Origin of the sequence: Tenacibaculum profundi (assembly GCF_052050075.1) — a bacterium.
Taxonomy (GTDB): domain Bacteria; phylum Bacteroidota; class Bacteroidia; order Flavobacteriales; family Flavobacteriaceae; genus Polaribacter.
Genome location: NZ_CP197225.1, coordinates 3018430 through 3076100 on the forward strand (window position 1 = coordinate 3018430; position 57671 = coordinate 3076100).

Below are 57671 nucleotides of genomic sequence, written 5' to 3' on the forward strand. Positions count from 1 at the left end.
CATTGATGTACCATCGATACTAAAGTAGTCATCATTTATATTTCCGTCAGAACGATTATCTCCCCTAAAAGCATCCCAGCTAGGGAAATGAAAGCTAGAATAGACTGTCGTCCCATTACCAGTGATATCTGGTTTTATACGCATATCATCAGTTGGTCCCTCGCTACTAGTGCTGTTTATTGATACAGAAATTAGGTTTCCACTAGAATCAATATTAGCGTCTTGGGCATTTGCTACTACTAGATTGTTTTTTGATGTTGCATGACCTGTTAGTTTATCCCAGCCAAATCCTCCTCTTGGATTGCTATTTAAAACATCATCATTTCCTGAATTACCTGCAGCTACAACCATTAAATAGTTTGGAGCATTGAAGAGTATTTCATCCCAAGCTCTAGATTCTGCTATATATCCTCCAAAATAGTAATCGGCCAATACTGGTTGGTTTGTTATTGGGTCTCGGGGGGCAATTCCATAAGAATGATTGGAAATTAACATTCCGTTAGCAGCAGCAGCTGTTGCTTCTGGTTGATCATTATTCCAATCACGACCAATTACTTTCGAGTGTGGTGCCATTCCTTTCGCATTTGCAACAAAGCCAGATGCCATAATAGTACCAGTCACATGTTCTGCGTGAAAATGAAGGGTTGATGTTCCGTCTCCAATAGAAAATCTATTATTACCTCCTGCTCCATCATATTCTTGATGAGCTTGATTCGCGACTCCTCCATCCCATACATGTGCAGTCATATCTTGTCCCATTAAATTTAGACCTAATGAGCCTCCATTATTTAAATGATTAGTTCTTGTAGATTTTGAGGCATTTACATTAAAAGTAGTGTAATAAATTGGTTTTTCGTTAACTACTTTTTGAAGTTCAAACATGCGACCATCCTTTGCGGAGTACTTAACTTTCCAGTGTCGCTCCTTAGCTATTTTCAGTGCTTTTTGTTTTTCTTCTGAATTTTGTTTAGAAAGGTTTTGTTTTAAGGTTCGAAGTTTATTTAAATTGTATTTACTGCGAATTCTTCTTGCTTCAATTTTGCTTTGTGCTTGTGTTTGATAAGATAAACCTATAAGTACAGCTACGAGTGCAATTTTACCTAAGTATTTATTTTTCATTTTAGAAGGTTTTTTTGGGTTATTTTTTACATTTATAATTTATAAACAGATATTTATATATATTTCCGTATGTTTTACAAGGCCTAATAATAGATACGAACTATTATTCGTATAATTATTACTATACATTTTGTTGTATTTATTTTTAAATTGAACAGTAAATGGGTATTATTCTTATTACCTTTTTAAGACTTTAATAATAGAATTATACACCGGAAATTTTGAAATTCCTCTTTTACTTATATCTATTAGATGGTTTCTTAAATTGCTAGTTTGAATAAGTTTTTTTGAATAATAAGTCTTGAGTGACTTGTTTTTGATATGAATCTTTTTACCAACTTGATTCTATTTAGTAATTCTATTTGATTGAATAGACTTTTAAATAGAGAAAGGTTTATGAACCTATTTGAGTATTTATTTTTCATTTTATTTTTCATTTTATTTTTCATTTTAGAAGGTTTTTTGGAGTTATTTTTTTACATTTTAATTCATAAACAGATATTATACATGTTTTCGTATTGACTTTTTAAGGCTCAATATTATATACGAGCTATTTTTCGTATAATTATTACTATACATTTTGTTGTATTTATTTTTAAATTGAACAGTAAATGGGTATTATTCTTATTACCTTTTTAAGACTTTAATAATATAACTATACACCGGAAATTTTGAAATTCCTCTTTTACTTATATCTATTAGATGGTTTCTTAAATTGCTAGTTTGAATAAGTTTTTTGAATAATAAGTCTTGAGTGACTTATTTTTGATATGAATCTTTTTACCAACTTAATTCTGTTCAGTAATTCTATTTGATTGAATAGACTTTTAAATAGAGAAAGATTTATGAACCTATTTGAGTATTTATTTTTCATTTTATTTTTCATTTTAGAAGGTAACTTTGTTAATTAGCTCGTCATCGTTTAGGTTGAATATACAGCTAATCGTACATAATTTTGATTCTAAAACTACAAAAAAAGTATTGTTGTTTGTCTGTTTTTTTTTTATTTATATTTTTTTTAACAGAAAGGAATATTGTAAGAATGATATTCATTCATCAATATGATCTCAAAAAACTGAACTCTTACTTTAATTTTTCGCCATTAAATTTGGGTTAATAATTAAGTTTTTTTTATTTCAATTATTTAATTAGTTACGATTAATTGTTTTTTTGTTGGTTAATAGAGCAGATAGAAGGATAAAATAAACTATGAGTATTTCTAGTATAGAGTTTAAATAAAAGTAAAAAATTGTAAAGGGAGAAAAAAATTTAATTAAATAAGAAACTACTTGTTCTTGGCAATGTAGTCGAACAGATATTTATGATAATTTATTAAAAAGTAGGAATGAGATGACTGGTATATTATTGAATTTTTATAAGAGGCACAATTATTAACTGTGTTTAAATAGTAAAAACTTCTCTTAATAAATAGAGAAGTTTTTTGCGGTCTGGACGGGACTCGAACCCGCGACCCCATGCGTGACAGGCATGTATTCTAACCAGCTGAACTACCAGACCGTTGCTTTAAGCGGTTGCAAATATAAAATTGTTTTTTTTATTTGCAATAAATATTTTAAAAATATAATTTCTTTTTTTAAGAACTTTTGCGGTCTGGACGGGACTCGAACCCGCGACCCCATGCGTGACAGGCATGTATTCTAACCAGCTGAACTACCAGACCGTTGCTTTAAGCGGTTGCAAATATATTATAATTTTTTAATTATGAAAGGAAGTTTTATAAAAAATTTCTTCTGCTGATTAAATAGGTCAAAAGTATTTTATCATAACCCTCGTGAATGTTCACAGGGACATAGTCTATTTTGTATTGTAAGCATTTGTTCTTTAGATTTTCGAAAAATACGTTGACAAGATTTTTATAATGAGTTTTTATGTTTTCTGGGTATATATTAATTTCTTCACCCGTTTCAACATCCTGATATTTTTTTGGCGTATTCTCAAAGTTAAAATTGAATTCAAGTTCCATATCATAGGTATGAAATAAGACGACTTCATGCTTGTTGTACTTAAGATGACGAAGTGCGTCAAATAATTCATCTTCATTTTTAGTAGTTTGAAACATATCAGTAAACAGAAATATTAATGATCTTCTATGAATTTTTTGAGCGATTTGATGGAGGTATTCATAAGTGTCAGTTGAGAAAGAAGACTTAGCCAGCATAAGCTTTTCCAGTTGATTTACGATCATTTTACGATGACGTTCACTTCCTTTTTCAGGAGTGTAAAATTCATAGTGGTCTGAATAAATACTTAATCCAATGGCATCACGTTGTCTCTTAAGTATTTCAGATAAAGCAGCAGCAGCCACGCATGAGAATCCTACTTTATTCAAATTATCATGAGTTGTATTACTACTGAAAGGAAAATGCATTGAGGCGGAATTATCAATGACTATGTGACAACGTAAATTTGTTTCTTCTTCATATTTCTTGGTGTATAATTTTTCTGTTTTTGCGAATAACTTCCAATCTATGTGCCTTGTACTCTCGCCTTTGTTGTAGAGCTTATGCTCTAAAAACTCAACGGAAAATCCATGAAAAGGACTTTTATGTATGCCCGTTATAAATCCTTCTACGACATGTTTTGCTAAAAGGTCTAGATTTTTAATTTCAGGAAAGTTAGAGTTGTTTAAATCAATCATAATCTTCGAAAATAATGAAAGAATAGGAGATAGTCAAATACTTCTTTAGTCTGTTTATATTTCAAAATTTGATTTTTAAGGTTAAAACAACTTGTTTTTAATGGTTATTAGGTATTTGATTTGTAGGGTTTTCCCTTATTTTTTTTTAAAAAAAAGTATTTCATATTTGTTCACTTAAGAACAATTACAAAGAATGATTATGAACAAATTTTTTACTTTTATTTTGCTCCTTTGCGTTGGAGTAATTTACGCAACAGAACTTAGGGTCGCCGACTCTGCTTTTAAAAGCTATCTCATTCACGAGTCTGGAGTTGATATTAACCACGATGGTAAAATTCAATTATCAGAAGCAAAATGCTTTTCAGGAGCGCTCTACATTCAGGGTAGAGGGATTAAAAACTTGAAAGGGATTGAAGCTTTTGAAAACTTAACAGGATTGTGGTGTAATGATAACGAAATAACCAGTCTTGATTTATCAAGAAACAAGGCGTTAATATCGATTTATTGTTATAATAATAAATTGAGACAGTTACATATTGGTCGAAACAATGCTTTAAAGTACCTATATTGCTACAATAACCAATTAAGACAGTTGCATTTATGGGGTACTCCATCATTGACAATGTTGCATTGTTATGATAATCAACTTCGTTGGTTAGGAGGGCTTTCATTTAATAAAAATTTAACTGACCTTTATTGCTACAATAACGAATTGTTGTTTTTAAATGTATCAAAGGCAAAACAGCTTGAGCGTCTTTACTGTTATAACAACCAATTAAGTCATCTTGATGTATCAAAGAACAAAAATTTAACAGATTTATATTGTTATGAGAATAATTTGGTAAACCTTAATATTGACGGTGCAGATTCTCTTAGATTATTATACTGCTATAACAATGTTTTAAGACAATTAGATGCTTCTTCTAATTGTTTATTGGAACATCTTTACTGCTATAATAATAGCATTCAAAAACTTAATGTTTCTGGAGCAACTTCACTTGAATTACTTTATTGTTATAACAATAATATTAAAACGTTAGATGTTTCAAATAACAAAGAATTAACAGATTTATTTTGCTACAACAATGAATTAAATATTTTAAATATGAAAAATGGAGCAAATACAAATTTAACTTCATTTAGTGCCACAGGAAATACAGATTTAACCTGTATTCAAGTTGATGATCAAGCATATGCTGAATCCGAAGGTTGCTGGTATATTGATTGCACAGCATATTATAGAGAGAATTGCTGTGATGATGATGCAGTATTTTTTAATGAAATTACAATAGGTCCGAACCCAGTAGTAAATGTTTTGAATATTTTTGATAAGGGAGCTTATATAAAGAATGTGAGAATATACCCTTTTTCTTCAAAAGAAGAGATATTATGCACAAAAGATAGAAAGATAGACTTAACTAATTTTAATTTATGTAAAGGTCTGTATCGTGTTCATATTGAGGGTAGTAATAATAAATCTACTACCAAATTGATTTACAAAAAATAAGAGAAAAAAAACCTTCAGAAATCTGAAGGTTTTTTTTCTCTTATTTGTCTAAACTGATTAGAATCAAATCTATTATTTACGTTGTTTTTTTGTTAAAAAGAATAGAAAGGTTTTGCGAAACATATGAAGTTTAAACTATACTATATTTTTTATCATGCTTATTAAAAAAATAAACTGTTTAAATGATTTTTAGGTACGTTGTAATTAAAAAACAAGGGTAGCTTATTGATTTTTCTTATTTAATTTTAAGAAATTTTTTCTGCATTTTTATCTAAAAAACACTGTTTTCTTTTTTAATTTTAAATCTTTATTCTTTTATTGTTTGTGCTCTTTTTAAATTATCCGTTACAATTAGTAGTTTCTTTAAAAGAATTGGGTTATAGTTTTTATTTAAACTAATAAATTTATCAACTCGCTCAAGAGCATCTGAAGAAGAGTAATGTCCGATAGAATTTGATAGCCATCTCTTTGGGAAAAAAATATCTCCCGTTAGTTGAACTTCTTCTAAAAGATCTAAAATCTGAGGTAAATATTTTGTTGAAACTCCATGACGCAAAGGATGATTTATATTGGTTAAAGCATCACCTACCCATGATTCTTTTTCTCTATTCTCTGCCTTGTTTAAAGAAATCATAAAATTATCTCTTACATTTTCATCAGAAGATAATGAAGGTAATAACCATAAAAATCGTTCTTTTTTATCTTTATTAGATATTTTTTTTAATTGTTTGTCAAGTATGCTTGAAGCTTCAGGATGCTTGTAGATAGCTAATTTAATGGCTAAATTAGTAAAATCATTTTCGTTTAAATTAAGATTTTTAATTTCAATCTTACGTTCCCAAATAAGATATAATATCTCTTTACCAGATTTATGATTTGATATATTTTTTAATATTGAAAAAAGAGTTTTTTGAATATTATCAGGGCCACCATTAACTAGTCTGCTATAAAGTACCTCCGAAATTTTCGAGTATTTTTCTCTTGTTTGATTAGTTAAGAAAGTCCAGTATATGGTGTTTACTCTTCCACAAATATAATTCAATATAAGTTCATTTTTTTCATGTTTTAATGCATAAATATAGGTTTCTAAGGCGTTTGTAACAGGTATTTTTCCTAATAGCATATTTTCATATAGGTTAATGAAACTATGTCCTCTTGCAACATCATTTTTTATTGAATTAATATCTAAAAGACCAAAGGGAAACACACCATATCCGATCCCATTATAATTATAGATAATCTCCCTTGGTTTGGGTAGACCTTTTGCATTGTTAATTTGAACTAGTTCTTTATTTAAGTTTACATCCAAAATTTTGATTTCATCATCATATTTTAGTCCAATACTGAAAAATTGATTCCATACTTTACTGCTTTTATCCTCGGCTTTTTGCTTCACGAAAAAATCTTTTATTTTACCATTTTCATAAATAATAGAGTCTGATATTATTGGTCTTCCTGATGACTTTACCCAGGTATTACTCCATTCTTTTATATTCTTTTCGGATAAATCATCAAATATATTAACCAAATCACTCCAATCAGCATTGCTATTGGCGAAGTTTGCTATGTATTTTTGAATTCCTTTTTGAAATTGAGAAGTTCCCATGACCAACTCCAGCTGACGCATCATAATCGGAGCTTTATTGTATATTATTCGACCATAAAGACCTCCTGCATTCTTTAGATTATCGAGATGCTGTTTTATTGGATTTGTTCCCTTCGTTCTATCTTCTGAATAAGCACTTGGGTAATGAGACATTAAAAAGTTTAGATCATGATTGATTTTTGGAAATACTGGATTCATAATCTTATCTGCCATAAAATTAGCAAAAACTTCTTTTAACCAAACATCATCAAACCATTTCATTGTTACTAAGTTTCCAAACCACATATGCGAGGTTTCGTGTGCAATTAGCTTAGCTCTGCGTAATTTCGAAGTTATAGTGGCACTTTTATCTAGAAATAAAAGGCTTTGTCTATATTGAATGGCCCCAGTGTGTTCCATACCTCCATACTGAAAAGGAGGTAAGGTAGCAAAGTCCATTTTTTGAAACGGAAATTTATGATTTGTATAATCCTCTAAAAATGAAATTGAGTTTTGGTGAGTTTTAAAAATAGTTGGTATGCTTTCATTAATCTTTTCTTGATTCGTTTCTCTGTATAGAAACCGCATTGGGAAAGGACCGTTTTGATCAGTTTTTTCAATAAATTCTCCTGCAATAAATGAAAATAGATAAGTACTCATTTTATCTGTTTTTTCATATTTATATTCAGTAAATTCATTTTTTGTAATTCTTGATTTTTCATGAGCTCCAGTTAAAACTTTCCAGTTTTTGGGTGCTGTTATAGTCAAGTTGTAGTGCGCTTTTAAATCAGGTTGGTCAAAACAAGGAAATAGGGTACTTGCTCTGTCTGGAACAAGTAAAGTGTATAGATATTCATCATTTCTGTTAAGGGATAATTCGCCAGCTAAAAAACTGATGTTTATTTTGTTTCTTCCAAATTTCAAGACTTTCTTATCAATAATTAGATGTTCTTTTTTGTGATTTATTTCACTTCTTTTTTGGTTTACATTAATTTCTTGAAGATGATTGGTTTTCTCATTAAAATCTATTATGATATCATTTACTGTGTCTTTGAGTGTAAAATTTATTTCAAGGTTAGCATGAATATTTTTCTCCTTCTCTTTTGGGATAGAAAAGTTTAAATTATAAACAACATCGCTTAGTTGTTTTTTGCGGCTTTTAGCAAGTGTTAGAGAGATACCTTTTGAAACCTCTTTACTTTCTTGAGCATTTTTGCAGTTAATAATCAGGATAAATGATAAGATAAATAATAGATAACGCATAATTTTTTGCAAGTAGTTCATTAAAGGATAAAAATAATAAAGGTTTGGTAAACACCAAACCTCTGTTATTTAATTTCTTATTATTGTAATTCTTACAATTGAGCATCTATCTTTTTTTTGTAAACATCTTTAGAAGCAACACCTACATGCTTATCTACTTGTAATCCATTTTTAAATATTAAAACTGTAGGAATGTTTCTAACATTAAGTTGTCTAGCAATATCAGGATTTTCATCAACATCTACCTTGCCAATAATAGCTTTTCCTTCGTATTCTGAGCTTATTTCATCGATGATTGGGCCTATCATTTTACAAGGTCCACACCAAGCAGCCCAAAAGTCAACTAATACAGGTATATCTGAGTTTAACACAACTTCATCAAAGGAAGCGTCTGTAATTTCTAATGCCATCGTATCTAATATTTTATTTATGGTTATTATCTTGATTAAGATACAAAAGTAAGCATTTATTTTTCCTATGCAATTGTTGAAAAATTACTTTTTATTATTAACTTATCAATTGTTTTTATGATAACTTTATTTTTAATTCTCTAAATAATATTTATTTTTGTTTTTGTAAAAACAGAGGAAAAATTTGTCTGATTGCAACCTCATAAAAAAATGCTAAAGCAGTAACATACTTCTTTTTGCAGCAATCATAAATTTTTCTATTTTAGAAATTTAAAAAAGTAAAATATGTCATATTTTTTTACTTCAGAAAGCGTTTCTGAGGGACATCCTGATAAAGTTGCTGATCAGATATCTGATGCATTAATTGATAATTTTTTAGCCTTTGATTCCAATTCCAAAGTTGCTTGTGAGACTTTAGTGACAACAGGACAAGTAGTATTGGCAGGAGAAGTTAAATCAAATACATATTTAGATGTTCAAAAAATAGCAAGAGATGTAATAAATAAGATTGGCTACACAAAGGGGGAGTATATGTTTGATGGAAATTCATGTGGAGTTGTATCAGCGATTCATGAACAATCAGATGATATAAATAGAGGAGTTGATAGGCAAGAAAAAGAAGAACAAGGAGCTGGGGATCAGGGAATGATGTTTGGTTATGCATCAAATGAAACTGAGAATTACATGCCGTTGGCACTTGATTTATCTCATTTAATATTAAAAGAATTAGCTACTTTAAGAAGAGAGAATAAAGATCTAACATACCTACGTCCAGATGCAAAAAGCCAAGTTACCATTGAGTATTCAGATGATAATGTCCCTCAAAGAATTGAAGCTATTGTAGTATCAACACAACATGATGATTTTGATGAAGAAGAGATAATGTTAAAAAAGATTAGAAAAGATATCATTGAAATATTAATTCCAAGGGTTCAAAAACATTTACCTAATGAGATAAAAGCTCTTTTTAATGAAAAAATCAAGTATCACATTAACCCAACAGGTAAATTTGTTATAGGAGGTCCTCATGGGGATACAGGACTTACAGGTCGAAAGATAATTGTAGACACATATGGAGGAAAAGGGGCACATGGAGGAGGTGCTTTTTCAGGAAAAGATCCAAGTAAAGTAGATCGATCTGCTGCTTATGCGACTCGTCATATAGCCAAAAATTTAGTAGCGGCTGGAGTTGCAGATGAGGTTTTAGTTCAGGTTTCTTATGCTATCGGAGTTGTTGAGCCGATGGGTATTTTCGTAGATACTTACGGGACCTCGAAAGTTAATTTAACAGATGGAGAAATAGCTAAAAAAGTTTCAGAGCTTTTTGATATGAGACCATATGCAATTGAAAACCGATTAAAGTTAAGAGCACCTATATATAGCGAAACTGCAGCTTATGGGCATATGGGGCGTAAAAATGAATTAGTAGAAAAGACTTTTGTTCAGCCTAATGGGGATAAAAAAACACTGAGTGTTGAATTATTTACTTGGGAAAAATTAGATTACGTAGAAAAGGTAAAAAAGGTATTTAGATTATAGGTCTATAACGTAAAAATAGATAGTATATCGCAAAAAAATAAATCTTAACTTAAAAGCGTTATTAGAAAGAAAAAAGAAGCATTTTTCAAGAAAAAATGCTTCTTTTAAATTAACCAAACTATATTTATACTTTCTATACTCTATGCAATAAAGATACTACGGTACTTCGTTTTTTTATTTTAAAATTAGTCTAGTAACTTGTTTTGATGGTTAATTAGTTCTTATTTATTGAGGGAACCGTTTAACTATAGATGAATATTTTATTATTATTGAATTGTTAATTTGAGTTCTTAATTTATTTTTTTGACAACCAATATCCTCATGTTTAATAGTTCTGTTAACTAGGTTATCAAAAACAGTTTGCTTGTGTATTGAACTATTTAAACAATAACTATATCCATTCAAGTATTTTTGAAAATGCCTGTCATTAATCTAAGAATAAAAACTTTTTAAAACTGCTTTTACTTGATAAATGATGGTGTTAATCTTAAAAAAAATAAAGCAATTACTTTTTAGTTGAGTAATATTATACTCCTTTTTTAATGGCTTTTATCCAGTCCATCTATTTTTAGTTACATTGGCTTTTGTGTCCATGTGACTCACAAATATTTTGTGTAATTCATCTGATAAATAATTGTCTATGGTTTTAAAATAGGTGTATTTGACTCCTCTCGTATCTCCTTTTTTTATTGCTAAAACAACTTTTTTTCTTCCTATCATCATTGCTTTTTCCTTTGTTTCAAATCTTTTTTACCTATACAAATTTATCAACCAAAATATCTCCTACAATAGGATGCTTCTCACTGTTAGAAATAGCTAATCAATTTTACACATAAATAACGAAGAGGTATGTCTAATTAATATTTAAACGTCTTGCCATCTGAAGAGCAGAAGTGCTTTTAGTAAAAGTGCTTATCTCAAAAATAATAGTAAATTCCTTGCGGAGTCCAAACTTTATCTTGTGAAATAAAGTATTGAGGTATGATAGGACTCTCTATGTGATGACATAAATTACAATCTTTAACAAAATTAGATTTACGAATAGTACATTTGTATTGATCCATGCACGATATCTTTTACACCTCTATTTTATTATTTCAATAGTTATAAAATCCAGAAAAAAGAAAAGAAGTAAAAACGGTCCCCTGTTTTTTACTTCTTTTCAGTAATTGAAATACAAAAAATTAACTATATATTAAATATATTTCTCTTAATACGAAAAAACATATTCTTTAGATTAACGAACGATATATGTAGCTAAATAGTGAGATGATTGATATAAGAAGGAAGAGGAATTAAAGTAAAAATTTACTTTCATAAGTAGGTTTTTACTTTAGTCATAGATATAGAGTGGAATACTTTTTTTTTGTTTTAAATATTTTTTATTGAACAAGTTGTTTTCAACGAAAATAATGCAGATATAACTTATGAAGATGTAAAAGAATTAATATTTAAATTATTTTCTACAAATTCATATAAGTAAAAACATATCTGCTGAAGAACATTATATAATTAAAAAACACATTTTTTACTATGCAAAAGAATGTGGGAGGTGTGACAGCATAGTTTGGTGAAAAATGAATATTATTTTATGGTAACAAAATTTGATATGCTTTATATTTTACGCTCGACTACATAACCAATCATTTTTACTAAAGAATTTTTATATTCGGAGTTAGGAAAATTATTTAAGATTGCTATAGCTTTGCTTTTGTAACTATGCATCTTATTCATAGTATATTCTATACCTCCATTCTTTTTTACAAAAGAAATAACCTCCTTGACTCTTTTTTTATCGTGATTATGTTTTTTTATAGAGTTGATTAACCAGTTCCTATCTTTTTTAGAAACGTTGTTCAGTGTATAAATTAGAGGTAAAGTCATTTTTTGTTCCTTTATGTCAATGCCTGTTGGTTTACCTATTTTATCTTCTGTATAGTCGAATAAATCATCTTTTATTTGAAAAGCAATTCCAATGTATTCGCCGAACTTTCGCATCTGTTGTACAGTCTTGTTATTAGCGCCAACTGATGCTGCGCCAATACCACAACAAGCAGCGATTAAAGTAGCAGTCTTTTGTCTTATAATTTCAAAATATACTTCTTCTGTAATATCTAGCTTTCTGGCTTTTTCAATTTGTAGCAGTTCTCCCTCACTCATTTCACGTACAGCAATTGAAATGAGTTTTAATATATCAAAATCTTCGTTATCAATAGATAAAAGAAGTCCTTTTGAAAGTAAAAAGTCTCCAACTAAAACAGCAATTTTATTTTTCCAAAGTGCATTAATTGAAAAAAAACCTCTTCGTTGATTACTATCATCAACAACATCATCATGCACTAAAGTTGCTGTATGAATTAATTCTACAACAGATGCTCCCCTATAAGTTCTCTCATCAAAACCTCCATCGGAAACCATTTTAGCTACTAAAAAAACAAACATTGGGCGCATTTGTTTGCCTTTTCGTCTTACAATGTAGTAGGTAATTCTGTTTAGTAATGGAACTCGAGATATCATGGCGTCTTTGAATTTTGTTTCAAAGAGTTCCATCTCTTTAGCTATGGGTATTTTAATTTGCTCTACGGGCTTCATATCGACGAACAAAAATAAGAATAAATTTACACTTGATTGTATTTATGTGTTTTATAAGTTAACCTCTTTCTATATTTTAAAATATTTAAAAGGGGATGAAGATTTTTTGATAATTAAGTTTATTCAAAAATGAAGTTGAAATATTTCGTTCATAGAGATGTTTCTTTTACATGATTGTGTAAAAGAATTTTAATGAGAATTATTATTCCAAATTTATTTGACTATGACTTATTAGCTAGCTGACCACAAGCAGCATCAATATCTTTACCTCTTGATCTTCTTACATTTACAATAATATCATTCATTTCAAGGTTTGAAATATAATTATTCAAAGTCCGTTCAGAAGCTTGTTGAAACTGACCATCATCAATAGGATTGTATTCAATCAAATTCACTTTACAGGGCACATATTTACAAAAAGAAACTAACGCATCAATATCCTCTTTTCTATCATTGATTCCATTCCAAACTACATATTCATATGTGATTTTTCTTTTTGTTTTAGCATACCAGTATTCTAATGAGTCTTTCAGATCATTTAAGGGAAATCGAGTATTAAATGGCATGATAGAGGATCTAACACTATCAATGGCAGAGTGAAGTGACACCGCTAAATTAAAACGAACCTCATCGTCAGCCATTTTCTTTATCATTTTGGGAACCCCTGAAGTAGAAACGGTTATTCTTCTTGCTGCCATTCCTAGTCCTTCAGGAGATGTAATTTTATCAATAGCCTTGAGTACATTATTGTAATTCATCAAGGGTTCTCCCATCCCCATGAAAACAATATTTGATAATTTATGATTATGATAAATTTTACTTTGTTTGTCAATTGCTACAACTTGATCATATATTTCATCTGCATTTAAATTACGCATTCGTTTCAATTGAGCTGTTGCACAAAATTTGCAATCTAAACTACATCCGACTTGACTAGATACACAAGCAGTTGTTCTTGTTTCTGTGGGAATTAAGACAGATTCAACAATTAATCCATCATGCAGTTTTATTGCATTTTTGATGGTTCCATCATTACTACGTTGCATGGAATCAACTTCAATATGATTAATAACGAAATTTTCGTCTAACATCTTTCTTGTAATTTTAGAAAGGTTTGTCATGTCATCGAAGCTATGTGCAGCTTTACTCCATAGCCATTCATAAACTTGGTTTCCTCTAAAAGCCTTATCATTGTTTGAAACGAAAAACTCCCTTAGCTGTTCTTTGCTTAGTGAACGAATGTCTTTTTTTTTATTCAATTTATTATCTTAAAGTTGAAAGTTATGGCAAAGGTAAAATAAAAAACTGGTAATCTTAGAGGATTACCAGTTGATCATATTTTTAAATATTTGGCTGCTTTATATTATTAGCATAGCATCTCCGTAAGAATAAAATTTATATTTTTCTTTAATTGCTTCATTATAGGCATCCATCACGAAGTCATGACCTGCAAATGCTGAAATCATCATTAATAGGGTTGATTTTGGTGTATGGAAATTAGTAACCATACAATTTGCTATACTAAAGTCATAAGGAGGGAAAATAAACTTATTTGTCCACCCATTGTAAGGGTTTAACCGTTTACTTGCAGATACAGAAGATTCTACAGTTCTCATAACTGTCGTTCCGACCGCACAAACTCTTCGTTTTCTATCTAAAGCACTGTTTATAATGTTGGCACTTTCGTCAGGTATAATGATTTGTTCTGAGTCCATTTTATGTTTGGACAAGTCTTCTACTTCTACAGGATTAAAAGTACCTAAACCAACATGTAATGTCATTTCAGCAAAATCAACACCTTTGATTTCTAGACGTTTCATTAAGTGTTTAGAAAAATGTAATCCTGCGGTTGGTGCCGCAACAGCTCCCTCGTGTTTTGCAAATATTGTTTGGTAGCGCTCTTCATCCTCTGGCTCAACATCTCTTTTGATATACTTAGGCAAAGGAGTTTCACCCAACTCAATTAATTTGTGACGAAATTCTTCATATGATCCATCAAATAAAAAACGTAAAGTTCTTCCACGTGATGTCGTATTATCAATTACTTCAGCTACTAAACTATCATCATTACCAAAAAATAATTTATTTCCAATTCTGATTTTACGAGCAGGATCTACTAAAACATCCCATAATCTATTTTCAGCATTTAATTCTCGTAGAAGGAATACTTCAATTCGTGCACCTGTTTTTTCCTTATTCCCAAACATACGAGCAGGGAAAACTTTGGTGTTGTTAAGCATCATTACGTCACCTTCGTCAAAATAATTGATTAAATCTTTAAATAATTTATGTTCAATTGTTTGTTTTTCTCGGTTTAACACCATTAAACGTGCCTCGTCTCTATGCTCTGAAGGGTATTCTGCCAATAATTCCTTTGGCAAGTCAAAATCAAAATTCGATAATTTCATTTGTAAAAATTTCTAAACGAGGGGCAAATATACAATATCGATAGGGGGGATGTCAAGCTATTCTATATTTATTTTGATGAAACCATTTTGTTAAAAACGTATCTTTGATTAATAACTATATCTTTTCAACTTTTAATCCAATTTTACTCATATCAATCCAAAAATTTCTAAAAGATTTACTTACGACTTCAGCATCATTTATTTTTAATGTCGTTTTAAAAGCTAGAGGAGCAAAAGCCATAGCCATTCTATGATCATTATAGGTTTTAATATCTATATTTTTGTTAATCTTATTACTTGCTTTTAATTCTAAGCTATTATCAGTTACTTTAATGATAGCTCCAAGTTTAGTTAATTCTTCTCTAAGAGCTTCTAATCTATCCGTTTCTTTGATTTTTAATGTATGCAATCCTGTTAAAGAACATGAAATACCTAAACCAAAACACGTAACTGCAATTGTTTGTGCAATATCAGGAGCGTTATTTAAATTTATACTTAATGTATTATTTGAATGGATAGAGGATTTTATCAGTGTAATACTATTTTTTTTAAAAAACGTTTTTACACCGAAATGTTCATATATTTCACCTAAAACAGCATCACCTTGCAAGCTATCTGCTTTATATGCTGTTAACGTAATACTTGAATTGAGTTTACTTAAAGCTATTAACGAGTAAAAATAAGATGCTGAACTCCAATCTGATTCTACTGTTACTACTTGATTTACTATATTCGATTTTGGATTTATAGTAATTAAATTGTCTTTGAAACTGGTTTCAACCCCAAGTTGATTAATTAAATTCAATGTCATTTTTATGTAGGTAACAGATGTTACTTTATCTGTTAACTTAATATTTAGACCATTTGGTAAACTAGGGGCAATAAGCATTAGAGCAGATATATATTGACTGCTTACATTACTATTTATAGCGACTTGATTTTTTTTTAGTTTCTGTCCAATAATTTTTAAGGGAGGATATCCTTCTTTTTCAAGGTAAGAAATATTAGCACCTAAAGATCTTAAAGCCTCTACTAAAACTTTTATAGGGCGGTTGTGCATTCGTTCAGACCCTTTTAATATTTTTATAACGCCTTCTTTAGAAGCAAAAAAAGCTGTTAAAAATCTCATTGCAGTTCCTGCATGACCAATATTGATTATTTCGTTAGTTGAGAGAAACGCTTCTTGTATGTGTTTTGTGTCATCAGAGTCAGAGAGGTTATCAATTTCTAAGTTAGGGTATAACTGTTGTAAAATTAAAAGTCTGTTCGACTCACTTTTTGATCCTGATACTGAGATTTTGGCTTGAATCGTAGAGTTTTGTGTTTGTAGTTGTAAGTTCATGATAATTAGGTCATTTTCTTATTAGTAATCCAAATTCCATAAATAAAGCTAAAAATTATTTTGAAGCCCCAAAAACGAATCCATTTTCCATTAGAAAAATTGATTTCATATACATTATTAAAATTTCCGGAGAAAATATCTTTAGAGTTTGTAAAAACTAAAGAAAAGAGAGTGACAAAAATAAAAAAAGGAATCGTTACTCTAATTACATTTCTCCAAAATAAAGGTTGTTGCATTTTTTTTAATATGCTCATTTATCTTAGTTTTTCGTTATTATGATGGCGATCATGGTCTCGTTTAGCTTTGATGTTAAGTTTTTTATCAAAAGCATCTTGAAGATTAATTCCTGTCTGATTAGCCAAACAAAGAACAACGAAAATAACATCAGCTAATTCTTCTCCTAAGTCCTTTTGCTTATCACTTTCTTTTTCACTTTGTTCACCGTAACGACGCGCTATAATTCGAGCAACCTCACCAACTTCTTCAGTTAGTTGTGCCATATTTGTAAGTTCATTGAAGTAACGAACTCCATGATTTTTAATCCAGTTGTCTACTTGTTTTTGAGCGCCTGTTATATCCATTTTAATAGTATTATTTTTCTAGTTTTCTTTTTCAAATATAAACTTTCTCGTGGCTAATTAATTCTACAATGTGTATTTTTTCTATTTTACATAAGATTCAATCATCTTGATAACATTAGCCTTTATTTACTTGAACTATTGTTAGGTCTTAACTTATAATGTTCTCTTTTTGTGAGATGTGTTAAGATTATCAATTAAGACATACCTAGCAATGATAGTAATATCATAATATTCCATGTACTGTTATAGCTCATTTTATGAATAAGTTGCATTTCTGAATTGTGGGAAAATATACGTGAAGCAGAAAAAGCAATACTGTAATATGCCATATATTCTCCTTGCTTTCCTTTTTTAGCTCTTTCCAAAGCGAATGCATTTGAAAAAGGAAAAGTAATCATTTCTCCTAAGGTCATTATAAGCATTCCAATAATTAAAATACCTGTTCAGTTTGTAATATTTAAAAGAGTAAAACTGATTCCTGTTAAAAATACTCTAATGAACATTAAAAACACTTTACTATACTTTGTGTCCTCTAGCCATTTAACTAGAGGCATTTCAAGGATAAAAATTAAAAAACCATTCAGCTCCATTAAAATACCAATTTCTGATTCCGATAAATGATGCCTATTTTTGTAATATAGAGGTACAGTAGAAAAATATTGTAAAAATATAAAACTAAACAAAAACATTGAAATAAAGAAAAATCAAAAGATTTTATCCGAAAACACAGATTGCGGGTTTTTAGTGGTTGTTTTATCTGTAATTTTTGATTTTTTAGGACTTAAAACTTTAACTAATAAGGTTGAGCCAAGTAAACAAGTAATGCCGTCAATCCAAAATAAACTTATATATCCAAACGATGTTATGATCAATCCTCCAATAGCTGGACCAGCAGAAAATCCAAGATTTATAGCTAATCTAATTAATGTTAATGAACGTGTTTTGTTTTTAGGTTTACTATAGCTATTTAATGGAACAAACATCGCTGGTCTAAAACTATCTGCAATTAGTATCACAAAAAAATACCAAAGCGAAATCTAATAAATGAAGTTACGAATTGAAGCGCAAAAAATAATATCCCTGTTAAAAATAAACTAAATTTCATTATTTTAAAAGCGTCTATTTTATCCGTCATTTGTCCACCTATCCATGAACCGAAGACAGAGCCGACTTCAAAAAATGTCATTACCCAACCAACATTCCAAAGAGAAAAGTTTAATTTTTTGGTTAAATAAAGTGATAGAAAAGGAATAACCATCGTGCCTGCTCTATTGATAAGAATAATCAAAGCTAGCCATCAAACCTCTCTTGAAAGTCCTTTAAATGTACCAATATAACTAGAGTAGAGCTTTTTCATAGTTTTTAAATTAATTTTAAGTAATTGTCTGAAAGTAAAAAAGCTCTACGCTGGCGTCGGACTTTTTAGTATTGTTATAATTTATGTTGAAATATTTATAATACGTAATAAGCCCGCAGATACTTACGATAAATAAATGAGCAGAATTGTTTATAAATATTGAGAATATTCATTTGGCTTAAATTTTAAATGTATAATATATATAAGTTATTTATAAAGAGAGGAATATTAAAATACTAATTAATAATGGCTCCCTAAAAGTTGAATTTATCTAAAACTTTAAAAAAATAGAATAATCACTTGGTCAGAATGATACTAGAGAAAGAAAACTTTCTGATTACAAGGTTTTAACATGAATTTCATTATTATTCAGTCCAATAAGTGAACTCTCTATATTAATGAAGCTTTAGTTGTTATAGTAATTTGGTGCGTTTTATCGATTTGTCTTATGACTTATCGATAACTTATTATGCTGAAATAGTACTCTATGACATAAATATTAGTATTTTAAAGTTTAAAATGATCGATCCATCGTTTATTTATCACCATTCATAGAATAAAATATAGGTGCTATTCACCTAAAAATAAATTCAATTTAACATATGATAAGTGAAAATGGACTTTTTTTAAAAGTTGAAAAGTATGTTTTTTTTAGATTTAGAGGGTAGATGAAACATAAAGTAAATCTCGACTAATAACTCCTGAGATCCCTAAAAAGAAACATTTACAATTATACATATTTAATCGAAAGAAAGGAGCTGAATTATAAAAATGAGATCCGAATAAGCTTTTAAGAAATATTATACTAGATATAAATATTATCAGGTGATTAAGTCTTAAGAGAGCGGTAAATACGATAATTTTTTTCTCTCTGTTGTTTTTCAGAGATGAATTAATTTTCTTGTTGTACTTTGTACAATATAGGTTTACTGGGTGTAGCATCATTTTCAAAAGGAGCAACCATTAAGTTTAAAACATAGGCTCCATCCTTAATAGTATTAGAGACATAAATAAACTCTGTAATAGTTGCATCAAACCTGATGTTTTTTTTGGTATTCCAAAAGGCATTATGTGCTAATAATTCACCGTTATCTCTTTCTTTATCTATAGAAGGTAAATCAATAAGTAAGTGTTTTATGGATATATTTTTGATATATTCGGCAGCTTCTAAGGATAAATAAGGTGGATTTGTATTAGAGTATCTGGCAAAAGTTTTTTTATCTGAATTGGGTATGGTTCGAATGACTAATGCCTCAATATTTGTATTTTTGATACTTTCTATTATGAGTTTTTTTGTAATCACAAAATCTCCATTTTTTTGTTGTTGAGGCTCGACAGTTATCAATTCGGTAATGAAAAAATAACATGATAGGTTTTTATTGATAGAATGTATTTTTTCTGTGATATGGCCAACACATTCGGTATGTGTTATGTGTGCATGCGGGTTAAATACTATATTATTAAAATTAACTGGACCACCTTGTGCAACATTTCCAGTCCAGTTACCGGACTTTACAGGTTTTATTTGAGGATCTTCCAAGTACCAAGCGTTAATATTTGGTTTAGACATATCAATAGGAATTGAAATATCTAGTGGTTTTGATAAATCAATCTTGAATGTTTTATTTTTGTATTTTATTATAGCGATCATAAGTGCTTAAAAATAATTAAATTATAAACAAATCACTAGCTAAACCATCTGAAAGGAATTTGCCTTTTTCTGTAGTTTTAAGAATTTTTTTACCAGCCTCGTTAATTTCAATGTTAAGTAAGCCTTCATTGATGAATTTTTGAGCATTATTGATAAGCTGAGTATAGTTCATTTCGCCAAACTCTTCTCTTATTTTTATTAAAGATACTCCCCAAATAGTTCTGAGCCCAGTCATTATATATTCATTAAATTGATCTTTTACACTTAACTTTTCTATTTCAGAAGGAAGTTTATTTGCTTGTATATCTTTTATATACTTTATATTGTTTGATACGTTCCAGCTTCTTTGTATTTTATTGAATGAATGTGCAGATGGTCCGATACCTAAGTATTTTTTACCAAGCCAATAGCTAGTGTTATGTTTTGAAAAATATCTGGGAATACCAAAATTAGATATTTCATAATGGATAAACCCTTTTTTTTGAGTTTCATTTATTAGAATATCAAAATGATCTTTAGCTACTTCTTCTTTAGGTGAGGGATATTTTCCATTACGAATAAATTTGTCTAAAATAGTTTTAGGTTCTACTGTTAAAGCGTAAGAAGAAATATGTTTAATACCGAAATCAAAAGCGATACTTAAATTTTCTTTCCATCTTTGATTGCTCATTTTAGGAATTCCATAAATTAAGTCTATTGTTATGTTTTCAAAATATTTAGTAGCTAAGGTTAGGCAGTTTTTAGCTTCGATAGCGTTGTGAGCTCGATTCATCATTTGTAAGTCTTGTTCAAAAAAAGATTGAATACCAATACTCAATCTATTAATTCCGACAGACATATATTCTTTGAAGATATCTTGTGCTTTTTTATCAACGAATTTACTTGTTAAATCATCAGGGTTAGCTTCGAGCGTTATTTCGAGATTATTTTTTAGTGAATAATTTTGTTGTATTGTATTAATTATTAGTTGAATCTCTTTAGGTGATAGCAAGCTGGGCGTACCTCCACCAAAATATATAGTTTCTATAGTTTCATTTACTAATTCATTTTTTCGTAAAACCAACTCTTTTATTAAACAAGAAATAAGATCATCTTTTTTTCTTAAAGAAGTTGAAAAGTGAAAATCACAATAATAACAAGCTTGTTTACAGAAAGGGATGTGTATATATATTCCAGACAAAATAATGATATATTTAGGTTTTCAGCGTATTAAATATTTTTATAGCGACTCTTTCGAATAGATTTTTTGCTTAGTTTATTTTTTTAGGATTTTGTTTGATAAATGCGGCCCACCCTGTATAATTTTTACCACCAATTTTACTTCCCGAGTTATAGTGATGACACACAGCTGCAGCTAAACCATCCGTAGCATCGAGATTTTTAGGTAATGACTTTAGGTTTAATAAAGATTTTAACATTAGGGCTACTTGTTCTTTACTTGCATTTCCATTACCAGTAATTGCCATTTTTATTTTTTTAGGCAAATATTCCGTAACGGGTATTTGTCTTGAAAGTCCAGCTGCCATTGCAACTCCTTGAGCTCTACCGAGCTTTAACATTGACTGAACATTTTTCCCGAAAAAGGGAGCTTCTAAGGCAATTTCATCAGGTTTATAAGAGTCAATTAGTTCGATTGTTCGCTCAAAGATTAGTTTTAATTTTAAATAAGGATCCTCATATTTTTTTAAAATAAGTTCATTCATTTGAATGAACTCCATTTTTTTTCCAATTATTTTTATAATTCCAAATCCCATAATAGTGGTTCCTGGGTCAATCCCTAGTATAATTTTTTCTGTAGTCAAATGATCTGATTTCGTGTTAACAAAGCTAATTAAATATATTTTTAGTAATTATATTTGAATCAATAACTTTTCTAAATATATTACATACATTTTCAAACTAGTGTTCATAAATAGACCTTCTAGAAGAGGTTATTTAATTTCTATGGATGTAAATTGAAATGTATTTCCGTTGAAAAGTCCTTTATCAGATAATTTTAAGGAAGGAATTACTAAAAGAGCCATAAATGATAAAGTCATATAAGGTGCTTTAAGTGTACAACCCATTTTTTTAGCGATAACATCCAGTTTTGCATATGCTTCACCTATTACTTCCGCAGGTTTATCACTCATAATACCGGCAACTGGCAACGGAACAACTTCAGATATATTTTTAGTAACAGCACATATACCACCTTTATTATCTATTAATAAATTGACCGCTTTACAAATCATTTCATCAGACACACCTACTGCAATAATATTATGAGAATCATGCCCTACAGAGCTAGCGATAGCTCCTTCTTTTAATTCAAAGTTTTTTATAAAACCGATTGAGGGTTGTGTGTTTTCATAACGATTTACTACGGTTATCTTTAGGATATCTTTTTCTATATTAGAAACTAAGTTTCCATTTTCGGTTAAGGAGTCTAACTCGACTTCATTAGTTACTAGTTCCCCGTCTAGGGCTTCAATAACTCTAATTTTATCCGCTGATGAATGAAACTCAAACTCCTCTTGATTTTTCTTTTCAACAGTAAAATTATTCAGAATTTCAAAAGGAATATCTTTAATAAATGATTTTCCGTTTTCACTTACAAGATCGCCATTAATATAGGTTTTTAATACGTTAAAATTTTTAAGATTTTCAACAATAATAAAGTCAGCCTTATCTCCATTCTGTAAAAGCCCAACATCAAGTCCATAATGTTTTACTGGATTAATACAGGCTACTTGCAATATTTTAAAAATATCAATATTTTTTTGAACAGCTCTTTCACATAGTTGATTGATATGACCTAAAAGTAAGTCATCAGGGTGTTTGTCATCAGAACAAAACATCATGTTTTTGTAATGTTCCGGTAATAAGTCAATTAAAGCGTTAAAGTTCTTTGCAGCACTCCCTTCTCTTATAATGACTTTCATTCCTTTTTGAAGCTTCTCAAGAGCTTCTTCATAAGAAAAACATTCATGATCGGTATAAATACCAGCTTGAATATATTTGTCAAGTTCTTCACCTCTTAAACCAGGTGCATGCCCATCAACAGTTTTGTTATAATATTTAGCCCAATGAATTTTTTTTAATACCTCTTCGTCTTTATGAATAACTCCTGGATAATTCATCATTTCTGCTAGGTACCTAATATCTGGATTAGCCATCATATTTTTGATATCATCTGAGTTAATGACTGCCCCAGCACTTTCAAAAGATGTTGCAGGGACGCAAGAAGGGGCTCCAAAATTAAATTTTAGAGGTACTTTTTTCCCATTCTCAATCATGAATTCAACACCTTTAATACCAAGAACGTTGGCTATTTCATGAGGATCAGAAACAGTAGCGACAGTTCCGTGTGTTAAAGCGATTTTTGAAAACTCTGAAGGAACTAGCATTGAGCTTTCAATGTGAATGTGTGCATCGACAAACCCCGGAATTATATAAGTTTCGTTAGCATGTTGTTTCTCTTTGATTGAGTTAATGATGCCATTTTTAATTTCTAGCTCTCCTTTAAATATCCTTCTATTTTGTATATCTACGATATTTCCCTGTATAGTCATGTACGTCTTTTAGTTAAACTTTAGATCTTTTTGAAATTTAATCTTAATCCAGAAGCGAAACTAAAAAATAATCTTTTAACAAAAGATAAAAAATAGAATGTAAATAAAAGAAGCATCCTTTTAAGGATGCTTCTTTGTTATTATTTTTTTATTATTGGAGGTCCACCTGCTAAAATTTCTTCATTGGCAAACTCCTCAAACTGTTTGAAGTTTTTTCTAAATGAGTCAGCTAGCTTATGTGCTGTTTTGTAATACTTATTATCGTCATTCCAAGCTTGTCGTTGACTTAATAGTTCTGATGGTACTCCTGGACATTTTCTAGGCTGCGCCAATCCAAAAATAGAATGAATGTGGTAATCTTCGTATGTGATTTCTGAGGGTAAACCACCGTTTAGAGCAGCGTTAATCATGGCACGAGTATATTTTAGTTTCATTCGATTTCCAACTCCATAAGGTCCTGCAAACCACCCTGTATTTACTAGCCAAACATTTACACCTGTTTCTTTCATTTTCTTACTTAACATTTCAGCATATCTAGTTGGATGTAATGGCATAAAAGGGGCTCCAAAACAAGCAGAAAAACTTGGTTGTGGTTCAGTAACACCGGCTTCCGTACCCGCTACTTTGGCTGTATATCCTGAAATAAAATGATAGGCTGCTTGACCAGGTGTTAATTTGGATATCGGAGGCAATACACCAAACGCGTCAGCAGTTAAAAAGAAAATATTTTTTGGATTAGTTCCTATTGAAGGGGTTTTTATATTTTCTATATGATGTATTGGGTAACTTACACGAGTGTTTTGAGTTATTGACGTATTTGAAAAATCAACGATTCCCTTTTCATTAGTAACTATGTTTTCTAATATAGCTCCTCTTTTTATAGCTCCGTATATTTCTGGCTCTTTTTCTTCTGATAAATCAATTACCTTAGCATAACAACCTCCTTCAAAATTAAATACACTGTTTTCAGAAGTCCATCCATGCTCGTCATCTCCAATCAAGCTACGATTAGGATCTGTTGATAATGTTGTTTTTCCTGTTCCAGATAACCCAAAGAAAATGGAGGTGTCACCTTCTTTACCTACATTTGCAGAGCAATGCATAGGTAATGTATTTTTAAAAACAGGTAAAATAAAATTTAAGGCTGAAAAAATTCCTTTTTTTATCTCTCCAGTGTACCCTGTACCACCTATTAAAGCAATTTTTCTGGTAAAATTTAAAATAGCAAAATTATGTTGACGAGTTCCATCTTCATCAGGATTGGCTATAAATCCAGGAGCATTAATAACTGTCCATTCTGGAGAAAAATTCTTTAATTCTTCAATTGTAGGACGCAAAAACATATTATACGCAAACATATTACTCCACGGGTATTCGTTTACGACTCTTATGTTAAGCTGATAGTTTTTGTCTGCACAAGCGAGGCTATCTCTTACGAAAACTTCTTTACCAGAAAGATAGCTGGTTACCTTATCATATAATTTATTGAACTTTTCAGATTCAAAAGGAATATTAATATCACCCCACCAGACTTCATCTTTAGTTATGTCATCTTTAACGATAAAGCGATCCATTGGAGAGCGACCTGTAAATTCACCTGTTCTTACAGCCAGAGCTCCAAAGCTTGTGTTTTCTCCTTGTTCTTTTTCGATGGTAATATCATGTAACTCGTCTGAAGTCAATTGATAACGGACAATGGCATTCTTTATACCAAGATTGTCTATCGAAATCGTTTTCGCATCAAGATTTGTCATCTCTAAATATTTTAGTTGTGTTTTATTTAAAGCAAAAATAGTTCTTTTTGTTAAACGAACTAAAACAATACTGTTTTTTATTATTTATTCTTTATCAAAGTTTTTGAAACAAAAAAAATAGATTATTTGTATATTTATTAGAAAAGAAATTCGCCAAACAATAACATCTCAAGTAAAATAGGAAGCACTATTTATGACTAGATATTAGTTGAATAAAACGTTCCTTTTTTTTCTTCATTTTGATACAAATAGAAATCTTAATTACAACTATACTTATGTTTTCATAATCTAAACAAAGAAAAAGACTCTCTTTTATTTTATCTAATTTTTAGTAGTAACATAAATTAGTTTTGTGATGAAATTTACATTATCCCACAACTTAAAATCATAAACTTTTTGACTTTAACATTTTTTTAGCTAGTCCTTTTTTTGAAGGAGATTTGAATTTAATTCTTTGTTGCATAGTGTTTAAGGTTTTTGGGAGACCTTTGTTTGAGTATAACTCTCCTTTTTAGAGTAATAATAATGAAGAATCTACAGCGTTGCAATTAAGGATTGTTTTTTAACGATAAATTAGAGAATAATTCAATATAATATTAATTAAACCCTTCATTATGAAAAAATTTAAACCCGCGTTAGTAGCTATTGCTACAGCTATGATTATTACTTCATGTCAAACAGAAGATACCAATGACTTGAAAGAATCAAACCTTTCTGAGAAAATAATTAATCCTGAAAAGGCTTTCCCAGCATCAATAGGTAAAGCACAAACAATGTATTATGGTACTAGCAAGTTAAACTTAGAGAAGATAAATGATGTCTATGTATTAGATGGCGATATCCTTTTTAATTCGAATCAATTAACTCAAGCTCCAGATGAGGTTGGAGAACCTAGTCTAGAAGAATCTTCAGTAAGATCTGTAGGAAGAACAGGAGGAAGATGGTTAAATAACACAGTTTATTATGATATAGAGCCTAGTTTGGTTAATCAAGGACGTGTTACCCGTGCAATTGAACATTGGGAGGAAAATACAGCTTTAAGGTTTGTGAGAAGAACAAATCAATCAGATTATATATATTTTAAAACAGGTGGTGGGTGTTCATCTTTTATTGGAAGATTAGGAGGTCGTCAGCCTATAAACTTAGCGCCCAGCTGTTCATTAGGAAATACCATTCATGAAATTGGTCATGCAGTAGGTTTATACCATGAGCAGAGCAGAAAAGACAGAGATCAATATGTTACCATAAATACGAACAATATTATAGATGGTCGTAAGAATAATTTTCAAACTTATGTAGAACAAGGAGGTGATGGTGATGAATATACTTCAGAGTTAGATTTTGGGTCAATAATGATGTATGGACCTAGATTTTTTTCGAAAAATGGTTTACCAACCATAGAAAAAAAAGATGGATCAAGTTATACAGTTCAAAGAGATGGGCTTTCGGCAGGAGATATTCAAGGGATTAACCAAATGTACCCGGCAGCAGGAGGAAAAGATAGGTGTGTAGGGGTAAGTTTATGGAAGAGAGGTGATTATAGTATTGGTTCAAAAGTGATCTACAAAAATTATTTATTTGAAAGAGTATCTGGTGGATGGAATCCTTTAGGAAAATGTGGTTCTTAAATTGGATCTCTAATCATTATTAATATTTTTTATTAAAAGATTGCTCTAAAGAGCAGTCTTTTTTTTGTAGTTGTTAATTACTAGTGAGTTGTTTGATAACTATTTTTAAAGTTGAATTAGATGAAACTTGTCAGGTAATAATAGTATTTCATTAATCTAAAGGTCTTAATTAAAGTTTATATTGATTTTCTCTATATAGTATTAATAATATTAAAATATACTCTAAATAGTTGCCTAAATTTTCTAGTTACATTTATAAGCTTTAGATCCCTAACAAATAATTCTATTGATATGATATAGAATGTTACTTTATAGTTTTCTTGAAAAAGTAAAATGCAGTTAAAAACCATCCAATGATAAGAAATAGCCCCCCTAAAGGAGTAGTAAACCAAATTAGTTTTGCAGGTATTTTTAATAATTGAATAGCGTAAATAGATCCTGAAAAGAGAAAGATTCCAATGAATACTATTTTTGATATTTTATTTTTTTCAGTTACTTTTAAGTATTCATTTGTATTTATAAAAATTACTAATAGCACATGGTAGATTTGATATCTTACAGCTGTTTCAAAACTATTTAAAGCCGCAGGAGATAATTTATCCTTTAAAATGTGACTACCAAAAGCTCCTAAAATAACCGCTATTCCACCGAGTATAGCACTTGTTGTTATATTTTTATACATTTAATTGTTTTTTGTTTGAAATTAAACTTTTTTAACGATATTGTCAATCCAAAATAATAAAACAAAAGTACACTTAAAATGAGAAATATATTGATTATTGGAGCAGGCAGGTCGAGTTCATCACTTATCAAGTATTTGACTAATAAATCAGTTGAAGAATCTTTGCGCATTACGGTCGGAGATGTATCACTTGAGAGTGCATTAGCTATAACAAAAGGAAAAGATAATGTTTCAGCTATCAAACTTGATGTGTTTAAAAAAGAAGATAGAGAAGAGGCTATTAAAAATGCTGATATAGTTGTTTCTATGCTTCCAGCTCGTTTTCATATTGAAGTAGCAAAAGATTGTGTTAAATTTGAGAAGAATATGGTAACAGCATCTTATATTTCAGAAGAAATGAAGTCACTGAATGCTGAGGTCGAAGCTAAAGGTTTAGTTTTTATGAATGAAATTGGACTTGATCCAGGTATTGACCATATGAGTGCGATGCAGGTAATCGATAAAATAAAAGATAATGGAGGTAAAATGTTATTATTTGAATCATTTTGTGGAGGACTCGTAGCTCCTGAAAGCGATACTAACTTGTGGAATTATAAGTTTACTTGGAATCCGAGAAATGTAGTTTTAGCTGGACAAGGAGGAGCTTCCATGTTTATTCAAGAGGGGACTTATAAGTATATTCCATATCATAAATTATTTAGGAGAACTGAGTTTTTAAATTTAAATGGAAATGGAAAGTTTGAAGCCTATGCCAATAGGGATTCATTGAAATATAGAAGTATTTATGGTTTAGAAGATATCAAAACGATGTACAGAGGAACTATAAGAAAGGTTGGTTTTTCCAGAGCATGGAATGTATTTGTTCAGCTAGGAATGACTGATGATAGTTATACCATAGAAGATTCAGAAGGTATGAGTTATCGTGATTTTACAAACTTATTTCTAGGGTATTCACCAAGCGATTCAGTTGAACTAAAATTTAGATCTTATTTAAAAATTGATCAAGACGATTTGATGTGGGATAAATTTTTGGAGTTAGATTTATTTAATGATAACAAAAAGGTTGGCTTAAAAAATGCTAGTCCAGCAAAAATATTACAAAAAATATTGATGGACTCATGGATGTTGATGGAAAATGATAAAGATATGATTGTAATGCATCATATTTTTGGATATCTAATGGATGGAAAGAAAAAACAGATAGAGAGTAGCATGGTAATTAAAGGAGATGATCAGGTATTCACAGCTATGTCTAAAACTGTTGGTTTACCAGTAGCTATGGCTACACTTAAAATTTTAAATAAAGAAATTACGTCTCCAGGTGTACAATTACCTATTCGCAAAGAAGTGTACCAACCTATTTTGAAAGAATTAGAAGAATATGGAATAACCTTTGTTGAAAAAGAAGTTCCATATTTAGGTTACAACCCAAATAGTATCAAAGGATAGTTATTAAATGAATTGAAAATATTACATTTTCAAATAAAAGTCTTTTGTTAGTTTGGTGTAGGCATCTGTATATTGATGCCTTTTTTTTTCAATAGTTAATTCCTCTTCAGTGTAGGTTAATTTATCAGAGGAGAATTCAAGTAAACTTCTTTTAACATCTGAATTAATATTTCCTTTTACACGGCACACACGTTTTAAGTTTAGGTTATAATCAGCCGCTAATTTTATAAATGCATTTTCTTCTTTAAATGGAATTATTACCGCTAGAATTCCATGTTTACTTAATAACTTACTACTTCCTTTTATTAAATCATGAAAAGGTAAAGATTCAGAGAAACGAGCTTTGTTTCGTAATTGATCTTTTGTTTTATAATTCTCTGTGTAAAATGGAGGATTGGAAACTATTAGGTCATAAGTTTCTTCCTCTTCTATTATTTCTTCAACAAGATTACTGAAATCTCCATGATAACAGAATAAACGATCTCCCCAGTCGGAACGCTCAAAATTTTCGACAGATTGTTCGTAGGCAAATTCATCTATTTCAATAGCTTCAATGGTTGAAGCATTGGATCTCTGTGCTAACATTAGAGAGATAATTCCTGTTCCTGAGCCAATGTCTAGGATAGTATCTGGAGAGTGTTTTAAAGAACACCATGCCCCAAGAAGTACAGCATCTGTTCCTATTTTCATGGCACATTTATCTTGAAGTACAGTAAATTGTTTAAAAATAAAAGGTTTCATAAATAGCGTATTTGTTCTTTTTAGTTTTCTATAAAAAGTACCCTAGAAATTTTTCAGTATTAAACCATAATAAAAGGATCAAAGCAAGTAACATTACCAATAACAAACCTTTTTTTGGAGTTGTTTTTTTTCTATTTCCAAATCGTCTTTTAAATTTCATTTTAAATGGTTTTATTCGCTTGATAATGCTTAACTTAAACTATATACAAGTGAAAATTGGTATTTAAGGTAGGTTTTTTAATTGTGTTTTTATTTATTTTTACAAATATAGTTACTTGAACTGATTTCAGAAAGTGTTTAAAGATCAGTATTTTTAATTGCCCTAAGCATTTCCCTCTTACCGGGAGGTCCTGGTAGTCTTTCCACTTTAAAACCAGCGGTTATCATCGCACGTCTTGTACTTCCTTTTGCAGAATAAGTTACTAAAATCCCTTTATTTTTTAAAGCTTCAAACATTTTTTTAAATATACTTTCAGTCCAAAGTTCGGGCTGTACACGGGCTCCAAAAGCATCAAAATAAATAAGGTCAAAAACATCAGATTCGTTTATGTCTTCAAAGAACTTTTGCTCTTTTTTTAAAGTGAATTTTTTTGAGATTTGGTGTTTCTTCTCCCAGGAAGTGTTATGTATTTTCTGAAAAACAGTATTACTTTTTTCCGCCTTTAATTCAGTAACATAGTTTAATTTATCAATTTCATTACTTTTCACCGGATAAGCTTCAATACCAGTATAGTTTATGTTTTTATTTGATTCTAAAAATGTAATAAAACAATTTAAACCAGTTCCAAAACCTATTTCAAGTATTGAAATTTCTTTTTTATCAATAATATTTAATCCATTTCTAATAAAGACATGGTATGCTTCCTGTATAGCACCATGTTTGGAATGATATTGTTCATTCCATTCAGGTAAGTGAATGGTGGTAGACCCATCCGAAGTTATAATTATTTCTCTTTTCAACTCTTAATTTGTTATATTGATTAAAATGTGAATTTACAATAATGGAATGCATCATTGATGAGTTTTTATTTTTATTGAAAGTAATAAGTCCTGTTAATTTTCTAATGCCATTAATACGCCACTTGCCTCAAAGGCATAAGTAAATTCTGGTTTTGTGATTTTTGATATTTCTTCTTCCGTTTTTCCAGCATCCTCAGCATAATGCTTTAATTCTTCAATAGATGTTTCATTTACAAAAGCTTTTCCATTTATAATTACCTTTTTATTTTCAGAATTAAGAGGTACAAAAAAAGAATAGTTTTTGAAACGAACCAAAGACTCTTTATTTCTTCCTAGATCTAATCGCATCCAACATCCTTTTTTCTTACAAACAGAATTGATTGTAGACATGAATTTTACTTTAATAGTGTCTTTCATAGCTAATCCCTCATATTTGTCAAGTAGCTCATCTTTACTTAAAACTGCTTCATGAGAGAATTTTTCTCCTAAAAAGGTAACGCTTTTGTCTTTCATTATTTTTGATAAATAATCTTGTTTACTTGTTGTTTTACAAGATGTAATAGAAATAAAAGTAATAATTAATAATAGTTTCAATGTTTTCATAACTAGGTGTTTATAGTAAGGTTTAAAGCAAAGATATATATATTTACTTGAATCTTAAAGTAAATGGTTTTTGTACTAGTTGTTTTTGTAAATTTGTGAAAAACTAAAAATTTAATTTTTATGGAAATCAAAATTCAGCAGGTAGAAACTTCAAAAATAGATAGCATAGATTTTAATAACCTGTCTTTCGGTAAAGTGTTTACTGACCACATGCTTGTTTGTAGTTATTCTAATGGTGAATGGGAAAGTCCAGAAATTATTCCTTATGGGCCAATGACTTTTGAGCCATCAGCAAGAGTTTTTCATTACGGGCAAGCTGTATTTGAAGGGATGAAAGCTTACAAAGATGATCAAGGAGATATTTTCTTGTTCAGACCAGATGAAAGTATAAAAAGATTAAATATTTCATCAGAAAGAATGGCGATTCCAGCATTACCCGAAGAAATATTTAATGAGGGATTAAAGAAATTATTAAAGATAGATACAGCATGGATTAAAAAAGGTGAAGGTAATTCTTTGTACATACGTCCTTTTGTGATTGCGACTGAACCAGCAATTTCAGCATCTCCATCAAATGATTATAAATTTATTGTTATTTGTTCTCCGGCCCAATCATACTATGCAGGTGAAGTTAGAGTGGTTGTTGCAGATAAGTTTAGCAGAGCTGCTAGTGGAGGAGTTGGTTATGCAAAAGCTGCAGGTAATTATGCTTCTCAGTTTTACCCAACAAATTTAGTTCAAAATGAGGGATATCAACAAATTATCTGGACAGATGCAAATACTCATGAGTATATGGAAGAGGCAGGTACAATGAATATCTTTTTTAGAATTGGAGATAAGTTAATTACAGCACCAATTAGCGATCGAATATTAGATGGTATAACAAGAAAATCCATTATTCAGTTAGCAAAGGATAGCGGTATAGAGGTTGAGGTAAGAGGAATAAAGGTTTCTGAGTTGAAAGAGGCAGCAAAACAAGGGGAATTAAAAGAAATTTTCGGGTCGGGTACTGCTGCAGTTGTAAACCCAATAAAAGGATTTAAACACAAAGATTTTGAATATGAAATTCCTGAAATAGCTTCTACTTACGCATCATTTTTTAAAGAAAAATTAATAAATATTCAATATAACAATTCTGAAGATACATATGGTTGGAGGGTAAAAATTTAATTTTTAAATTATTTTCTCTAAATTTAGCTCAGTTTTATTAAACTTAGCACTCTTCTCGGGTATGAAAAAAAATATATTAATAGTCCTTTCTGTTTTATTTGTGTTTTTTACAGCTACAATTATAGCAGTGCGTTATTTTGATAATGAAAACAATCATCAGGTAAATAACAAAAATGATAAAAAATTAAATAAAATGATAGAGGAGGAGGAGCTACCTCCATCTCAAAGTAGTTTTAAGATATGGAATCAATACATTAAAAATAATATTGATTTAATGTCTAGTTTTCAACCACAGGATGAAAAAGGAAAAGTGATTGAAAAAGAAAATTTTTTAGCAACTTTAGAAAACGGGCTGTATTTACCTGAGAGTATTGACACAAATGATATAATACCAATTTACCAACTTACCTCTTTACATTCAAAAGCAGAAGAAAAAATACAGAGAAGCATAAAAAGTTTAGCGAAAAAAGCAATGCATTACTTTAAAATGGAAGGAAGTAGATTGCCTGAGCATGATTTCATAAGTTTAGAGGGAAAAAGCTTTAACGAAGAGCAAACGAAGGGTAAGTTAATGGTTATAAAGTGTTGGTTTATTACTTGTAGAGTTTGTGTAGAGGAGTTTCCTGAACTTAATGAGTTAGTTGATAAGTATAAAGAAAGGAATGTTGTTTTTGTAAGTTTGGCATTTGACGAAAAAGATAAGTTGCAGAAATTTTTAAAGACGAAGGAGTTTAAATATGCAACTATTCCCTCTCAAAGAAACTACATGAAAAAGTTGAAATTGAAACAGTATCCAACACACATAATTGTAAATGGAGAGGGGGTAATCGTTAAAATGGTAAGTAACGTAAAAACTCTCGCAATGGAGTTAAAAAGACTTGATAGTGAGTTTTAATGTTTTAAAGCTCTAAAATTTTTTTAATATTAGGTTTGAAATAATTAGGTCCCTTTAGTACTTTACCATCTTCTCTATAAATAGGTTTGCCATCTTCATTAAGTTTACTCATGTTGCTTCGTTGAATTTCATTAAAAACCTCTTCAATTTTATTTTGCATTCCGTGCTCTATGATAGTACCACATAATATATAAAGCATATCTCCAAGAGCATCAGCAACCTCTACCAAATCATTGTTTTTAGCTGCATCTAGGTATTCTTCATTTTCTTCTTTCATCAAATTAAAACGTAGTAGTTTTCTGTCTTCGCCTATATTTGCTATGGGTTCATTTTTAATTCCTAAGCCAAAAGCCTTATGAAATTTATGAACCGAATTAATTTTATCTTTCATTTTTGTTAAGTGTGTTATTTATTTGATGCCTAATTTTTTTTCTGTCTCATTTAAATCAAACTCCAACCAGTTATCAATATGATGTTTTATTCCTATTTTATTAAAGTCTTCAAGATTTTTTTTATTTACTCCTACAAATTCAATATTTAAGTTTTTTGCAGTTGTAGCATCCCATAAACCATCTCCAAAGGAAATAATATGTTTAAAATAGCCAACTCCGAAGTGCTTTTTTGCTTTGTTTATTGCAGAGGTTACAATGTCTTCTCTTGTGAATATGTTGTTAGAGGATTCTAAGACTTCTGTTATGGTTTTTATTTTAGCTTGTTGTAATTTAAGTAGGGCAGGTTTTAATATTGAACCTGTAGCGAAGCAAATAGCGTAGTTTGTCTCATTAATAAAAAAATCAATAATTTTTTGTGCTCCTGGAATTTCGGGAGTTTCAGGAAATGATAAAAAATGTTCAGTCATCACCTCTTCAAATTCAGGAATAAGGTCGAAATTAAATTTTTTATTGTAAGTTTTTTCATAATTAACTGAAAAGATGTAGCTATCCGAAGCATTTTTATAGGTTCTCCAGTCTGTATTCACTTTCGAGATTCCAAAATGGTTCATAGCATATAACAATGCGTCTGTATGTTTTTCATTACTTATGGTTAACGTATCATCAATATCTAATACAATTAGATTTTCTTTGTTCATTTAGTAAGTTTTTAATTTTTTGAGTGACTCTATTTTCAGAATTGGAGTCGTCTTGAATAATAAAGATGTTTTATTTTAAAATTTATAATATAAACAATATATCAAGATCAAATCATTCTTTAACTTTGCTAAAAATACAATTTTATGTTTACTCCAGGACGAATAATTTTTGCAAGTTTATTTCTTATAGTGTTTATAACAGCCATGGTTTTAAGTTATAGAAAAGATGCAAAAAGAAATAAAAAACATTATCAAAATGGGGCCTTGTATACCGCAATGGGAATTTTGGTGACACTTCTATTTTTATTTTTGTTTAAATACATAAGTAAAAACTAACTTATTTCCTCGACATCACTGAGTTTTTGATGGTCTAAAACCGTATAACCATCTTCATTAAATCCTGAAGATCGTTTGTATTTTACATCACTTACTAGATCTGAAAAGTCATATGAGGTAGCTTGATATACTACTTGTCCAAAAGATTCTTCATGATACTTTAAAAGTGCGTATATTTTAGCATCTAAATTTTTAATTTCTATTTTTGAATATTTGAAAAGTGGACTGTCTTCGTCAATTTCATGAACGATTGTCCATACAGTTGGTAAATACATTATTTTATCTCTTTCAAGAGACAACTCATAATAGTTTCTACTATAACTACCATCTTCTTTTTTTTCATTAACAGAGAGAGTAACTGTTATTTCTGGTTCAAGCATTACTGTTTTCCTACTATTCATTAACCTAAACATAATCGCTTTTCCTTTTTTAAAATCACGATAAATAAAGTTTTTACTAAATAAAATAGAAGCTTTTGCTCTCGAGAATCGACCATATAGAAGCCCTGTGAAAAAAGAAAAGCTAAATAAGCCAACCATAGCTTCAAAGGCAGCTATAATATTTGCAGTAACACTTTTTGGTGCAATTCCACCATAACCGACAGTTGTTAAGGTTTGAGCACTAAAGAAAAATCCATTTAAAAAATCGTCAAATATGTTTCCTTTAGAAGGGGTTATTTGATCAATACCGATAGCTACGTAAATAAAACCAAATAAAATATTTAAAGAAATATATCCAAGAAAAACGAAAAGCAAAAGTTTATACCAAGGCATATCAATAAAGTATGTAAATAAGTCGTTGGTATTAAATTTTTTATTGACATGAATTACATTTAAACTACCATCTTTATTGATGATTCCACGAATATTTTTTTGAGAGTTATATCCAAATCCAGGATCTTTTGATTGATGAACCATGTTATTAATATTAAAATTTACAACCGATTCGTAAAATGAATCGGTCGTAAATTTATTTTAAAGAATACCTTTTATTTAATAGGCAAAAAACTATAGTTTTTAGAGTAGAAGTACATTTGATCTTCAAATGTTTCTTGTTGTGTTAATTTTATGTCTATTATATTTCCTTTATCGTCTTTTTGTGCTTTCAAAATAGGGTTTATAAAACCGCTGTAAGGAGCAGAGGTAAATTTGGCATTCCTGTTAAGAACTTCCTTGTGAATATTTTGATCTACTTTCACACCATACCCTTCAACAAGAGCTTTTGCAGCATTAAAATCACCTTCTGATTTTATTCTTTGTGCTTCTTTTAAGAGTCTTCCAAATATTTCACGAAGCTTTTTGTAATCGTTGATATTGTAAAATGTTTTTCCATTTTTCGATATCTTTTCAATAACATTTTCCTTTTTTCCTTGCTCAAATGACCAAGCAGATACCCACTGACGATTTACCATATGGTCTTCCTCAATATCATCTCCTAGATTTATTCTAATTAACTGTGTCATTAAGCCGTTTCTTATATAACCATCATAAGCAGCTTTACCAACTTTTTCCCAGTTATCAACTAGTCCTAACTCTTGTAACTTTGGATCCATTAAATAGTAGAGACCTACTAAATCAGCTCTTCCTTCTTCCATGGTAGAAGCATAATTTTTTAACGTCTCTTTTGGTTGGCCAATACCATCATTTATTTTTCCAGAAGCATGACCAATTACCTCATGTAGTGCCGTATGGAGCTTATCAGCGAGTTTACCATATTTAATTTCTAAATCAATTTCTTCCTGATCAAAAGCGAATTCTTTTAACCTTCCTGTTCCTCCAGCATTATTATATGAGCCAATTATATTTCCAAGTGAAACAGATTTAGATCCATGTTCTTGACGAATCCAATTATTATTGGGTAAGTTTACGCCGATTGGAGTACTTGGAGATGCATCACCAGCCTCTCCAGCGACATTAACTGTCTTATATGAAACACCAACAACATTCTCTTTTTTATGTTTTGGGTTTAGAGGTGATTCGTTTTCAAACCATTGAGCATTGTCAGATAAAACTTTCATTTTTTTTGACATATCGAAATCTTTAATTTGAATTATTGATTCGTAAGATCCTCTATATCCTTTTGGATCATTGTAAACTTCAATAAAACCATTTATCCAGTCAATATTTCCTTCTGTAGCATTAACCCATGAAATGGCATACTTATCCCAAGTGTCTAAATTTCCCGTACGATAATATTCAATTAATAAATTCAGTGTTTTAGCTTGTTTGTCATTTTCTGCAACAGTACTAGCTTTTTCCAACCAGTAAATGACTTTATCAATAGCTTCACCATAGAGACCTCCAGATTTCCATACTTTCTCAACAAGTTTACCATTCTCACGAACTAAAGTTGAGTTTAATCCGGCTTCTATGGGAGTTCCTTTTGGACCTTTGTATGCTTTACTATAAAAATCTTCTACATCTTTACTAGTTATGTCTGGACCATAAAAGTTTACTGCTGATGCTAATACATTATCAACCCCAGCCTTTTTATTTACTTTTTTATTATCTTTTTCATTGAAAATAACTTCAAATGCTTCCGAAGAAAGAGAAGTTTTCGTTTGATTCAGTAATTCTTTTAAGAAATCAGCTGAGAATTCAGGTTTAATTTTGTCGTTTGAATAGTGATGGTGAATTCCATTCGAAAACCATACTCGTTTTAAATAGGTTTTAAAAGCTTTATAATTAGTTGTTTCTCTATCTCCAGTAAAAACCGTATTAATTGTTTCAAGTGCATCTCTAATCTCAAGGTTATGTCGATAGTTTTGATCCCACATAATATCTCTACCAGATAAACCTGCTTGTGTTAGATAATACACCAGCTTTTTCTCTTTCAAAGTTAACGCTTCAAAACCTGGGATTTGGTATCTTAAAACTTTAATATCGGCAAATTGCTCAACTACATAATTAAATTCTTTTTTGGTTTCTGTTGTTTTCTTGATTTCTTTTTTTGTATCGACACCACAAGATATCAAAAGACTAGTAGTTGCAATACAAAAAAGCGTTTGTTTGAGTTTCATTATTAAATAAATTAATTGTTTTCTATAATTGATGCTAAAGTTACAAATTTTGAACTTCCTTATAACGAAAACAATCTGTTGTATGATCATTAACCATTCCTGTAGCCTGCATAAATGCATAAATAATTATTGGACCGACAAATTTAAATCCTTTCTTTTTAAGATCTTTTGATATTTTGTTTGCTAACTCTGAAGTTGTAGGAACCTCATTTTGAGTTTTAAAATTATTTTGAATTGATTTTTGATCAACAAATTTCCAATAATAGTTAGAAAAAGATCCATACTTTTTTTGGATTTCAATGAACGCTTTGGCATTTGTTATTGTTGCTTTAATTTTTAATTTATTTCTAATGATATTAGAATCATTTAGTAATTCTTCATATTTTTCCTGTGAATAACTTGAAATTTTTTTATAGTTGAAGTTATCAAATGCTTTATTAAAGTGCTCTCTCTTTTTTAAAATGGTAATCCAGCTCAATCCTGCTTGGAAGGTTTCTAAAATTAAAAAAGCAAATAAAGTATCATCATCATAGACAGGAACACCCCATTCTTCATCATGATACTTATTATACGTTTTATCGTCAAGCACCCATGAACACCTATTTTTCATAATATTGTTTTTTTAGACAATGAAATCATCTTAAAAAGTAGTATTTTTTATTTTTGTTAAAGTAAAAGGTTTTTGGTGAAAACTCTAAATTTATTTTTAGTTATTATTTTAGTTGTAATGCTAACTAGATGTGGTTCTGCTTTTATGAATTCTAGTATAAAGAATAATGAAAGACCAGTTGCTATAGTTAATGACAGCCTAGAGTATGAAATTATTATAGTAGATGTGGGATTTAATTCTTATTTGAATACAATTGCAAGGCCTAGAGGGTTTCATTCATTAAAATATTTGGAGATTAAAAATAGGTTTTTGGTTCCAATTTGGAACCAAAGAGTAGCTAACCCAAGTCAATTTAACCCAGTTGTTTACGAAAATAGAATAGAATATGATTTTTACACAGAGTATGGGTATGAGGTTAATTACCTTTTATTTCAGTATTTTCAATTTATCCAGTATAAGTATCGAATTATGTTAAGGTAATTTTTACTCGTACTAAAATAGTATATTTGTGAATAAAATTATTTTAAATGAAGTTTTTAAGAAACTTATTAGCGTCAATATTAGGTTTTTTTGTGGCGCTTTTTCTGATACTGATGCTTTTTGTATTTATCGCTACTATTGCAGGATCATCTAAAGAAGTTATTGTAGAACCAAACTCTATTTTAAATTTAGATTTATCTTTAAAAGTTAAAGATTATGCTCCGAAAGAAGATAATCCGCTAATTGAGGCTTTGGAAATAGAACCGAGTTATTTAGGTTTAAATACCATTATAGCAGCTATAGAAAACGCTAAAAGCGATTCAAGGATAAAAGGTATTAGCATAAATACATCAACAGTAAACGCAGGTATTGCTCAGGTGCAAGCTATTCGTAATAAATTAAAAGATTTTAAAGAAAGCGGAAAGTTTATTTATGCCTATAATGAGTTTTATGATCAAAAAAATTATTATTTAAGCTCTGTTGCTGATAGTGTCTTTTTAAACCCTGTAGGTTTCATCGACTTTAAAGGGCTCTCTACGGAAATATTATATTACAAAGATTTTCAAGATAAATTTGGTGTAAAATTAGAGGTAATAAGGCATGGAAAATATAAAAGTGCCGTTGAGCCTTATCTGAGTAATGAAATGAGTGAAGCTAATAAAGAACAGACAATTTCATTTTTAAAGTCTATTTGGTCTGAAGTGATTGAAGGAATTTCAGAAAACAGAAGTATATCTGAAGATCAGTTAAATGTTATCGCAGATAAGGTGGAAGGTAGAGATGCTAAATTATCACTTGGAAATAATTTGATAGATCAAGTAATTTATAAAGATCAATACGAGTCGAAGTTAGCCTCTATGATAGGGGAAAAACCAGCACATATTACAATAGAAGACTATATCAAATCAGGAAAAGGAAGAATTAGATCTTCTGCAAAAAACAAAATAGCTGTTATTTATGCGCAGGGACAAATTTTATATGGAGAGGGTAATGAAGATGTTATTGGTCAAGATTTGATTAACAAAGCGATAAGGAAAGCAAGAAAGGATTCAAATGTAAAAGCAATAGTGTTAAGGGTAAATTCGCCTGGGGGTAGTGCTTTAGCTTCTGAATTAATTTGGAGAGAATTACATTTAGCAAAGAAAGAAAAACCATTGGTTGTATCTATGGGTAATGTTGCAGCATCAGGGGGTTACTATATTGCTTGTAATGCTACTAAAATTATTGCGGAACCAACAACAATTACAGGCTCAATTGGTGTCTTTGGATTATTACCAAATGCTACTAAACTCGCTAGTAAACTGGGGATAAATGCGGAGCAAATTTCTACAAATAATAGCCCAAATTATAGTTTGTTTGAGCCGATGAGTAAAAAATTTTATGAGGTAACAAAGGATGGTGTAGAAAAGACATATGATCTTTTTGTAGATAGAGTTTCAACAGGTAGAGGGATGCCAATTGAGCAGGTTGATAAATTAGCCCAAGGTCGTGTTTGGACAGGGAAAGAAGCAAAAGAAAATGGATTGGTTGATGAGTTAGGAGGTTTAGATAAAGCTGTAAAAATAGCAGCGGAAATAGCAGGGGTAGAAGATTATAGAATAAGAAATTATCCTAATTATAAAAAAGACATAAAAGAATCTCTTAAAGCATTCCCTTTTGCCAGATTAGCAAAAGAAGAAATTTTAAAAGAATTGTTAGAAGAACAAGAAATTGAGGCTTACAAGAATATTAGAGAATTTAAGAGTTTAAAAGGAATTCAAGCAAGAATGCCTTTTTTATACGACATAAAATAAAAGTATGATTGCAATAAAACACCATTATAGCCAGCTATAATGGTGTTTTTAAAACTATTTTAAATAACAATACTTTGTAATTAAATTTACGAAGTCTATATCAATAATAAAGTATAATTCGGTTTAGTAATAAGAATAAATAACCTCTACTATTATCTGTATATTAGTACCTTATGTTGTGTTTGCTTTAATAGGATGATTATCGCTGTCGTATCCAAGAAGTAATGTGGTTTTATTATTTTTCCCCATTTTTTAAACTATTTCTGTAGACTGTATATTTATTCCAATATTTAAATCTATATAATTTAATATGCCAATACCTCCAGCTGATTTTAAGGTGTGAAAAAAGGTTAGGATAATTGTCGTAAGTAGTTTTGACCGTGACATCATCTGTGATAATGCTCCAACTTCCATTTGAATATATTTCATATTCACAACGTTATGAATAATTATTTTATTTGGATTTCAATTGTAGTCATATTCCGCAATGGTATCCTCTTTATGTTGATTATATGAGATTTGGATACAATCCTGAAATATTTAAGTTTTCAAAGGTGTTATTATTTCCGTCAAATTTAGCACAATATCACTATAAATTAAAGATTTAGACTTATCCGAATTTGAAGCGATAATCTTTTCCAATTTATGGTTTGTATTATATATAAAATTAATACTTGCTGATTTAGTATTATGATCAAGACTTACTGAAAGTAACTGATTTGAGTCTTTTTTTAGTTGTATTTTTATTTTGTTATTCGAAGTTCTCTGTTTGCCCAAGAAATTAACTATAGACAATCATAATCCAATATTAATTGAAAATTTTATATTCTTCAGACAATATATTATTGATAGATATATTTGACACACTTTTATTAATTATGCTAGAGGCGTGAACCGCACTTTCTATTACTACAAAATATAATAATCTAAACATAAAAGATTCGAATGAAAGAAATGAAAAAATAGCATCTCAGCAACTTTAAGTTATTAAAAAGTTTGGTGTGAAATAAAAAACCTGCAGTTTATTACTGACAGGTTTTTTATTTTTAATTTTGCCTTATGAAAAAAGTATCCAGACAAAAGTTAGATTAATCGGACTTTTCTTACATCATTCCTGGCATTCCACCACCCATTGGAGGCATTGCCGCAGCTGGCGTATCTTCCTTAATATCAACTAAAGCACATTCAGTTGTTAAAATCATACCAGATACTGAAGCAGCATTTTCCAAAGCAACACGAGTTACTTTTTTAGGATCAATAATTCCCGCTTCTAACATATTTACATAGGCTTCAGATTTTGCATCGTACCCAAAATCAGTAGTACCTTCTAATACTTTATTAATAACTACAGATCCTTCACCACCTGCATTCTCTACAATGGTTCTTAATGGAGATTCAATAGCTTTATTTACAATTTGTATACCTGTAGTTTCGTCTAAATTATCAGTAGCCAAAGATTCAAGTACTTTTTTAGCTCTTACCAAGGCAACACCACCACCGGCAACAATACCTTCTTCTACAGCTGCTCTTGTAGCATGCAAAGCATCGTCAACTCGATCTTTCTTTTCTTTCATTTCAACCTCTGAGGCAGCACCTACATATAAAACAGCTACACCACCAGCTAGTTTAGCTAAGCGTTCCTGTAATTTTTCACGATCATAATCAGAAGTGGTCGTTTCTATTTGAGCTTTTATCTGATTAACTCTAGCTTTTATTTGAGCTTCATCACCTGCTCCATTTACGATTGTAGTATTGTCTTTATCAATGGTAACTGTTTCTGCAGTGCCTAAAAGATCTAAAGTTGCGTTTTCAAGAGAAAAACCTCTCTCTTCTGAAATAACAGTTCCACCAGTTAAAATAGCAATATCTTCTAGCATTGCTTTTCTTCTATCTCCAAAGCCAGGAGCTTTTACAGCTGCTATTTTTAATCCTCCACGTAATTTATTAACGACAAGGGTAGCAAGAGCTTGCCCGTCTACATCTTCAGCAATGATTAATAAAGGTTTCCCAGACTGCGCTACAGGTTCTAAGATTGGAAGAATTTCTTGTAAGTTAGATATTTTCTTGTCAAATAATAATATATAAGGACTTTCAAGATCAGCAATCATCTTGTCAGCATCGGTAACAAAATATGGAGATAGGTATCCTCTGTCGAATTGCATTCCTTCTACAACATCCACATATGTGTCAGTTCCTTTAGCTTCTTCTACAGTAATAACACCCTCTTTACCTACCTTCCCAAAAGCTTCTGAAATTAAATTACCTATAAAGGCATCATTGTTAGCAGAAATAGAGGCAACTTGTTGAATCTTCTCAGATGAATCACCAACTTCTTTTGATTGTTTAGAAAGATCCTCAGTTATGGCATTGACAGCTTTTTCTATCCCACGTTTTAAATCCATCGGATTAGCACCAGCAGCAACATTTTTTAAACCTTCTTTAACAATTGATTGAGCAAGAACGGTAGCAGTTGTAGTACCATCTCCAGCCAAATCATTTGTTTTAGAAGCTACTTCTTTTACCATTTGTGCCCCCATATTTTCAAGAGCATCTTCTAATTCAACTTCTTTTGCAACAGAAACACCATCTTTAGTTACATGCGGAGCTCCAAATGATTTTGAAATAATTACATTACGCCCTTTAGGACCTAATGTTACTTTTACTGCATTTGCTAATGCATCAACACCACGTTTTAAACCTTCGCGAGCGTCAACATCAAATTTTATATCTTTTGCCATTGTTGTTTTTTCAATTTTTGAACCTTGTGGGTAAGAAACACAAGGTTTTGGTTAATTTAGTCTTTGTTTTTTATGAGTCATTTTAGATTATAGCGAATACATCACTTTCTCTCATAATAAGGTAATCTTTACCTTCATGCTTTAACTCAGTACCAGCATATTTACCATATAATACGGTATCACCAACCTTAACGGTTAAGGGCTCGTCTTTGGTTCCATTTCCAACCGCAACAATTGTCCCTTTTTGCGGTTTTTCTTTAGCATTGTCAGGAATAATGATTCCTGAAGCAGTAGTGGTCTCTGCTGCAGCTGGCTCAACAAGAACTCTATCTGCTAAAGGTTTAATGTTTAATCCCATTTTATATTTTTTAGTTATATTTTTTGATTCAGATTTTATATTGACAGAAACTATGCCATTAAAACCATACTGACAGAATTTCAAGTATTCTATTTTTAAAATAAAAAAAATGTCAACGATTATGACACGTTGACATTTTTTTATTCAAACAAAGTTTATTTTTTATTGAACACTATCTTTAGTAGTTTTTGTGTCTGTTGCATCTGATGTGTTTGAACTTTCTGTTGTAGTTTCAACATTACTTAGCGTTTCCTCTAATTGAGGAGCATTCTCTCCATTTCCTCTTGGAATAGCAAAATTGGCTAATAAAATCAGTGCAAACATAGCTATAGCTAAAGTCCATGTTGTTTTATCGAGAAAGGTGTTGGTGTTTTGAACACCACCAATATTTTGAGCACCTCCTCCAAAAGAAGAAGACAATCCACCACCTTTAGGGTTTTGTACCATCACAATTAATATGAGAGCAACCGCCACAATCAATATTAAAATTAAAAGTAAAGTATATGTTGTCATTATTTATGATTTTGTAATATTTTTATTTTTTTTATCTGGTCTGCAAAGAAACCACTTTTTTCTGGATATTTCAAAATTAATATCTTATATGCTTTGATGGCACTTTCATATTTTTTTTGTTCAAGGTAAACCTTTGCCAGTGTTTCGGTCATTAATTGATTATCTTCTTGAACTTCTACAGTCTTTAAATTAGGATTATTTATTTTTGAAGGTCTAGATATTTTTGGGTTATTTTCAATGAATTTATCTATAATTGAATTCTGTTGCCCCCCTTCGATAATCTGTTGAATATTTGAATCTCTAACAATTGTTTTTTTTGAAGAAAGTTCTAGCCATTGATTAAAGGAAAAAGTTTCATTTTTAGTAAAATTAATAGGTTTTCCTATAGAGAGTTCCTGAATTGATTTTTCTATATTTTCTTTTTTTTGAGTAGCAAAGCCTTTTAAAGAAATAGGTTTTTTTTGATTGTTTTTTTTATCTTTTTCGAAATGCTCTTTTTGAAATTTTTTTGACGTAATTAAATCAAATAAAATTTTTCTGTCGGTAGTATGTGCAGCCACAATTTTAAGTTCATGATTATATTTATAGCTTTCCTTGTTTTTAAGACTTTTTAGGTATAAGACTCTTGCTGATTGAAAATAAGGATGTTTTAATATGATTTCCTTTAGATTATTATGATCATTCTCACTAATTGCATTATTAGCTATAATTTTTTGTATGTACCTTGTTGTGTTTTTCACATTAATTAAATTTTACCATTTACCAACAGAAGCATTAAATATATCTTGAGTAATTCTTTCTATAATTTCGTCAAAAGCGGCATCTAGTTGGCTGCCTGTAAGCTGCACAGCAGCCGCGTAATCGTAGTAAAAGGAAAATTGTTTTTCAAAATTTTTCTTCTCATCTAAGTTATTTGTATATCGTGTATTTACAACTATAGTTAGTCTATTTTGTGCAGCTGTTTGGTTTGCCTGAGCGGTCATAGGAGTTATTCTATAATCAACAATTTCTCCATCAAAATGTAGTTGGCCATTTTTAGAAACTAAAGTTAAATTAGTTTGCCTGGTGAATAGATCCTGAAGATCTTGAGTAAATTTTTGTCCTAAACCAGGTTCAATGATTGGTGCCTCGTTACGAAAAAAGTCTATTTGAATAGTTTTTGCATCACCAACATCTCCTCCGGTAAATGAATAAATACCACAAGAAATAAAGGTTGTTATGATGAGTATCGAAAATAGAAATTGAAATATTTTTCTCATAATAATCTATCTAGTTTTTGTGAAGTTAGAGGTCGTACTGTTTAATTTTTCTATAAAGTGTTCTTTCGGAAATCCCTAGTTCTTTTGCTGCTAATTTTCTTTTTCCATTATTTTTTTCGAGAGATTTTTTGATCATTTCTACTTCCTTCTCCTGTAAAGAAAAATTTTCATCTTCTTCGATTGTTTCAATGAAATCATAATTATTTTGATTCGATTGTTGCGGTATTTGAACAACTTCAACTTTTGGAACAACTTCAGTCTCTTGCTCTTTATAAATTTTTTGGATTAAGCGATGATTTTCTTCTCTAACTTGTTTAGAGTTCCCATCTTTTAATAAGTCTAAAGTTAATTTTTTTAGATCATTAATGTCGTTACGCATATCAAACAAGATTTTGTACATAATGTCTCTTTCATTGGCAAAATCATTTTTTGAATCATTATTTTTAATAACAGCAGGTAAGTTACCTTTTAAATCTGGAAGATATTGGATTATTTTCTCTGAAGTAATGTTTCTATCTTCCTCGACTACAGATATTTGCTCTGCAATATTTTTTAACTGACGAATATTACCAGGAAAGCTATAACTTACCAAAGTTTTGACAGCGTTATTTTCTAATCGAATAGCGGGCATTCGGTATTTTTGAGCAAAGTCTGCTGCAAATTTTCTGAAAAGAAGATGAATGTCTTCACCGCGATGTCTAAGTGGGGGGAGGGAAATCTCAATAGTACTAAGCCTGTAATAAAGGTCTTCTCTAAATTTTCCTTTTGAAATCGCTTCATGCATATTGACATTTGTCGCGGCTACAATTCTTACATTCGTTTTTTGAACTTGAGAAGAGCCTACTTTGATAAATTCCCCATTTTCTAAAACACGTAAAAGACGTACCTGAGTAGTAAGGGGGAGTTCTCCAACTTCATCTAAAAATATAGTTCCACCATCAGCTACTTCAAAATATCCTTTTCGCGTTTGAGTTGCACCCGTAAAAGATCCTTTTTCATGTCCAAACAGTTCACTATCAATAGTTCCTTCAGGAATAGCTCCGCAATTTACAGCTATATATTTGGCATGCTTTCTATGTGACAACTGGTGAATTATCTTTGGAACACTTTCTTTACCAACACCACTTTCTCCAACTACTAAAACAGAGATGTCAGTAGGTGCAACTCGCAAAGCTTTTTCTATAGCTCTGTTTAATTGAAGATCGTTACCAATAATTCCAAATCGTTGTTTTATTGCTTGTAAATTTTCCAAAATTTTTAGTCTTTAGTTTATTCTAAATCTATTTTAGCTTACGTTTCTTAATGCGAGTATTTTACTATCTATGTATATTAATAATTGTATTCTATTGAACGAGATTTATTTCCTGTAGCAGTGTCAAACACTTCTGCACTTACTGGATATCCATTTGAATTATAAATATATTCAAAGTTAAATTCAGGGCTCTTTGTAACGGTGTTATTACCAAAATTTACAATTAATGAAATAATATCTTCTTGTAAAATATTAAAGTCACCATAGATGGCGAAATAAGCTATGTAGCTTGATGTATAATGACTCTTTAACGGATTATTTTTATCGCTATACTGTATATTTAAGTTTTTCTCAATAGCTCCAAATCCATAATCAATCTTGGAATAAATAAATGTACAGTTATCATTATTGTCATACGTAAATTTCACTAAAGCTTCATTTTCATTATTACTTAGATTGATTTTTGTTAATTCATTAACTAAACCTTTCTCATTTAGTAAGAACGTAATCTTATAAGTATCATCAGAATTATCATCAGGTATCACTGATGAAATAGAATTGTTAGTGTAAGTGAAGGTCCTCGTATATTCAAATGTATCTTTTTTGTAAACTAAAGAAGTTAGTTTCCCATTTGAGTCATAATTGAAATTGTAAGATTGTAAAAGGTTTCCCAACCCATTGAGATATTCGAATTTCGACATTAAATTATTTTGGTATTCAAAATTGTAGAAAACAAAATCATTAAAACCAGGACCAGTTCTTATACTTTCAATAGCTTGAGATTCGTTAAAATAATGAATGAAGCCTTGATCACCTGGATATATTATTTTGTAATTTTTTAAAGATGTTCCTTCATTCACTATTTTATTGCTTTCGTTACTAGAGCAAGAAACTAGTACAATGACGATAATCATAATGTATAACTTTTTCATAATGTATAAATTTTTATTAAAATTCTAATTGTTATCTGAATATCCAACAGCAGCGCCTTTTAAAGTTGTAGATGTACAATCTTCAATTTTTACATTTACAAATTCTCCCATTTTATAATGTTCTTTTGGGAAAACTACTACTGTGTTTTGGGTATTACGTCCTTTCCATTCGTTAGCATTTTTTTTAGAAGTTCCTTCAATAAGTACTTCTTGCACTTTTCCAACATGTTCTTTTGCTCTAAATAAACTGTGGTCTTGTTGTAAATTGATGATTTCTTGTAATCGACGTTTCTTTACTTTTAATGGAATATCATCTTCCATTTTCTTTGCCGCTAAGGTCCCAGGTCTCTCAGAATAAGCAAACATGAAACCGAAACTATATTTTACTTGTTCCATTAAATCAAGCGTATCCTTATGATCTTGTTCAGTTTCACCGCAGAAACCAGCAATCATATCTTGACTCAAGTGCATTTCGGGTATAATTTTGTAGATATTTTTCACCAATTCTAAATACTCTTCACGGGTATGTTGACGATTCATAGCTTTAAGCATAGCATTACTACCACTTTGAATAGGAAGGTGTATATATTTACAAATATTTTTATGTTTTGCCATCACATGAATTACATCTAATGTCATGTCTTGAGGGTTTGATGTAGAAAAACGAAAACGCATCTTAGGAAACTCATTGGCGCACATGTCTAATAAACTTGCAAAATCAACGGCTGTAGCTTTTGCCATTTCCGAGGCTTTTGTAAAATCCTTTTTTAGTCCGCCCCCGTACCAAAGATATGAGTCAACATTTTGACCTAACAAGGTAATTTCTTTATAATTTTTTTCTTGCATTGATCGAATTTCACTAATGATACTTTGAGGATCACGACTACGTTCACGACCCCGAGTGAAAGGAACAACGCAGAAAGTACACATGTTATCACATCCACGTGTTATTGAAACAAAGGCTGACACTCCGTTTGAATTTAATCTTACAGGGGAAACGTCTGCATAGGTTTCTTCTTTAGATAGAATTACATTGATAGCATCTCTTCCTGCCTCTACTTCTTCTACTAAGTTAGGTAGGTCTCGATACGCATCTGGTCCAACAACAAGATCAACAATCTTTTCTTCTTCTAGAAATTTAGTTTTTAATCTTTCTGCCATACATCCTAAAACACCAACTTTCATTTTTGGGTTGCGTTTTTTTGCATGGTTGTACTTTTCCAGTCTATTTCTAACAGTTTGTTCTGCTTTTTCTCGAATAGAACAAGTATTCATTAATACAAGGTCTGCTTCTTCTATGTTACCAGTGGTATTGAAGCCTTGTTCAGCAAGTATAGAGGCAACAATTTCACTGTCGTTCATGTTCATTTGACATCCATAACTTTCAATAAAAAGCTTTTTATCATTACCTTTTCTTTGATCAGTTAATAAAGGTTTACCTTGTTTTTTTTCATCAATTACTTTCTCAACGTGTTCCATAAATCTTAAAAATCGTAGTAAAAATAAGCCACAAAGATACAACCAAAATAGAAATAATATGACAAGATGACAGAAATTAATTTGATAATATTATCCTTTTAAAAAGTAAAATTATTTTAAAAAAGGTCAAAATCAAAAAAAGTGTCTACTTTTGCGAACTCATAAGAACCGCAATTATCTAACCTGGCAATTTTAATAGTAAAGAAATATGGCAAAGAATTTAGTTATAGTAGAGTCACCAGCAAAAGCAAAAACAATAGAAAAGTTTTTGGGAAAAGATTTTAGGGTGGAATCTAGTTTCGGACACATCGCAGACTTACCGTCAAAGGAATTAGGAATTGATGTTGAAGGTGATTTTAAGCCAAAATATATTGTCTCTACAGATAAAAAGGCGATTGTAAAAAAACTAAAGGATTTAGCAAAAAAAGCAGAAACTGTTTGGTTGGCTTCCGATGAAGATCGGGAAGGAGAAGCAATTGCTTGGCACTTATATGAGCAATTGAAGTTAAAAGATGCTAGTACGAAAAGAATTGTTTTTCATGAGATTACAAAAAATGCAATATTAAAGGCTGTAGACAATCCAAGAGGGATAAATTACAATCTTGTTAATGCTCAACAGGCCAGAAGAATCCTAGATAGATTAGTTGGTTATGAGTTGTCTCCAGTGCTTTGGAGAAAAGTGAAAGGGGGGCTATCAGCAGGTAGGGTTCAGTCTGTAGCAGTAAGATTAATAGTTGAAAGAGAAAGAGAGATTGAAGCCTTTAAAGCTCAGGCTTCGTATAGGGTAGATGCAGAATTTATGAGTCAGGAAGGAAAAAAGTTTAAAGCTAAACTCGGTAAAAATTTTGCATCAAAAAAGGAAGCAGAAGAATTCTTGAATTCTTGTTTGAGTGCTGTATTTGATGTGGATGATTTGCAAAAGAAACCTGCGAAAAAATCTCCAGCAGCACCTTTTACGACTTCAACATTACAACAAGAAGCTTCTAGAAAATTAGGTTTTCCTGTAGCCAAAACGATGATGATGGCTCAAAGATTGTACGAAGCGGGTCTCATAACATATATGAGAACAGATAGTGTTAATTTATCTAACGATGCTAAAAAAGCCGCAGAAAGTGAAATAACAAGTTATTATGGTTCTGAATTTAGCAAGCCCAGAAACTATTCTACAAAATCTAAAGGTGCGCAAGAAGCGCATGAGGCTATTCGCCCTACCGATATGTCACGCCATGAGGTGGCTGTTGATTACGATCAAGACAGGTTGTATAGTTTAATCTGGAAGAGAACTATTGCTTCTCAAATGAGTGATGCTCAGTTAGAAAGAACTTCACTTAGGATAAAGAATGATAAAAATGATAAAATATTTTTAGCCAATGGGGAAGTTATTAAGTTTGAAGGTTTTCTCAAAGTTTATTTAGAGGGAACAGATAATGAAGAAGAAGAGCAAGATGGGATGCTCCCTAAAATGGTTATTGGCGAAATCTTAGCAAATAATTTTATTTTAGCTACTGAAAGGTATACAAGACCACCCGCAAGATATACAGAGGCAGCACTTGTTAAAAGATTAGAAGAATTGGGGATAGGTCGTCCCTCTACATATGCACCAACTATTTCGACAATACAAAGAAGGCAGTATATAGAGAAAGGTACTGTTGAGGGGAAGGAAAGAGGCTATAATCAGTTAAAATTGAGTTTAAATGAAATTTCTGAAAAAAAATTAACAGAAAAAGTAGGATCTGATAAAGGTAAATTAGTTCCTACAGATATTGGAAATATTGTTAATGATTTCCTTGTAGAAAATTTCAAATCAGTACTGGATTATGGATTTACGGCTAAAGTAGAAGATGAATTTGATGAAATAGCATCAGGGAAAGAAGATTGGACCGCTATGATAAAAGATTTTTATAAAGGCTTTCATCTGCATGTAGAAGATGTTGCAGCAAACGCAGATAGAGCAAGTGGACAGCGATTATTGGGGGTTGATCCTGATAGTGGTAAGAATGTTTACGTGCGTTTAGGACGGTTTGGAGCAATGGTGCAAATTGGTGAAGCAACAGATGAGGAAAAGCCTAAATTTGCTAGTTTGCAAGGAGAGCAAACAATGAGTTCTATAACTTACGAAGAAGCTATGGATTTATTTAAATTGCCAAAAATATTGGGAGATTATGAAACTAAAGAAGTTGTTGTAGCAAATGGCCGTTTTGGTCCTTACATTAAATTTGATGGGAAGTATGTTTCTCTTGATAAAGGAGAAAATCCAATGTCTGTTGATTTAGAGAGAGCAATCGAATTAATTGAAGATAAAAGAAAGGCAGATGCTCCTATAGGACATTATGAAAAAATGCCAATACAAAAAGGTGTTGGACGTTTTGGTCCATTTATAAAATGGAATTCAATTTTCATAAACGTAAACAAGAAGTATGATTTCGATAATCTAACTCAATCAGATCTGGAAGAATTAATTGAGGATAAAAAACGTAAAGAGAGAGAAAAATTAATACATAATTTTGAAGAAGTTGGCATTAGGGTTGAAAAAGCTAGATGGGGACGATTCAATGTAATTAAAGGTAAATTGAAGGTAGAGCTTCCTAAAACAACGGAAATAGAAAAGCTAACTCAAGAGGAAGCAGTAAAAATGATAGAAGCAAAAGCACCTAAGAAAAAAACGACCAAAAAAAAGAAATAAACATTTCTATGTTGAAATAGTTTTTTTATTATATTGCGATACTTTTAATCCCCTTAAATAATGGTCGAGTTCTTTTCACCACTTGAAAATTCGGATGTTACTACTATTTTATCTAACCATGTTACCTCATTAGGAAATTCGGTTAAGTTTCATACTGAAAACAATTTTCCTGATGTGACGAACATAAAAATAGCAATTTTCGGTGTTGTTGAAAGTAGAGGAGGGCAGCAATGTGATTCAAAAGAAGGTCTTTACTTCATAAGAAAAGAACTATATGAGCTTTTTTCTGGAGAGTGGACGCTTTCTATTGCTGATTTAGGTAATATTGAACAAGGTAATACGGTTCAAGATACTTATTTTGCTGTTTCAAAAATAGTTTCTTTTTTGGTGAGACAAGATATAATTCCATTGATTATAGGAGGTAGCCAAGATATAACTTATGCAAATTATAGAGGGTATGACGACCTTGAACAGACAGTTAATCTAGTTAGTGTAGATAGTCGTTTTGATATTGGCTCATCAGAAGAAAATATCCTTTCCAGGTCCTTTTTAAGTAGAATAATTATGGAAGAGCCTAACAATCTTTTCAACTACAGTAGTATAGGATATCAAACATATTTTAATTCTCAAGAAGAAATACAGTTGATTGATAAGCTCTTTTTTGATGCCTATCGATTAGGAGAAATAAAAGATATAACTTTGGTAGAGCCAGTATTAAGAGATGCTGATATTGTTAGCTTTGATATTGGAAGTATTCGTCAAAGTGATGCTCCCGGCAACTTATATGCTTCACCAAATGGAATGTATGGAGAAGATGCATGTGCTGTAGCCAGATATGCTGGAATAAGTGATAAGGTAACTTCGTTTGGTGTATATGAGTATAATGCTGCTATTGATGTAAATAAACAAACAGCAAAATTAATAGCGCAAATTATATGGTATTTTGTTGAAGGTGTCAATAAACGTGCCAATGATTATCCTTTTACTACTAAAGAAAGTTACGAGAAATATACAGTAATTCTTGACGATGATGATCCACTTAATTTTTACAAAAGTGATAAAAGTGGACGCTGGTGGATGGAAATAAATTTAATATCGAATAATAAACATAAAAGACATGCGTTAATACCATGTAGCTATCGTGATTATAAAGAAGCTCTGAGGTTAAAAATACCTAAAAGATGGTACAAAGCTTTACAAAAGCTTACTTAAGATGTTATTTATAACTCGAAATTGTTTTTTAATTTTAAAAAAATAATAGGTTTACGCCTCTTTTTATAAGAAAAGAATAAAGTATGAAGAAATTAGCAGTATGTGCATTATTAGTATCTATCGTATACGCCTGTGGTTCTAGTGGCGATAGAGGAGAATTGATTGGTGTAAAGTCAAAAAGAAAGTGGTTTGCCGAAAAACCATTTGGAATGGCTAAAATACCTGGAGGCTCTTTTACTATGGGTAAACAAGATGAAGACCCCTTAGGAGCATTGAATGCTCCTACAAAGACTGTAACAGTTCAGCCATTTTATATGGATGAAACTGAAATAACAAATAGCGAATATAAACAGTTTGTTTTTTGGGTGAGAGATTCAATCACTAGAACAAAATTGGCTATGCAGGCAGAGTTCGCTTCCTCTGGAGAAGGAGAAGATAAAGCAGAAGGTATTCAAAGATATGCATATGCTTCAAAAGATACTGTCAATGAGACTGCTTACGAAAAGTACATGCGAGAAAATTATTATGAGTTAGGAGAAGGTCTAGACTCACTTAAACCATTAAACTGGGAAGAGGAAATAATTTGGTCGAATCAAGAATTCCCTGATGCAGATTATGTAGAAGTAATGGACTCGTTATTTATTAAGAAAGATGAATCTTTGAATGGTATTAGAACATTTGATACAAAGACATTAAACTATAGATATTATTGGTTTGATAATGAAAATGCTGCCAGATTCGGTAAAAACAGAAAAGAGTTTTTGAAGGATGAGGTAATCAATGTGTACCCAGATACGACTGTTTGGATTAAAGATTTTAATTACTCATACAATGATCCAATGCATCAGGAGTATTTTGCTCACAAAGCTTATGAAAATTATCCTGTAGTCGGCGTAAACTGGCCTCAAGCAAAAGCTTTCTGTCACTGGAGAACACAAAACAAAAACAGTTATCAACGTTCAAAGAAAAAGCTAGGTTTAGTGCCTGCATTTAGGCTTCCAACAGAGGCGGAATGGGAGTATGCTGCGAGAGGTGGTCTTAATTATGCAAAGTATCCTTGGGGTGGTCCTAATACTACAAGTGATAGAGGATGTTTTTTAGCAAACTTTAAACCTGTAAGAGGAGATTATGCTGCAGATGGGGCTTTATATACTGTTGAGGCTGTTTCTTACAATGCAAATGAATATGGCTTGTATAATATGGCTGGAAATGTAGCTGAATGGACAAATACAGCGTACAATCAAATGTCTTATTATTATGGATCAACTATGAATCCAAATGTAGAGAACAGAGAGAATACTAGAAAAATTATTCGAGGTGGATCATGGAAAGATGTAGCTTACTTTTTAGAAGTAAGTTCAAGAGATTGGGAACATGCGGATACAGCGAGAAGTTATATCGGATTTAGAACGGTACAAGATTATTTAGGAACAAACAAAAGTCAATAATAAAAAATACAACTTAAATATTAATTAAATTCCCTTTAAATTAAAAATTATGGCACAATCAAAAACAACTAAGAAATTATTTAACATGGCCTATGGTTTAGGTGCGGCAGTCGTTATCGTTGGAGCATTATTTAAGATCATGCACTTTAAATTCGGACCTATTACAGGTGGGCTTATGTTAACGATTGGTATGGCTGTTGAAGCTGCGGTTTTTGCCCTTTCCGCTTTTGAACCAGTAGAAGAAGAACTAGATTGGACTAAAGTATATCCTGAATTGTCTATGGGTGGTGTTTTAGGTGGAAAAGAAGCTGCACCAGAAGAGGCTCAAAGTATGTTGTCTCAAAAGTTAGATGATATTTTAAGAGAAGCAAAACTTGATGCAGGTTTAATCTCCAGTTTAGGTGATAGTATTAAAAATTTCCAAGGAGCTGCAGAAGGATTGACGGCTACTTCCGAAACAGTAGCGTCAACAAATCAATATAATGAGCAAATGGCGATGGCTGCTTCAAAAATGGAATCATTGAACAGTTTATACACAACACAAGTTGATAATGCCTCTAGACAAGCTGAAATTAATTCAGCGATGGTAGAGAATACAAGAAGGTTACAAGAGCAAATGGACTCTTTGGCGACAAACCTTTCTTCTCTTAATGGTGTATATGGTGGAATGTTATCTGCAATGTCTAATAAATAATTAGAAAATATTCTAATTATTAAACTAAAAAGTATTTTATAATTATGGCAGGAGGAAAATTATCACCAAGGCAGAAGATGATTAACCTTATGTATCTTGTATTTCTTGCGATGCTTGCAATGCAGATGGATAAGAAAGTGTTATCGTCTTTTGGCTTCATGAAAGAAAAAATAGAGGACTCAAATGCATTTGCAGCTACAACAAATGAAAGTTCACTTAAGGGGTTGGCTACAAAAGCAACAGAACAACCAGAGAAATTTGGAGAGTTAAACGAAAAAGCTCAGAAAATAAGTGAGTTGTCAAATGGCTTCTTTGATTACTTGAAGTCTTTGAAAGAAAAAATGTCCGAAGATATCAGTGAAGAAGACAAAACCAACTATGAATCTCAGAAAAGTCCAGATAAAGTAGATGCTTTATTATTCTCTGGAGATAAGTTCACTGAAGAAGGAAATAAATTTATTTCTGAAATCAATAACTATAACACTGAAATCAAGGCAGTTTTAGGAGAAAATGCTTCTCCTCAAATATTAAAAAACTTAGACAAACGATTTAATACTGATCCAGATAAATCAGCAGAAGGTCAAGAGATTTCGTGGTTAAAAGGAAGATATGAAGGTATGCCTTTAATTACTTCTATAGCAAATGTAAGTCAGATTCAAAGTGATATCCGAACTACAGAAGGTGAAATATACTCTTCATTAGTTGGTGGACAATTAGAAACAGAAGTTTCTATGAGTAACTATAATGGGATAGTTGCACTTGACAAAAATGCATTTTACGAAGGTGAAAAAGTAACAGGTTCAGTTGTATTAGGAAGATACGATCCTACGTTAAAGCCGACAAGAGTTGAGTTTAATGGAGATAAAGATTACAAAAATTTTAAAGATGGTCATGTTGTTGTAGATATGGCAGCAGGGAGTGTAGGAGATAAGAAAATAAAAGGTACAATTTTCTTTACAGAAAATGGTGAAGAGGTTCCTGTTCCTTTTGAAAGTACTTATTCGGTAATACCAAAACCAAATAATGCTGTTATTTCAGCTGATAAGATGAATGTAGTTTATAGAGGTTTAACTAATCCATTAACAATATCGATACCAGGTATTCCTGGTAATAAGGTTACAGCAAGTGCTCCTGGTTTAAGTAGAGTTAAAGGTAACAGTTATGCAATGAGACCACGTTCAGGTAATCAGGTTGTTATAAAGGTAAGTGGTAAATTACCAGATGGTAAACCTGTAAGTTCATCAAAGAAATTTAGAATAAAAGATATTCCACCGGCAAATGGTATGGTAAGAAATCAGTTTGGAACAGTGAAAATGCCAAAGGCTAGTGTAGCTAAAATTGTCGTAGGAGCTGGACTACCAGATTTTTTATTCGATTTAAAATTAAATGTTACAAGCTTTAAAATAAAAATTCCAGGTCAAATTACAATACCAGTTACAGGAACACGTTTAAATTCTAGAGCAAAAAGTGCTCTAAAGAAAGCAAGAAGAAATGATTTAATATCTATATTTGATATTAAAGCTACTGTTTCAGGGTCTAACTATAAATTAAAGAAGGTTTTACCTGTGAATATTGAGATTACAAATTAAAAGATAAACAGATGAGTATGAATTGGAAGCGTTTTTATTTGGTTGCATTAACACTTGTTTCAACAAGTTACGCAAGTGCCCAAGCAAACCTTTTAAATGCTAAAAAGGTAAGCGAAATAGGATTTAAATCGGATGCACAAATTGCCTCCGAAGATGACAAACCATTACCGTATGGAAATATCAGTGATAGAGATGTATTGTGGTCTAAGGTAGTTTGGGAATACGTTGATCTAAATCAAAAGATAAATTTACCTTATTATTATCCAATTGATACGGCAAGTACTGGAAATAATAGAAGGTCTTTATACGATTCTTTATTAAAAGGTATACGTACTGGAGAAATTACTGAAGTTTATGATGATTCTTATTTCACATCTAAGATAGGTATTGATGAAATCATTGAGAAAACAAGTGATTCAAGAGACGATGGTTACGGTAATATTGATTTGTACGAGATTAAGTCTGAACAAGTAAAAGGATATATGTTGAAAGGAATTTGGTATTTTGATAAAAGGCAAGGAGAGCTTAAGTATCGTCTTTTAGGCGTTGCTCCTATGGGGCCAGATGTACAAGTTGTCGGAAGAGATGAAATTGATGATGGAGATAATACCTATGCTTTGTTCTGGGTTTTTTATCCTGACGCAAGGGAAACTCTTCATAAATCAAAAGTTTTCAATCCTTTAAATTCAGCAAGACCTATATCTTATGATAATCTTTTAAATGCGCGTAGATTCGAT

General features: G+C 30.7%; 50 protein-coding genes and 2 tRNA genes (2 of these 52 only partly in view). 14 read left to right on the plus strand and 38 right to left on the minus strand.

Features of this window, described 5'->3' with window-relative positions:
- From ACSIGE_RS12305 to ACSIGE_RS12320, 4 genes are all read right to left on the minus strand, one after another.
- A protein-coding gene (locus ACSIGE_RS12305) for a S8 family serine peptidase (protein ID WP_440880170.1) crosses the window boundary here: on the minus strand, positions 1-1119 show its 5' end (the start). It extends 1596 nt beyond the left edge of the window; 1119 of the gene's 2715 nt are visible here — the first part of the coding sequence; its start codon is at positions 1117-1119; its stop codon lies beyond the left edge, outside the window.
- 1444 nt (positions 1120-2563) lie between these two features.
- A tRNA-Asp gene (locus ACSIGE_RS12310) sits at positions 2564-2637 on the minus strand.
- Between the two features lie 89 nt (positions 2638-2726).
- A tRNA-Asp gene (locus ACSIGE_RS12315) sits at positions 2727-2800 on the minus strand.
- A 54-nt stretch (positions 2801-2854) separates the two neighbouring features.
- Positions 2855-3778: a DUF58 domain-containing protein gene (locus ACSIGE_RS12320; RefSeq protein WP_440880171.1), complete on the minus strand. Its 924-nt coding sequence runs from the start codon at positions 3776-3778 to the stop codon at positions 2855-2857.
- A gap of 199 nt (positions 3779-3977) precedes the next feature.
- Here ACSIGE_RS12320 and ACSIGE_RS12325 point away from each other — a divergent pair, with 199 nt between their 5' ends.
- Positions 3978-5285: a hypothetical protein gene (locus ACSIGE_RS12325; RefSeq protein ID WP_440880172.1), complete on the plus strand. Its 1308-nt coding sequence runs from the start codon at positions 3978-3980 to the stop codon at positions 5283-5285.
- A gap of 307 nt (positions 5286-5592) precedes the next feature.
- On the opposite strand, the gene ACSIGE_RS12330 is transcribed toward ACSIGE_RS12325, so the two are convergent.
- Together ACSIGE_RS12330 and trxA are read right to left on the minus strand one after the other, a co-directional pair.
- Positions 5593-8133 carry a M1 family aminopeptidase gene (locus tag ACSIGE_RS12330; RefSeq protein WP_440880173.1) on the minus strand — a complete coding sequence of 847 codons (2541 nt, stop codon included), beginning with the start codon at positions 8131-8133 and terminating at the stop codon, positions 5593-5595.
- 92 nt (positions 8134-8225) lie between these two features.
- A complete protein-coding gene (trxA, locus tag ACSIGE_RS12335; RefSeq protein ID WP_440880174.1) occupies positions 8226-8543 on the minus strand; it encodes a thioredoxin in 318 nt (105 codons plus the stop codon).
- A 285-nt stretch (positions 8544-8828) separates the two neighbouring features.
- Between trxA and metK the strand changes: the two genes are divergently transcribed.
- Positions 8829-10082: a methionine adenosyltransferase gene (gene metK, locus ACSIGE_RS12340; protein WP_440880175.1), complete on the plus strand. Its 1254-nt coding sequence runs from the start codon at positions 8829-8831 to the stop codon at positions 10080-10082.
- A 549-nt stretch (positions 10083-10631) separates the two neighbouring features.
- On the opposite strand, the gene ACSIGE_RS12345 is transcribed toward metK, so the two are convergent.
- The 15 genes from ACSIGE_RS12345 to pckA all read right to left on the minus strand — a co-directional run bounded on the left by ACSIGE_RS12345 (position 10632) and on the right by pckA (position 25321).
- Positions 10632-10805 (minus strand): hypothetical protein, encoded by a 174-nt coding sequence (locus ACSIGE_RS12345; RefSeq protein ID WP_440880176.1) that lies wholly within the window; start codon positions 10803-10805, stop codon positions 10632-10634.
- 891 nt (positions 10806-11696) lie between these two features.
- Positions 11697-12674, minus strand: coding sequence for a polyprenyl synthetase family protein (locus ACSIGE_RS12350; protein ID WP_440880177.1), 978 nt, complete (start codon positions 12672-12674; stop codon positions 11697-11699).
- Positions 12675-12895: 221 nt separating this feature from the next.
- Positions 12896-13933, minus strand: a complete 1038-nt coding sequence (gene rlmN / locus ACSIGE_RS12355; RefSeq protein WP_440880178.1) for a 23S rRNA (adenine(2503)-C(2))-methyltransferase RlmN — start codon at positions 13931-13933, stop codon at positions 12896-12898.
- 99 nt (positions 13934-14032) lie between these two features.
- Positions 14033-15082 (minus strand): tRNA preQ1(34) S-adenosylmethionine ribosyltransferase-isomerase QueA, encoded by a 1050-nt coding sequence (gene queA, locus ACSIGE_RS12360; RefSeq protein ID WP_440880179.1) that lies wholly within the window; start codon positions 15080-15082, stop codon positions 14033-14035.
- 115 nt (positions 15083-15197) lie between these two features.
- On the minus strand, positions 15198-16424 hold the full coding sequence (locus tag ACSIGE_RS12365) for a 3-phosphoshikimate 1-carboxyvinyltransferase (RefSeq protein WP_440880180.1): 1227 nt from the start codon (positions 16422-16424) through the stop codon (positions 15198-15200).
- A 5-nt stretch (positions 16425-16429) separates the two neighbouring features.
- On the minus strand, positions 16430-16678 hold the full coding sequence (locus ACSIGE_RS12370; RefSeq protein ID WP_440880181.1) for a hypothetical protein: 249 nt from the start codon (positions 16676-16678) through the stop codon (positions 16430-16432).
- Positions 16679-17005, minus strand: a complete 327-nt coding sequence (locus tag ACSIGE_RS12375; protein ID WP_440880182.1) for a nucleotide pyrophosphohydrolase — start codon at positions 17003-17005, stop codon at positions 16679-16681.
- Positions 17006-17199: 194 nt separating this feature from the next.
- On the minus strand, positions 17200-17418 hold the full coding sequence (locus ACSIGE_RS12380) for a hypothetical protein (RefSeq protein ID WP_440880183.1): 219 nt from the start codon (positions 17416-17418) through the stop codon (positions 17200-17202).
- Positions 17419-17709: 291 nt separating this feature from the next.
- Positions 17710-18021 (minus strand): MFS transporter, encoded by a 312-nt coding sequence (locus tag ACSIGE_RS12385; RefSeq protein ID WP_440880184.1) that lies wholly within the window; start codon positions 18019-18021, stop codon positions 17710-17712.
- Positions 18018-18293 carry a hypothetical protein gene (locus ACSIGE_RS12390; RefSeq protein ID WP_440880185.1) on the minus strand — a complete coding sequence of 92 codons (276 nt, stop codon included), beginning with the start codon at positions 18291-18293 and terminating at the stop codon, positions 18018-18020. Before ACSIGE_RS12390 ends, ACSIGE_RS12385 begins: the two co-directional genes overlap by 4 nt.
- Before the next feature lie 961 nt (positions 18294-19254).
- On the minus strand, positions 19255-20013 hold the full coding sequence (locus tag ACSIGE_RS12395; RefSeq protein WP_440880186.1) for a cyclase family protein: 759 nt from the start codon (positions 20011-20013) through the stop codon (positions 19255-19257).
- A 16-nt stretch (positions 20014-20029) separates the two neighbouring features.
- Positions 20030-21193 (minus strand): radical SAM family heme chaperone HemW, encoded by a 1164-nt coding sequence (gene hemW, locus ACSIGE_RS12400; RefSeq protein WP_440880187.1) that lies wholly within the window; start codon positions 21191-21193, stop codon positions 20030-20032.
- A 70-nt stretch (positions 21194-21263) separates the two neighbouring features.
- Positions 21264-21815 (minus strand): crossover junction endodeoxyribonuclease RuvC, encoded by a 552-nt coding sequence (gene ruvC, locus ACSIGE_RS12405; protein ID WP_440880188.1) that lies wholly within the window; start codon positions 21813-21815, stop codon positions 21264-21266.
- Between the two features lie 129 nt (positions 21816-21944).
- Positions 21945-23567: an adenine deaminase gene (gene ade, locus ACSIGE_RS12410; protein WP_440880189.1), complete on the minus strand. Its 1623-nt coding sequence runs from the start codon at positions 23565-23567 to the stop codon at positions 21945-21947.
- A gap of 140 nt (positions 23568-23707) precedes the next feature.
- Positions 23708-25321 (minus strand): phosphoenolpyruvate carboxykinase (ATP), encoded by a 1614-nt coding sequence (pckA, locus tag ACSIGE_RS12415; RefSeq protein ID WP_440880190.1) that lies wholly within the window; start codon positions 25319-25321, stop codon positions 23708-23710.
- Between the two features lie 614 nt (positions 25322-25935).
- Here pckA and ACSIGE_RS12420 point away from each other — a divergent pair.
- On the plus strand, positions 25936-26949 hold the full coding sequence (locus ACSIGE_RS12420; protein WP_440880191.1) for a M12 family metallopeptidase: 1014 nt from the start codon (positions 25936-25938) through the stop codon (positions 26947-26949).
- A gap of 304 nt (positions 26950-27253) precedes the next feature.
- Here the strand turns inward: ACSIGE_RS12420 and ACSIGE_RS12425 are convergent, their stop codons facing one another.
- A complete protein-coding gene (locus ACSIGE_RS12425) occupies positions 27254-27631 on the minus strand; it encodes a DUF423 domain-containing protein (RefSeq protein WP_440880192.1) in 378 nt (125 codons plus the stop codon).
- A 78-nt stretch (positions 27632-27709) separates the two neighbouring features.
- On the opposite strand from ACSIGE_RS12425, the gene ACSIGE_RS12430 reads away from it, so the two are divergent.
- Entirely contained in the window at positions 27710-29080 is a 1371-nt protein-coding gene (locus ACSIGE_RS12430) for a saccharopine dehydrogenase family protein (RefSeq protein WP_440880193.1), read from the plus strand.
- Positions 29081-29101: 21 nt separating this feature from the next.
- Here the strand turns inward: ACSIGE_RS12430 and ACSIGE_RS12435 are convergent, their stop codons facing one another.
- The 3 genes from ACSIGE_RS12435 to ACSIGE_RS12445 all read right to left on the minus strand — a co-directional run bounded on the left by ACSIGE_RS12435 (position 29102) and on the right by ACSIGE_RS12445 (position 31384).
- Positions 29102-29821, minus strand: coding sequence for a tRNA1(Val) (adenine(37)-N6)-methyltransferase (locus ACSIGE_RS12435; RefSeq protein WP_440880194.1), 720 nt, complete (start codon positions 29819-29821; stop codon positions 29102-29104).
- A gap of 297 nt (positions 29822-30118) precedes the next feature.
- Entirely contained in the window at positions 30119-30781 is a 663-nt protein-coding gene (mnmD, locus tag ACSIGE_RS12440; RefSeq protein WP_440880195.1) for a tRNA (5-methylaminomethyl-2-thiouridine)(34)-methyltransferase MnmD, read from the minus strand.
- Positions 30782-30874: 93 nt separating this feature from the next.
- The gene (locus ACSIGE_RS12445) at positions 30875-31384 is read right to left on the minus strand and encodes a DUF4920 domain-containing protein (RefSeq protein WP_440880196.1); all 510 of its coding nucleotides are present in this window, start codon (positions 31382-31384) and stop codon (positions 30875-30877) included.
- Between the two features lie 120 nt (positions 31385-31504).
- Between ACSIGE_RS12445 and ACSIGE_RS12450 the strand changes: the two genes are divergently transcribed.
- On the plus strand, positions 31505-32554 hold the full coding sequence (locus tag ACSIGE_RS12450; RefSeq protein ID WP_440880197.1) for a branched-chain amino acid aminotransferase: 1050 nt from the start codon (positions 31505-31507) through the stop codon (positions 32552-32554).
- 61 nt (positions 32555-32615) lie between these two features.
- Positions 32616-33449 (plus strand): TlpA family protein disulfide reductase, encoded by an 834-nt coding sequence (locus ACSIGE_RS12455; RefSeq protein WP_440880198.1) that lies wholly within the window; start codon positions 32616-32618, stop codon positions 33447-33449.
- Positions 33450-33453: 4 nt separating this feature from the next.
- Here the strand turns inward: ACSIGE_RS12455 and ACSIGE_RS12460 are convergent, their stop codons facing one another.
- The 5 genes from ACSIGE_RS12460 to ACSIGE_RS12480 form a co-directional block, all read right to left on the minus strand.
- Positions 33454-33840: a hypothetical protein gene (locus tag ACSIGE_RS12460; RefSeq protein WP_440880199.1), complete on the minus strand. Its 387-nt coding sequence runs from the start codon at positions 33838-33840 to the stop codon at positions 33454-33456.
- A gap of 18 nt (positions 33841-33858) precedes the next feature.
- Entirely contained in the window at positions 33859-34539 is a 681-nt protein-coding gene (locus ACSIGE_RS12465) for an HAD family hydrolase (RefSeq protein ID WP_440880200.1), read from the minus strand.
- A gap of 332 nt (positions 34540-34871) precedes the next feature.
- Positions 34872-35792, minus strand: coding sequence for an ion channel (locus tag ACSIGE_RS12470; RefSeq protein ID WP_440880201.1), 921 nt, complete (start codon positions 35790-35792; stop codon positions 34872-34874).
- A gap of 71 nt (positions 35793-35863) precedes the next feature.
- On the minus strand, positions 35864-37894 hold the full coding sequence (locus tag ACSIGE_RS12475; RefSeq protein ID WP_440880202.1) for a dipeptidyl-peptidase 3 family protein: 2031 nt from the start codon (positions 37892-37894) through the stop codon (positions 35864-35866).
- Between the two features lie 40 nt (positions 37895-37934).
- Positions 37935-38504 carry a DNA-3-methyladenine glycosylase I gene (locus ACSIGE_RS12480; protein ID WP_440880203.1) on the minus strand — a complete coding sequence of 190 codons (570 nt, stop codon included), beginning with the start codon at positions 38502-38504 and terminating at the stop codon, positions 37935-37937.
- Between the two features lie 75 nt (positions 38505-38579).
- On the opposite strand from ACSIGE_RS12480, the gene ACSIGE_RS12485 reads away from it, so the two are divergent.
- Both ACSIGE_RS12485 and sppA read left to right on the plus strand, forming a co-directional pair.
- Positions 38580-38984, plus strand: a complete 405-nt coding sequence (locus ACSIGE_RS12485; RefSeq protein ID WP_440880204.1) for a DUF6146 family protein — start codon at positions 38580-38582, stop codon at positions 38982-38984.
- Between the two features lie 47 nt (positions 38985-39031).
- A complete protein-coding gene (gene sppA, locus ACSIGE_RS12490) occupies positions 39032-40777 on the plus strand; it encodes a signal peptide peptidase SppA (protein WP_440880205.1) in 1746 nt (581 codons plus the stop codon).
- A 1103-nt stretch (positions 40778-41880) separates the two neighbouring features.
- Here sppA and groL read toward each other — a convergent pair.
- The 8 genes from groL to miaB all read right to left on the minus strand — a co-directional run bounded on the left by groL (position 41881) and on the right by miaB (position 49308).
- Positions 41881-43515, minus strand: coding sequence for a chaperonin GroEL (gene groL / locus ACSIGE_RS12495; protein ID WP_440880206.1), 1635 nt, complete (start codon positions 43513-43515; stop codon positions 41881-41883).
- 82 nt (positions 43516-43597) lie between these two features.
- The gene (locus tag ACSIGE_RS12500) at positions 43598-43873 is read right to left on the minus strand and encodes a co-chaperone GroES (protein WP_440880207.1); all 276 of its coding nucleotides are present in this window, start codon (positions 43871-43873) and stop codon (positions 43598-43600) included.
- Positions 43874-44035: 162 nt separating this feature from the next.
- The gene (secG, locus tag ACSIGE_RS12505) at positions 44036-44386 is read right to left on the minus strand and encodes a preprotein translocase subunit SecG (protein WP_440880208.1); all 351 of its coding nucleotides are present in this window, start codon (positions 44384-44386) and stop codon (positions 44036-44038) included.
- A complete protein-coding gene (locus tag ACSIGE_RS12510; protein WP_440880209.1) occupies positions 44386-45126 on the minus strand; it encodes a tetratricopeptide repeat protein in 741 nt (246 codons plus the stop codon). Before ACSIGE_RS12510 ends, secG begins: the two co-directional genes overlap by 1 nt.
- Before the next feature lie 12 nt (positions 45127-45138).
- Positions 45139-45645 (minus strand): LptE family protein, encoded by a 507-nt coding sequence (locus tag ACSIGE_RS12515; protein ID WP_440880210.1) that lies wholly within the window; start codon positions 45643-45645, stop codon positions 45139-45141.
- A gap of 25 nt (positions 45646-45670) precedes the next feature.
- Entirely contained in the window at positions 45671-46897 is a 1227-nt protein-coding gene (locus ACSIGE_RS12520) for a sigma-54 interaction domain-containing protein (RefSeq protein ID WP_440880211.1), read from the minus strand.
- A 77-nt stretch (positions 46898-46974) separates the two neighbouring features.
- Positions 46975-47829 carry a hypothetical protein gene (locus ACSIGE_RS12525; RefSeq protein ID WP_440880212.1) on the minus strand — a complete coding sequence of 285 codons (855 nt, stop codon included), beginning with the start codon at positions 47827-47829 and terminating at the stop codon, positions 46975-46977.
- 24 nt (positions 47830-47853) lie between these two features.
- Positions 47854-49308: a tRNA (N6-isopentenyl adenosine(37)-C2)-methylthiotransferase MiaB gene (gene miaB / locus ACSIGE_RS12530; RefSeq protein WP_440880213.1), complete on the minus strand. Its 1455-nt coding sequence runs from the start codon at positions 49306-49308 to the stop codon at positions 47854-47856.
- 208 nt (positions 49309-49516) lie between these two features.
- Here miaB and topA point away from each other — a divergent pair, with 208 nt between their 5' ends.
- The 6 genes from topA to gldN all read left to right on the plus strand — a co-directional run.
- On the plus strand, positions 49517-51991 hold the full coding sequence (gene topA / locus ACSIGE_RS12535) for a type I DNA topoisomerase (RefSeq protein WP_440880214.1): 2475 nt from the start codon (positions 49517-49519) through the stop codon (positions 51989-51991).
- Between the two features lie 57 nt (positions 51992-52048).
- On the plus strand, positions 52049-53203 hold the full coding sequence (locus tag ACSIGE_RS12540) for a formimidoylglutamase (RefSeq protein WP_440882218.1): 1155 nt from the start codon (positions 52049-52051) through the stop codon (positions 53201-53203).
- Between the two features lie 83 nt (positions 53204-53286).
- Entirely contained in the window at positions 53287-54651 is a 1365-nt protein-coding gene (gene gldK / locus ACSIGE_RS12545) for a gliding motility lipoprotein GldK (protein WP_440880215.1), read from the plus strand.
- Between the two features lie 49 nt (positions 54652-54700).
- Positions 54701-55345, plus strand: a complete 645-nt coding sequence (gldL, locus tag ACSIGE_RS12550; protein ID WP_440880216.1) for a gliding motility protein GldL — start codon at positions 54701-54703, stop codon at positions 55343-55345.
- Positions 55346-55389: 44 nt separating this feature from the next.
- Positions 55390-56934 (plus strand): gliding motility protein GldM, encoded by a 1545-nt coding sequence (gene gldM / locus ACSIGE_RS12555; RefSeq protein WP_440880217.1) that lies wholly within the window; start codon positions 55390-55392, stop codon positions 56932-56934.
- Between the two features lie 17 nt (positions 56935-56951).
- Positions 56952-57671 carry the 5' portion of a gliding motility protein GldN gene (gldN, locus tag ACSIGE_RS12560; RefSeq protein WP_440882219.1) on the plus strand. It continues 144 nt past the right edge of the window, so the window shows 720 of its 864 coding nt (coding positions 1-720); its start codon is at positions 56952-56954; its stop codon lies beyond the right edge, outside the window.

Bases quoted from the DNA above. Each gene is read 5' to 3' on its own strand.
- ACSIGE_RS12320 (WP_440880171.1), bottom strand. From the start codon at position 3,778: ATGATTGATTTAAACAACTCTAACTTTCCTGAAATTAAAAATCTAGAC.
- ACSIGE_RS12325 (WP_440880172.1), top strand. From the start codon at position 3,978: ATGAACAAATTTTTTACTTTTATTTTGCTCCTTTGCGTTGGAGTAATT.
- ACSIGE_RS12330 (WP_440880173.1), bottom strand. From the start codon at position 8,133: ATGCGTTATCTATTATTTATCTTATCATTTATCCTGATTATTAACTGC.
- trxA (WP_440880174.1), bottom strand. From the start codon at position 8,543: ATGGCATTAGAAATTACAGACGCTTCCTTTGATGAAGTTGTGTTAAAC.
- metK (WP_440880175.1), top strand. From the start codon at position 8,829: ATGTCATATTTTTTTACTTCAGAAAGCGTTTCTGAGGGACATCCTGAT.
- ACSIGE_RS12345 (WP_440880176.1), bottom strand. From the start codon at position 10,805: ATGATGATAGGAAGAAAAAAAGTTGTTTTAGCAATAAAAAAAGGAGAT.
- ACSIGE_RS12350 (WP_440880177.1), bottom strand. From the start codon at position 12,674: ATGAAGCCCGTAGAGCAAATTAAAATACCCATAGCTAAAGAGATGGAA.
- queA (WP_440880179.1), bottom strand. From the start codon at position 15,082: ATGAAATTATCGAATTTTGATTTTGACTTGCCAAAGGAATTATTGGCA.
- ACSIGE_RS12365 (WP_440880180.1), bottom strand. From the start codon at position 16,424: ATGAACTTACAACTACAAACACAAAACTCTACGATTCAAGCCAAAATC.
- ACSIGE_RS12370 (WP_440880181.1), bottom strand. From the start codon at position 16,678: ATGAGCATATTAAAAAAAATGCAACAACCTTTATTTTGGAGAAATGTA.
- ACSIGE_RS12375 (WP_440880182.1), bottom strand. From the start codon at position 17,005: ATGGATATAACAGGCGCTCAAAAACAAGTAGACAACTGGATTAAAAAT.
- ACSIGE_RS12380 (WP_440880183.1), bottom strand. From the start codon at position 17,418: ATGACCTTAGGAGAAATGATTACTTTTCCTTTTTCAAATGCATTCGCT.
- ACSIGE_RS12395 (WP_440880186.1), bottom strand. From the start codon at position 20,013: ATGATCGCTATAATAAAATACAAAAATAAAACATTCAAGATTGATTTA.
- ade (WP_440880189.1), bottom strand. From the start codon at position 23,567: ATGACTATACAGGGAAATATCGTAGATATACAAAATAGAAGGATATTT.
- pckA (WP_440880190.1), bottom strand. From the start codon at position 25,321: ATGACAAATCTTGATGCGAAAACGATTTCGATAGACAATCTTGGTATA.
- ACSIGE_RS12420 (WP_440880191.1), top strand. From the start codon at position 25,936: ATGAAAAAATTTAAACCCGCGTTAGTAGCTATTGCTACAGCTATGATT.
- ACSIGE_RS12425 (WP_440880192.1), bottom strand. From the start codon at position 27,631: ATGTATAAAAATATAACAACAAGTGCTATACTCGGTGGAATAGCGGTT.
- ACSIGE_RS12430 (WP_440880193.1), top strand. From the start codon at position 27,710: ATGAGAAATATATTGATTATTGGAGCAGGCAGGTCGAGTTCATCACTT.
- ACSIGE_RS12435 (WP_440880194.1), bottom strand. From the start codon at position 29,821: ATGAAACCTTTTATTTTTAAACAATTTACTGTACTTCAAGATAAATGT.
- ACSIGE_RS12445 (WP_440880196.1), bottom strand. From the start codon at position 31,384: ATGAAAACATTGAAACTATTATTAATTATTACTTTTATTTCTATTACA.
- ACSIGE_RS12450 (WP_440880197.1), top strand. From the start codon at position 31,505: ATGGAAATCAAAATTCAGCAGGTAGAAACTTCAAAAATAGATAGCATA.
- ACSIGE_RS12455 (WP_440880198.1), top strand. From the start codon at position 32,616: ATGAAAAAAAATATATTAATAGTCCTTTCTGTTTTATTTGTGTTTTTT.
- ACSIGE_RS12460 (WP_440880199.1), bottom strand. From the start codon at position 33,840: ATGAAAGATAAAATTAATTCGGTTCATAAATTTCATAAGGCTTTTGGC.
- ACSIGE_RS12465 (WP_440880200.1), bottom strand. From the start codon at position 34,539: ATGAACAAAGAAAATCTAATTGTATTAGATATTGATGATACGTTAACC.
- ACSIGE_RS12470 (WP_440880201.1), bottom strand. From the start codon at position 35,792: ATGGTTCATCAATCAAAAGATCCTGGATTTGGATATAACTCTCAAAAA.
- ACSIGE_RS12475 (WP_440880202.1), bottom strand. From the start codon at position 37,894: ATGAAACTCAAACAAACGCTTTTTTGTATTGCAACTACTAGTCTTTTG.
- ACSIGE_RS12480 (WP_440880203.1), bottom strand. From the start codon at position 38,504: ATGAAAAATAGGTGTTCATGGGTGCTTGACGATAAAACGTATAATAAG.
- sppA (WP_440880205.1), top strand. From the start codon at position 39,032: ATGAAGTTTTTAAGAAACTTATTAGCGTCAATATTAGGTTTTTTTGTG.
- groL (WP_440880206.1), bottom strand. From the start codon at position 43,515: ATGGCAAAAGATATAAAATTTGATGTTGACGCTCGCGAAGGTTTAAAA.
- ACSIGE_RS12500 (WP_440880207.1), bottom strand. From the start codon at position 43,873: ATGGGATTAAACATTAAACCTTTAGCAGATAGAGTTCTTGTTGAGCCA.
- secG (WP_440880208.1), bottom strand. From the start codon at position 44,386: ATGACAACATATACTTTACTTTTAATTTTAATATTGATTGTGGCGGTT.
- ACSIGE_RS12515 (WP_440880210.1), bottom strand. From the start codon at position 45,645: ATGAGAAAAATATTTCAATTTCTATTTTCGATACTCATCATAACAACC.
- ACSIGE_RS12525 (WP_440880212.1), bottom strand. From the start codon at position 47,829: ATGAAAAAGTTATACATTATGATTATCGTCATTGTACTAGTTTCTTGC.
- miaB (WP_440880213.1), bottom strand. From the start codon at position 49,308: ATGGAACACGTTGAGAAAGTAATTGATGAAAAAAAACAAGGTAAACCT.
- topA (WP_440880214.1), top strand. From the start codon at position 49,517: ATGGCAAAGAATTTAGTTATAGTAGAGTCACCAGCAAAAGCAAAAACA.
- gldK (WP_440880215.1), top strand. From the start codon at position 53,287: ATGAAGAAATTAGCAGTATGTGCATTATTAGTATCTATCGTATACGCC.
- gldL (WP_440880216.1), top strand. From the start codon at position 54,701: ATGGCACAATCAAAAACAACTAAGAAATTATTTAACATGGCCTATGGT.
- gldM (WP_440880217.1), top strand. From the start codon at position 55,390: ATGGCAGGAGGAAAATTATCACCAAGGCAGAAGATGATTAACCTTATG.